The sequence below is a fragment of the Tenacibaculum sp. SDUM215027 genome, assembly GCF_050566205.1.
Taxonomy (GTDB): domain Bacteria; phylum Bacteroidota; class Bacteroidia; order Flavobacteriales; family Flavobacteriaceae; genus Polaribacter.
The window spans coordinates 288,358-342,703 of the sequence record NZ_JBNXUE010000005.1; the positions used below are offsets into that span (position 1 = coordinate 288,358).

Sequence of the window (54,346 nt, forward strand, 5' to 3'; positions counted from 1 at the left end):
GTTACAAACTAGATTTACGCTCAAATAATCTTTTTAACTCTCCTGCTTATTATTTACAGCAAAATGATGTGGTTTATGTTGAACCTAACAAGGCTACTTCACAAGATGCTGCTTACAACAAAAATACAGGATTATTTATCTCTTTAGGTTCTGTAATCATTTCATTAATTTCAATTCTTACAAGATAGTATAGCTATGAGTAACGAAAAGTACACTACACCACACTTACAAGAAAACGATACAATTAACATTAGAGTTGAACTAGAAAAATACTTAATTCACTGGAAATGGTTTGTTTTAGGTGTCTTTATTACCATAATAGGCGCTTTTTTATACTTAAGGTATAGTACTCCTAACTATAGTGCTTCTACTACTATTTTAATTAAAAATGATAAAAAGGGGGGGGTATCTGAAGAGTTGGCTGCCTTTGGTGATCTTGGTATTATTGGAGGTTCTAGCAATAATATTGATAATGAGATTGAAATTATAAAATCGAGAAAGCTCATCAACAATGTTATTCAGAAGCTAAATTTAAATATTAAATACATAGCTGAGGGAACAATTAAAGAGTCTGAAGTTTACAAAACTACCCCTGTTCTTTTTATTCCAACTGACTCTACTTCTAAGTTGCTACATAAAATTGATACCGTATTTAATGTTGAAGTTTTATCTAGTAATAAGTTTCGTTTAAAAGATATTGAAGGTAATACTGTTACCGAAAACACTTTTAATAAACATATAAAAAGTAATGCTTTAGGTGAATTTCTAATTAAAAAAAGTTTAGTGTTTGATGATTCTAATATAGGGAACAATGTGAAAATATCAATTGAATCTCTTGATAAAGTTATCAGCAGTTACCAGAGCGGTATTGATATATCTCCTGTTAGCAAAAAATCTAGTGTTTTAAGACTCTCTTTACAGTCATCTATAAAAGAAAAAGCTGAAGATATTTTAGACGAACTTGTTAAGCAATATAACCTTGATGCTATCAATGATAAAAAAGAAGTTTCTGAGAAAACAAATAATTTTATTACAGAACGTTTAACTAATGTAGCAAAAGAACTGGGGAAACTTGATGACAATGTTGAGAGTTTCAAAGACAAAAACAACATAACTGACATTGAATCAGAAGCTCAATTAACACTTCAAACCAATACTGAAAATCGTAAAAAATTAATTGAAGCTTCTACTGAATTAAGTTTGGCTAAATCTTTAAATAAAGAACTTAACCAAAATGATTATTTACCTGCTAACTTAGGTTTGTCAGATTCAAATATTAGTAGCTCGATTGATGAGTACAATCAATTAATGGCTCAATTAAAACGTTTAGAAAAAAGTGCTGGTTCTAAGAATGCAGTACTTATAGATGTTCAAGAAAATATAGCTAGTCTTAGAGCTTCTTTAAAGAGAAGCTTAGAAAATACTGTAAGATCACTACAAATTAAAGTAAGTAGCTTACAACGTGAGGCTAACCGCTTTAATACAAAAATATCTTCTATTCCTACAAAAGAACGAGAGTTTTTAGATATTGCACGTCAACAAGAAATTATTGCTGGTTTATACTCTTATTTGTTAAAGAAAAAAGAAGAAACTGCTATTTCACTTACAGCTACCGCTGTTCCTAATGCAAAGATTATTGATAAAGCCTACGCTTCTGATATACCTGTAAGTCCGAAAAGAAAAATTATTTATTTAGCAGCATTATTACTTGGGTTAATAATTCCTTTCATTATTATTTATTTAAGAGACTTATTAGATACTAAAGTTCACACCAGAAAAGACATTACAGACTTAACTTCTATTCCTTTCTTAGGAGATATTCCACACTCTGAGACTAAAGAAAAAATAGTTATCAATGCAAGTGCTCGTTCTAGTGCAGCCGAAGCTTTTAGGCTAATAAGAACTAACTTAGACTTTATGGTGTCTAATAAAAAACAGGGTAATGGTAAGACTATTTTTATTACATCTACAACAAGTGGAGAAGGAAAATCTTTTACATCTATTAACCTAGCAGCCTCTTTATCTTTATCTGGCAAAAAAATAGTTTTAGTAGGTATGGACTTAAGAGCTCCTAAAATAACCGAATATTTAGAGCTTCCTGATAGAAAAGGTATTACCAATTACCTTACTAATGATATAGAGTTGGACTCTTTGACGTTTTCAATAAATGAAATTCCTGATTTAGATATTATCTCTTCGGGTACTATCCCTCCTAACCCTGCTGAATTATTAATGAGTAATAAAATAGAGCAATTATTCAAAACTTTAGAGTCTAAATATGATTATGTAATAATTGATACAGCTCCTGTAAGTTTAGTAACTGATACTCTATTAATTGCTAAGCATTCAGATATTGTCCTATATGTTAGTAGGGCAAACTACCTAGATAAGCGTATGTTAATCATTCCCGAAACCTTATATAAAGACAAAAAACTACCAAATCTAGCTATTATTTTAAATGATACTGATGTAAAGCGTGGTTATGGATATGGCTACGGTTATGGATATGGTTACGGTTATGGAGCTGGTCAAGATGAAAACAAGCCTTGGTACAAAAGAATATTTAATTAAAAACAACCAGTTAAATAAAAAAGGAAGCTTTAAAAGCTTCCTTTTTTATTTAAACATCTTATTATTTTCTAATAGTTTATCTATTTGTTTTTTTGTTTTTACAGTTCCTATTTTCTGTAAAAGTTTTAAATGGTTATGATGGTGTGTATCTGTACCAACAAAATCATACATATCCTCGCTTAATAACTTTTGTGCTGTTTTTTGCACTCCTTTTCCATATTGTTCAGTTAAAGACAAAAGGTTTAATTGAAAAACACATCCTGCTTTCTTTAATTTATAAAAATTCTGAAAGTCATTATGATAAAAATTATATCTTTCTGGGTGTGCCAAAACTGGCTTGTATCCTTTTAATTGTATATCAAATAGTATATCATATAAATTATAAGGAGCATTAAAATATGACATTTCAACAAGTATATAGCTATCTTTCAAAACCAAGATATCATCAGCTTTCAATCTTTCTACAAAACGCTCATCCATCATATACTCTGCTGCAGCTCTTATCGAAATATCATCTAAACCCTTTTCTTTTAAAGCTGTTTTTACTTCTTCTAATTTAGCTTTTATAGTCTCTGATGAATTAGGGTACACATCTCCTAAAACATGTGGAGTTGTTACAAAATTCTTAATTCCGTAAGAATGCATTTTAGAGATTAGTGAGATTGAGTTTTCAATATCCTTTGCCCCATCATCTATTCCTGGTAATAAGTGTGAATGAATGTCAACAAACCCTTCTGGGAAAACATCTTGCAAGGGGATTTCTTTTTTTTTTAAAAACAACATACTAAGGTAAAATATCTATTTATTTGCAAATTTAAAATAATAAACTTACTATACTACAACAAATTTCATTCCTTTTTATTTTTTAAAATTAAATAATTGTCATTTAATTTTGATGATATATATTTGACTCAAAAAAGTACTAAATGATCTTAATTGCCGATGGAGGCTCTACAAAAGCCGATTGGATTGCTCTTGACAACACAAAGAAAGAAGTTTTTAGAACTACTACTCTAGGCTTAAACCCTTCGGTTTTAACAAAACAACAAATGCTAAGTACAATCAATCATGCTTACGATTTATTGAAAGTACAAGACGACACGCTCCAAGTTCATTTCTATGGTGCTGGTTGTGGGAGTGCAAAAACTGCTAAAAACTTGCAAAATGTTCTAAAATCTGTCTTTAAAAAAGCCGAAGTGTTTGTTTCTGAAGATACTTTAGCTGCTGTTTATGCTAGTACTGGCAATAAACCTGGGATTGTCTGTATTTTAGGAACAGGATCTAACAGTTGTTATTATAATGGTAAAAGCATGACTACAACCGCCCCCTCATTAGGTTATACTGTTATGGATGAAGCTAGCGGAAATTATTTTGGTAGACAATTATTACGTGATTTTTACTACAAGAAAATGCCAAAAAGAATAGCTTCGGCATTTAAAACTTCTTTCGACCTTGACATTGATATTGTAAAAATGAATTTGTATAGGAAGCCTTACCCCAATATGTATTTAGCTTCATTTGCTAAATTTATGCTTGAGTATAAAGATGACAAGTATATTAGAAGAATGATTAAAAAAGGGGTTCAAGAATTTTTCAAGTATCGTATTCTTCCTTTTGAAAAAGATAGTCAAACCCCGATTTATTTTATTGGCTCTATAGCTTATTACTTTAAAGACATATTAGAAAAAGTTGCATCAAAAAATAAGCTATCTGTTACTGATGTAATTCAACGTCCTATTGATAATTTGGTTGACTTTCATAGAAACAATTCATTTTAACAAAGCTCTACAACTCTTTCAAGAGCCATTCCTCTCGACCCTTTCACTAAAAGAGTACTATCTGTTATTGAGTTATTTTGTAAATACTCTTCTAAATCATTAAAAGACCTAAATTTGATTATTTTATTAGTCCTAGAAATAGTATTATAGAAGTTTTCTCCTATCAAAAAAACAACATCAAAATCATTTTTTTCAACTTCTCTAACTATACTTTGATGCTCTTTTGAACTATATATTCCTAGCTCAAACATATCTCCTAAAATTATTGTTTTATGACTAGCATTTAATTTACTAAAACTCTCTAAAGCTGCTTTCATACTTGTAGGGTTGGCATTATATGCATCTAGAATTACTCTATTAGTATCAGTATTTATTACTTGAGATCTATTATTAGAAGGAACGTAATTCTCAATAGCATTTTTTATTTGCTCTAATGATACGTTAAAGTAGTTTCCAATAGTTATTGCAGCTGATATATTAGCAAAATTATAAGCTCCTATTAAGTTACTTAAAACATCTGTATTTTTATAAGACAGCCTTACAAATGGATTTGCCTCTGTAAATTTTATACTTTTTTCAAAAGTAATTGTCTCTATACCATTAGTTCTAGCTACTTGCTTTTCATCATTAGGGTTCACAAATACTTTTTTATTGTGTGCCTTGAGAAAATCATACAATTCAGACTTAGCTTTCACCACTCCATCTAAAGAACCAAACCCCTCTAAATGTGCACTTCCAAAGTTTGTTATATATCCGTAATCAGGATTTGCTATTTCTGATAAAAACTCAATTTCTTTTGCATGATTTGCCCCCATTTCTACAATACCAATCTCTGTGCTTTTATTCATTGACAATAAAGTCAATGGTACACCAATATGATTATTTAGGTTCCCTTTGGTAGCTGTTGTTTTATACTTCGTTGAAAGAACAGCATTTATTAGCTCTTTTGTCGTAGTTTTTCCATTACTTCCTGTTAGAGCAATTATTGGAACTTGTAACTGATTTCTATGATAATTTGCAAGCTCTTGAAGTGCACCTAAAACATCATCTACTAAAATTATTCTATCAGATGTTTTATACTCAGCTTCATCAATAATTGCAAAACTAGCTCCTTTAGTTATCGCTTCTTCAGCAAACTTATTTCCATTAAAATTCTCTCCTTTTAAAGCAAAAAAAAGTGTATTTTTTCTAATATTTCTAGTATCTGTATCTACTAAGCCATGAGTAACATACAGTTCATATAAACCTTCTATCTTCATATTGTAAAAATAAAGAACCTCATTGAGATTCAATGAGGTTCCTTTATATTATTAAAATAATAATTATTTAACTTTATCTGGTACTGCTTTTTTTCTTTTGTTCAATACCATTGGTCCCATTTTATCTGTAGCACATCTAAATCCGATATAATTTGTTGCCATATATTCTGGGAAATATCTTCTTTGTGCTGGATCTAACCAGTATTCTCTATCAGCCCAAGAACCACCTTTGTAAACTCTAGATTGATCACTAATTAATGTAGTTCTTCTCTTATCATCATACTTGTAGTTATTTATAACGTTTCCTAAAGTATCAATTTCTGCTTCAGGTTTTTGTGGAGAGTTATACATTCTTGTAGTACGATCTAACTGATCTTTATCTAATCCATAAAACTTAGAAGAAGCTTGATCTCCATCACCTAAACTTGAATTGTTTGCTAAATTATAGTTTCTTCTCATGTAAGTATCTTCTTTAGTAATTGGAATATACTTAACACTTCCTGGTAAATCTTTAGGTACAATTCTACCATTCTCTAAAGTATCATATTGTACTTCTCCATCACCTACAATAACAACTTTACCTTCCTCGTTGATTAATTTTTTTGTAAAGATATTACCTCTAAAGTAGTTAAAGTCATTTGCTTCTGAGTCGATAATTGGTCTATATACATCTTCAACCCATTCAGATACATTACCAGACATATCATATAATCCAAAGGCATTAGGAGGATAACTTCTTACAGCATTAGGAATATCTGATCCATCACTACTCCATCCTGCAATACCACTATAGTCTCCTTTTCCTTGCTTAAAGTTTGCTAACTGGTCTCCTCTTCTTCTCTTATCTCTATCACGAGTATATTTCCCACTCCAAGCATACTTTTTTCTACCTCTAATATTATTATACTCACGGTTTTCAAAAATAGCTTTTGCAGCATATTCCCATTCTACCTCTGTTGGTAATCTAAATTTCTGAGATAAAATACCATCAGAAGAAGTTACTTGTCTTCCTGTAAAAGTCCCTTTTGCTGGTTTAGGCTCTCCTTTTGCTCTTGGCACTGGAATCCCTTTTTTATAAATAGTAGAATCTCCATCAAAAATAGCATACGGATCTGTTAAATAAGTATCTGTATCAAAATTGTTTTCACCTTTAAAACTTACTGAGTCTTCTTTAAAAACATTTTTAATAACTCCTTTATCCATTAATATCTTTAAGTTAACAGCATTAGTACGCCATTTACAGTATTTATTAGCTTGTATCCAGCTAACTCCAACCACAGGGTATTCTGCATAAGACGGGTGTCTTAAATAACTTTCTGATAACAGGTTAGTATTACCTAATCCTTTTCTCCAAACTAATGTGTCTGGTAAAACTGAAGGATAAATATTTTTAAACTGCGGATCTTCTGGTGGAAATACATCTTTGGTATACTGCATAAACAATCCATATTCTGCATTGGTTACCTCAGTTTCGTCCATATAAAAAGTACGAACGTGCATTTTTTGAGGAGTTGTATTCCAATCAAACATAACATCATCCTGTACTAATCCCATAGTAAAGGTACCTCCTTCAATATGTACCATTCCTGGTGGGACATTTTTTCCTTCTTTGTATTCTCCCTTCAAATAACCTCCGTAATTAGGGTCATTAAAGTTCCAACCAGTTAATGAAGACTTACTCGACCCACCTCCATTACTCTTACAAGAAGTAACTAATAAACCAGTGATCGCTAATAAACTAAATAATTTCAACGTACTTTTCATGTATTTTTAACTGTTTTTTAAGGGTGTCGCAATTTACAATATTTCTAATTTCTTACAACTAATTTATCTATAAATTCACTTTTAGTAACCTTGTCTATGCAAGATTACAAACGACAGTTTTTATACTTTATTATTACGAATCTAAGAAAAAGATTAAAATATAGGCTATTAAATTTTAATATTTTAGTGGTAAAAAAATAATCTGCTTTTTAATTCTAATGGAATATATAATATAATCTTAGTAATATCGTTACCTTATTAAACTAGTAAATAAACTTTTAAGTTTGGTATTACAAGAAGTTTAAAAAAAGCTATTAGTTTTAAACTCCCCCAAGAAAAATTATATATTTGCTAAACAATTAATCAAATTTTACATGAAAAAATTATCAATCGTATTATTTTTTGTGTGCTTTACCCTTCAAAATAAAGCGCAAGCCCAAACATCAATAAATACCACGGCAATGCCTTTTTTATTGATTACACCTGATGCTCGTGCTGGTGGTATGGGAGATATTGGAGTTGCTACATCTTCAGATGCCTTTTCTATCTTTCACAACCCTGCAAAAACCGCATTTAATCAAAACAGAATAAGCATAGGACTTAACTATACTCCTTGGCTTAGAAACTTAACCGATGATATTTTCGTTGGTGGAGGTTCTTATGTTAATAGGTATAGTGAAAAATCAGCTTGGGGAGTTGATTTAAAGTATTTTTCTCTAGGAGAAGTCGCTTTAACTAATGACAGTGGTGTTTCTAACGGAACAGAAAACCCTAATGAATTAGCCATTACAGGTATTTATTCATTAAAGTTAAGTGAAACTTTTTCTATGGGAATTGGTTTAAAGTATATCCATTCTAATTACAAAATAAGAAGTAATGACTCTAACTTAGATGCCGTTAATTCTTTTGCTGTTGATGTTTCTGGATATTACCAATCTAAAGAGGAAAACTTTGGAAGCTTTAACGGACGTTACCGATTAGGTTTTAATATAGCCAACATAGGACCAAAAGTTGAGTATAGCCCTGGAGTTCCTAACTTTATTCCTACTAATGCTAAAATTGGTGGTGGTTTTGATTTCATCTTTGATGATTCAAATATTTTTGGACTTAACTTAGAATTCACAAAACTATTAGTTCCATCAAGTCCTAACTCAGAGAGAGGTTGGTTTGAAGGAATGTTTACTTCTTTAGGAGACAGAAGTTTTAGTGAAGAATTACAAGAAACTACTTGGGCTTTAGGTGCTGAGTATTTATATAACAATGCCTTTGCTCTAAGAGCTGGTTATTTTCATGAAAGTGAAGAAAAAGGACAACGTCAATTCTTAACCTTAGGCACAGGGTTTACCGCAAGAGCTTTTACTTTAGATTTATCATATTTAGTAAATACGGCAGCAGTTAATAACCCACTAGAAAACACATTACGTTTTTCTTTATCATTTGATTTAGGAGAACTGTATGAAGTTTATTAAAAAACAAGATTTTTTTTTATAAATTCGTATCAGAATACAAAAGCAGTCTACTCGACTGCTTTTTTTGACTAATTTATTTACTATGAAGAAAATTGACATAACCACTTCTGCTACTTTATTTGATAATATTTCACAATTATCAACTGAAGATGCTTTTTTAATTAAAGAAGCAGTAAAAGCAAGAAAAAAAGCATACGCCCCATATTCCAAGTTTAATGTAGGAGCAGCTATATTACTTGATAACGGGGAAGTTATTTTAGGAAATAATCAAGAAAGTGCTGCTTACCCTTCTGGCATGTGTGCAGAACGTGTTGCTATTTGGAAGGCTGGATCTGAATTCCCTAATATGAATGTAAAAAAAATAGCAATAACTGCAGCTTCAGAAAATTCAACTGTTAACAAACCTGTTGGTCCTTGTGGTGCATGTCGTCAAACATTATCAGAATACGAAATCAATCAACAGCAACCTATTGAAATTATTTTTATGGGTGAAGTTGGTAAAATTGTAAAAACAGAATCTCTTCTTTCTCTATTACCTTTTTCTTTTGATAGTTCCTATTTATAACAGACGAAACATTAAAATTACAAATAAACACTTTTGTTTTTTGTAAAAAAAACAACACAATCTTCTTTTTTTAAGAATATCATAATTTTAAAAAAATGGCTGTATATAAAGAGGTAATCGTCAATAAAAATGCTTTATTTGTAATTACCCAACATTAAAAAATCAACGAACCTAATGAAACTATCAGTAATTACAGGAACAGGAGCCTTTATACCATCAATCAAAAAAGAGAATAGTAAGTTTAATGACAACTTCTTTTTGAATGCTGATGGAACTTCCTTTGATAATTCAAACTCTGTAATTATTGAAAAATTTAAATCGATAACGGGTATCGAAGAACGTCGTTATGCTAAACCTGAATATAAAGCTTCAGACCTTGGCTTTTTTGCAGCAAAAAAAGCAATTGAAGATGCAAATATTAATCCTGAAGAATTAGACTATATTATTTTTGCTCATAATTTTGGAGATGTTAAAACAGACGCTATTCAAAGTGATATTCTTCCTAGTTTAGCTACTCGGGTAAAATATTTATTGCAGATTGAGAACCCAAATTGTGTAGCATACGATATTTTATTTGGTTGTCCCGGTTGGATTGAAGGAGTCATTCAAGCACAAGCTTTTATCAAAGCGGGAATTGCTAAAAAATGTTTGGTTATTGGAGGAGAAACTTTATCGAGAGTTGTAGATATAAACGATCGTGATTCTATGATTTATAGCGATGGTGCTGGTGCTTGCATTGTTGAAGCTTCAAATAATAACGATAGTGGTATTCTTAGCCATGCATCACAAACTTTTACTAAAGAAGAAGCCTATTATTTATTTTTCGGGAATTCTAATGACAAAAACAAGGACAACGATATTCGTTATATTAAAATGCACGGACGAAAAATTTATGAGTTCGCATTAAATAATGTACCTAAAGCAATGCAAACTGCTTTAGATAAAAGTGGCGTAGACATCGATAATGTTAAAAAAATATTCATTCATCAAGCTAATGAAAAAATGGATGAAGCCATTATTAAACGTTTTTATCGCTTATATAAAAAACCAGTTCCTAAAGACATAATGCCGATGAGTATTCATAAATTAGGAAATAGTTCTGTAGCAACCGTACCTACTCTACTCGATTTAGTTTTAAAAGGAAACATAGAAAATCAGGAAGTAAAAAAGGGCGATGTTATTATTTTAGCTTCTGTAGGTGCAGGTATGAATATTAACGCTATCGTTTATAAGTTTTAATTGTTTTTAAAACTCATTAATTTCTTGCTGAATATTCTCGCAAATATAAAATGTAAGTACTATTTTTGCGCATGCAACAACACAACGTACTTATATTAGATTTCGGATCGCAATACACGCAGTTAATTGCGCGCCGCGTAAGAGAATTAAACATTTATTGTGAAATTCACCCTTACAACAAAATACCACAAAACTTAAACGATTTTAAAGCTGTAATTCTTTCAGGAAGCCCATCTTCGGTTCGTTCTGAAGAAGCTCCACATCCAGATTTATCTGAGATTAGAGGTAAAAAACCCTTATTAGCAGTTTGTTATGGAGCTCAATACTTAGCTCATTTTTCTGGTGGTTTAGTAGCACCTTCTAACACTCGCGAATACGGAAGAGCTAATTTATCTTTTATCAAAGAAGGAGAAGAATTCTTTAAAGGTATTTCTGAAGGAAGCCAAGTTTGGATGAGCCATTCAGACACGATTAAAGAATTACCAACTGGCGGAAAATTATTAGCAAGCACTCATGATGTAGAAAATGCAGCATACAGAATTGATGGAGAAACTACCTATGCTATTCAATTTCACCCAGAAGTATATCATTCTACAGATGGTAAACAATTATTACAAAACTTTTTAGTTAATATAGCTGGGGTAGCTCAAACATGGACACCAGATTCATTCGTTGATGAAACAGTAGCTGAATTAAAAGCAAAAGTAGGCAATGATAAAGTTGTTTTAGGCTTATCAGGAGGAGTAGATTCTACCGTGGCTGCAGTATTATTACATAAAGCAATTGGAAGCAACTTACACTGTATTTTTGTTAACAACGGATTGTTACGTAAAAATGAGTTTACCGACGTATTAAAGCAATACGAAGGCATGGGATTAAACGTTAAAGGAGTTGATGCTTCGGCACGTTTTTTGGACGAACTTGCTGGGTTAAGCGACCCAGAAGCAAAACGTAAAGCTATTGGTAAAGTTTTTATTGATGTTTTTGATGATGAAGCACACCAAATAGAAGATGCTAAATGGTTAGCCCAAGGAACTATTTATCCAGATGTGATTGAATCAGTTTCTGTAAATGGAGGACCATCAGCAACCATTAAAAGTCATCATAATGTAGGTGGATTACCTGATTTCATGAAACTAAAAATAGTAGAACCTTTACGTATGATTTTTAAAGATGAAGTACGTCGTGTAGGAGCCTCTATGGGAATAGATAGAGAGTTATTAGGTCGTCACCCATTCCCTGGTCCTGGTTTGGCTATTAGAATATTAGGAGATATTACAGCTGAAAAGGTTCGTATTTTACAAGAAGTAGATGCAGTATTCATCAACGGATTAAAAGAAAGCGGATTATATGATAAAGTATGGCAAGCAGGCGCTATTTTATTACCAGTAAATTCTGTTGGAGTTATGGGTGATGAAAGAACTTACGAAAAAGTAGTAGCTTTACGAGCTGTAGAAAGTACTGATGGTATGACTGCAGACTGGGTTAATTTACCTTATGAGTTTTTACAAAAAACATCAAATAAAATAATTAATAATGTAAAAGGTGTGAATAGAGTTGTATATGATATTAGCTCTAAGCCACCAGCAACAATTGAATGGGAATAAAAGTCCATCATTAATATAAAAAAAGAGTAGATGAAGAAATTACAGTTTTTACTATTAGTTTGTATTTTAACTTTTACCGTTTCTTGCGGTCAACAAAAACGTTATGTATCGTACAAAATCCAAGAAGGAGAAACGATGCGAGACGTTGCTGATCGCTTGGATATGAAAACGAAAGATTTATTACGTTTAAATCCTGATATTGGAAGACGTCCAGATGCTAACACGGTAATTGTAATACCAAACCCTAAAATTAAAAAGAGTACTTCTTCATCTACTACTACTTCGCCTGAAGAAGAAGTAAATACTACCGACACTAATAATAACGAAGAAACGGCTCCTGAAAATCAAGAAGATGGTACTGTTTTTCAACAAACAGTTGTTGAATATGAAACTCATGAAGTACAAAAAGGAGAAACTGTATATCGTATTACAAAACAATATGATATAACAAAAGAGGATTTAATTAAATTTAATCCTGAATACACAAATATTCAGAGTAATAATCTAAGTATTGGTCAGGTATTAAAAGTTAAGGCTATAGAAAAAACAGTTACAATTAATAAAGATGAAGTTTTAGAAAAGTTCTTAACTCACACTGTTAAGAGTAAAGAAACGATGTATAGTTTAACTCGTTTTTATAATGTTACGAAAGAAGATTTATTACGATTAAATCCTGAGTATCCAGATTTAGCTGATAATAAATTATCTATAGGTCAATTATTAAAAATTAAACCTATAGAGGAGGTAAGTAAAAAAGAAAATTATACTTTTTATAAAGATTCTATTGAAGTAGACACCTCTATAAACCTTGCTATCTTGCTTCCTTTTAAAGCAAATGAATATAGCTCTAAATCGAGTAAAGATATTTTTGAAGGAAATCAACTAGCAAATATGGTTACTGATTTTTACATGGGAGCAGAAGTGGCTATCGACTCTATTAAAAAACAAGGAGTGCTAGTAAATGTAAATATTTTTGATACAGGAAATAGAGGAAAAAATATTGCGACCATATTAAAAGATAAAAAACTGGAAAATACTGATGTTATTATAGGACCTTTTTACTCTGATAAAGCTGAAGTTGTTGCTCGTGATGTGAATGCTCCTGTTGTTTTCCCTCATTACTCTAGTAAACAAAGTAAATTCACTTCATCTAAATTAGTTAAAACTTCTCCTGAAAAAGAGAATTATGCGGGTTATTTAGCTTCTTATTTAAAAGACAGTTATAAAGATCAAGAAATTTTTATTGTAAGTGATGAAAGAAAAGACACAAACGCAAAAGTTTCTAAAATTATTTCTGAGCTAAAGAAACATGATAGTATAAACACTATACATGTTTTAAAACCTGAAAAAGGCTATATAAAAAGAGCCCGCTTTACATCTAAAATGTCTTCAAAAAGACATAATTGGGTTATTATTACTTCTGATGATAATGTTGTTGTAGCTGATGCTCTTAATAGTATGATTGGCATCCCTGATGAAGTTAAAGTACAAGTATTTACTTTAGAAAAAGGCTCCGCTTATGATAGAATTGATAATAACAAACTGGCTAGTGTTAACTTTACTTATGTTTCAAACACTTACACAGATGAAGAAGCTATAGATACTAAAGCTTTTAATAATAAATACTTACAAAAAAACAACACCATTCCTTCTGATTATGCTATCAAAGGCTTTGATATTACATACGATGTTTTAATGCGTTTAGCTTCAGGAGATAAGCTTACGGACACCTTTAAAAAAGGGGTATCTTTACGTGTTGAGAATAAATTTGATTATCATAAAAAAACGTTTGGAAGTAGCGGAAACCAAGGTTTATTTATTGTTAAATACAATGGAGATTTAAGTTTGAGTAGACTAAGATAGACCTCTCATAATAAGTCGATTTTGTGTCAACTTATTATAGGACGGGACAATATAATAAAAAAAGCCAAAACTTAAGTTTTGGCTTTTTTATTATTCATACATTTCTTTATAATATTTTTGATACTCTCCGCTGGTTACGTTTTTCACCCATTCTTCATTCTCTAAGTACCATTGAACTGTTTGCTCTATTCCTTCTTCAAACTGCAAAGAAGGTTCCCAACCTAATTCATTTTTTAACTTGGAAGAATCAATTGCATATCGGTAATCATGCCCTGCCCTATCTTTCACATAAGTAATTAGTTTCTCTGAAGCTCCTTCTTTTCTACCTAACAACTTATCTACAGTTTTTATCAAGATTTTTATCAAATCGATGTTTTTCCATTCATTAAAACCTCCAATATTATAAGTATCTCCTAATTTCCCTTTATGAAAAATAATTTCTATTGCTTTCGCATGATCTTCTACGTACAGCCAGTCTCTAACATTCTCCCCTTTTCCATATACAGGCAGAGGTTTATTATTACAAATATTATTGATAAAAAGCGGAATTAATTTTTCAGGAAATTGATTTGCCCCATAATTGTTAGAACAATTTGAAATAACAATTGGTAAACTATAGGTGTCATGAAACGCTCTTACAAAATGATCTGAAGAAGCTTTAGAAGCTGAATATGGTGAATGAGGGTCATACGATGTTGTTTCTGTAAAAAAACCTTCTTCTTCTAAAGAACCATATACCTCATCTGTGGATATATGATAAAACAACTTGTTGTTAAAATCACCTTCCCAGTAGTTTTGGGCAGCTTGTAATAAGCATAAGGTTCCCATTACGTTAGTTTTAGCAAAAGAAAAAGGGTCTTTTATCGATCGGTCTACATGTGACTCTGCAGCCAAATGAATCACTCCATCTATTTTATATTTTGAGAAAATCGAATTTATAGTTTTGTAATCACAAATATCAGCCTTGATAAAAGTATAGTTAGACTTCCCTTCAATATCTTTTAGGTTTTCTAAATTCCCTGCATAGGTTAAAGCATCTAAATTTATGATATTATAGTCTGGGTACTTATTAACAAATAAGCGTACTACATGAGACCCTATAAATCCTGCTCCTCCTGTAATTAATATATTCCTCATGAAAGTTTCAATATAAACTCCTCAAAGTTACTAATAAATAAATGGAGTTTCTAAGTCTTTAAAAGTAGAAAGCTGTGCGTCTTTTGAAGAAAGTATCACGTCGTTAGCATCAATTTTCCAGTCAATATTTAAATTAGTATCATTCCATATAATTCCTGAGTCATATTCAGGAGCATACCAGTTATCCACCTTATATGCAAAAATGGCTTCTTTAGATAAGGTTACAAATCCATGTGCAAAACCTCTTGGAATGAATAATTGTTTTTTATTTTCTTCTGATAATTCTACGGCAATATACTTACCATAGCTTGGTGAATCTTTTCGGACATCCACTACTACATCTAATACTTTTCCTTGAATACATCGGACTAACTTAGCTTGTGCAAAAGGTGGCTTTTGGAAGTGTAATCCTCTTAATGCTCCAAAAGTGGATTTCGATTCGTTATCCTGCACAAAATGTATCTGTCCGATATGTTCTTCAAATTCCTTTTGATTGAACGATTCAAAGAAATATCCTCTTTGATCTCCAAAAACTTTCGGTTCAATAATTACAACCTCTGGAATTTCTGTTTTCGTAAAAATCATTACTATTCTTTTACTAAATTTAACAAGTATTGTCCGTAGCTATTTTTTCTTAAAGGTTCAGCTAACTTTTTTACTTGTTCTTTATTAATATAGCCCATGTACAGAGCTATTTCCTCTATACAAGCCACCTTTAACCCTTGACGTTTTTCTATTGTTTCAATAAACTGACTGGCTTCTAATAAAGAATCATGTGTTCCGGTATCTAACCATGCATAGCCACGTCCCATTAACTCAACCTTTAACTGTTCGCTTTCTAAATAATGTTGATTTACAGATGTGATTTCTAACTCTCCTCTTTTTGATAGTTTTACATTTTTTGCCACTTGAATCACATTATTTGGGTAAAAATAGAGTCCAACCACAGCATAATTAGATTTCGGTTCTTTGGGTTTTTCTATGATAGAAATTGCATTCACATTCGCATCAAAGTCCACCACTCCATAACGTTCTGGGTCTTTTACATTATAGCCAAAAACAGTAGCTTTATTCTCTTTTTCAACATTATGAATAGCTGACTGGAGCATTTCTGGTAATCCGTGACCATAAAAAATATTATCTCCCAAAATCAAACATACATCATCACTTCCAATGAATTCTTCTCCAATGATGAATGCTTGTGCTAATCCGTCCGGAGAAGGTTGTTCGGCATAACTTAAATGAATCCCCAAGTCATTACCATCTCCCAATAACTTTCGAAAACTTGGTAAGTCATCAGGAGTAGAAATAATTAAAATTTCTTTAATACCTGCTAGCATTAGTACGGATAACGGATAATAAATCATTGGTTTATCATACACTGGAAGTAACTGTTTTGATACTCCTTTAGTAATCGGATATAAACGTGTTCCTGATCCGCCTGCTAGTATGATTCCTTTCATTTATTAAATGTTATTACGAGTATGCTAATTTATAGAAAAAATAAAGCTCAGGAAAAACCTGAGCTTTATTTTCTATTTTATTAGTTTTTGAATCGCTTCTTGAATTCGCTCTCTACCCTCACCCGTTAAATTAGATCCTGAAGGTAAACATAATCCGTTTTCAAATAATTTTTCTGAGACATTCGTTCCGTAATACTTACAATCTTTAAAAACAGGTTGTAAATGCATGGGTTTCCATAAGGGACGAGACTCTATATTTTCTTTTTCTAAAGCTAAACGTAGGTCTTCTCTTGAAAAACCTGTTTTACTTTCTTCTATTACTACAGCACTTAACCAATGATTTGAAAAATATTCTGATGTTGGTTCTGTTAATACCGCAACACCATTTACATCTTTGAATAACTCTTGATAAAATTGATTATTAGCTCTTCTAAGATCAACATGCTTATCTAGCACTTCCATTTGACCACGACCAATACCTGCCACAATATTACTCATACGATAGTTATATCCTATATGTGAATGTTGGTAATGAGGTGCATTATCACGTGCTTGGGTTGCTAAAAAGATGGCTTTTTGTTTATCTTCTTCATTCTTACATACCAGAGCACCTCCACCAGAAGTCGTTATTATTTTATTTCCGTTGAATGATAAAATTCCGAAATCGCCAAACGTACCACATTTTTGTCCTTTATAGGTTGATCCAAGCGCTTCAGCGGCATCTTCAATTAAGGCTATATCGTATTTTTTAGAAAGCGCTACAATTTCATCCATTTTAGCAGGCATTCCGTATAAATGCACTACAATGATTGCTTTTGGTTTTTTATCTTTAGCAATACCTCCTTCAATAGCTTCTTCTAATGCTTTTGGACATATATTCCATGTATCCTTTTCACTATCTACAAAAACAGGTATCGCTTCTTGGTAAGTTATTGGATTTGCAGAAGCGGAAAATGTCATGCTTTGACACAAAACCTCATCTCCATTGCTTACTCCCGCTAAAATCAATGCTAAATGTAGGGCTGAAGTTCCAGAAGCTAAACAAGCAACTTTTGAGTTTTCTCCTACATACTCCTCTAAATCTTTCTCAAAACCATTCACGTTAGGCCCTAAAGGTGCTACCCAATTGGTATCAAACGCTTCTTGAACATACTTTTGTTCTCCTCCTCCCATGTGTGGTGAGGATAACCATATTTTTTCTTTATTCATATTATTCATGAAATTTAATTGGTTTTGCAGGAATTCCTACCGCTGTACATTTGGCTGGTAATGATTTTGAAACAACAGCACCTGCACCAACAATGGTGTTTTCCCCAATCTCTAATAAATTGATAATCTTTGCACCTGTACCCACATAAACACCTTTTTTAATTATCACTTCTCCTGAAATATTAACCGAAGGCATAAAAGCACAATAATCCTCTATAACAGTATCATGCCCTACTGTACACGACAAATTCAAAATAACAAAATTTCCAATTTTTATATTACAAGTTATTATTGTTCCTTCACAAATAATACATCCATTTCCTATAACTACATCATCGTTTGAAATTGACGTATTTGGATGTATAATACAAGGATAATTTATCTTCGGATTTGAAATTTTATTAAGAATACTGGTTTTAATCTTAGGATCTCCAATTGAAATAACCAAATTTAGCTCCTCTTTATAATTATTAACATCTTCAAGACCACCTAAAACAGGATAACCATTAACTATTTCCCCTTTCTCTATCCCATCATCATAAAATCCGATAAAATTGTATGTATTAGGATTAACTTTATTGATTTTATCTATAATTGTTTTTACCTCTCTTCCAAAACCTCCACCACCAAAAATTGCTATATTTTTCATTTTCATTAAATTAATTTTGCCCATTAAAAGCTTGCATTGTAGCCTGACCTTTTTGATTAATTCCTTCTGATTTGAATACTTTTAAAAAAGTTAAAAAGAAAATTTTTACATCTAATACAAAACTTAAATTTTCCACATACCAAACATCGTAGTTAAATTTATTCTGCCAACTGATCGCATTTCGTCCATTCACTTGTGCCCATCCCGTAATACCGGGACGAACATTATGTCGTTTTTTTTGCTCCTCGTTATACAATGGTAAATACTCAGGTAATAAAGGTCGTGGTCCTATTAAACTCATATCTCCTTTTAGTACATTTAGTAACTGAGGGATTTCATCCAAAGAAGTTTTCCTTACGAACTTACCTATAGTTGTTAGTCTATCTGCATCTGATAATAAATTTCCTTGAACATCTTTTTTATCGTTCATCGTCTTAAACTTTATGACCTTAAAAATTCGCTCATTTTTTCCTGGGCGCTTTTGAAAGAAAAAAGGTTTTCCTTGATTTGCAAACAATAATCCAATTGTGACTATTAGAAAAACTGGTGATAAAATGATAAAACCTAAAAAGGATATTATAAAATCTAAAAATTGTTTAATAAAACCTTTATACATTATTTTAATACTTGTTTTATTTCACTAATATATTCTTTTGCTAATTTATCCCTGTCAAAATACTTTTTTGCATAGTTATAACCAGACTCTCCCATTTGTTCTAGTTCATTTTCAGATAAAGTTAACACTCTTCTTATCCCGTTGGTTATTTCTTGAATATTTTCTGGTTCAACATATATACCACATTTAGCATCGTTTACTAAATCTCTAGAAACACCATCTATTGCTAATAAAATTGGTTTCTTGCATGACATATAGTCAAATGTTTTATTGGAGTAGATAGTTTTAAAAGTATCTGCTTTTTTTAACACTGACGCTCCCATATCAGATGCTAGAATATATTTAAATACTTCTTTTTTAGATACAGGATCTCTAAAGATTATATTTTTTAAATTTCTCTTAGCTACTTTATTTTGTAAGTCCACCTTACACATTCCATCTCCTATTAGCTGAAATACCACACTAGTATCCGTTAAATTTTCAGCTGCATCTACCAGTTGAATAAGGTGGTTAGCAATTCCATGCGCTCCAACGTACGTAATTACAAACTTGCCTTCTAAACCAAGTTCTTTTTTAAATTCTTTTGCATCTAAATTTTCTTGTATTTTCTCTGCCAAAGTAAAATCTGCTGCATTAGGTATAAATATAATTTTTTTAGAAGGAATATTTTTATCCTTTATTAATTTATCTCTAAACGCAGGAGTTAAAACGTTTATTAGCTTAGATTTTTTATAAATAAACTTCTCAAACCAGTATGCGAAACTTATAATTTGCTTGTTTTTCAAAACTCCAGTATCTATAGCTGATTCAGGCCATAAATCTCTGATTTCAAAAACAAAAGAAACTCTTTTGAAGAACGAAAGCACATAAGCCGTAATTCCAACAAATAATGGAGGTGATGTTACTAAGATAATATCATACTTCCCTTTTGTTTTAAATAATCCAGCATAAATACTTGAAAAGACAAAAGAGAAGTACGCCCATAATCTTCCAAAGAAATTTACATTATAACTTTCAGACACATGACATCTAATTACATCTACATCGTCATAAAATTGATTATCTTTAAATGTGAATTTCCCTTTATACCTATCTTGCTTTTTACCTGTATTGTAATGAACCATTCCTGCTAAAACAGTTACAGAGTGCCCTAGACTAGACCATGTTTTAGTCATTTCATTGAACCTGGATCCTCCTCCATCTTCTTTTTCTAAGAAATATTGATGAATTAATAATATTTTCATTTGTATTAGTCTTTATAACTGATTTCAGTTTCTATTTCATTTTTAAAAACAAACGTTTTTGCTTCTCCTTCTACTTTTACCCCATAAAAAGAAGAATCAAATGATTCTTCTTTTAACTCTCTCAATGCATTTGAACTCCATTCGATCTTTGCTTCATCATAATGCCAAAACTGCTTTTTTTCTAGAGAATCTAAACCTGTGATTTTATCATATACTCTCCAAAAATTTTCTTTCTTCGAAATTTCTACTTTTCTAAAATGTCTTGCTGATGAATTTAGTTGCTGGAAAGCTTTAATGGTTCCTTCAAAAACATATACTTCCTCTGTTTCTCTCCATTCAGCATTAACACATTGTGTCCAATAAAACCAAATGAATCGACTTCCTTTTAACATTTGAGAATTTCCGTCAACAATTACTGAATTATGCCCTTTTGAACCATTAAAGTATTCAATATACTTTTCTTCAGTATTATATTTATAAGAACCTGAGTCTCTTAATATATTTTTACCTTTCACCCAAATATCTACATGCATATTATCTGCTTGTGAAGGCCTGTCTTTATGATTTCCACATCTTATAAATGTAAAATTGTCTAAGTTACGACAAACATAATAACCTCCTATCTTAAATGATTGTACTCCGTAAACCTTTGTAATACTTTTCATTTTTTTAGACTTTAAATTAAAATTTAAAAAATCTTCTATTAAACTTTCTTTATTATATAAATAATCCCCTGTAATTATCTTATGTAGACTGTTTAATTGCGGTCGGTAATCCCTATAATCTGTATCGGATAGAGGAAAAAACCACGCTCCATCATTCGCTCCATAATTGGGTAAACTCCCATTTTCTTCTTGTAAACATTGATACAAAAAGTTTAATGATTTATATGCTTTTTGATACACATTATCAGAAAATGATTTTTCGTATTTTTTAGAAATTGTAATACCTAAAGAAAGTAGTTGAATTACTACTCGATGATAGTTCATACTAAATTGAAGAAAAGTTCCATCATCATAGATTTGGTAATCTATTTCTTCTTCAAAATAACTTCTCCCTTTCCTTGCCCATTTTTTAGTTTCAGAAATAAAAGGAAACAGTAATTCACTTAATGTCAAAAATAATGTTTCTGTAATTGCATGATTATTTCTTACGGCTATTCTTGAAAAATTAATGTGATGATACACATGGTGAACAGACCAATAAACCGTATTCTGAATTTTATTCCATCTTACTTCAGTAAGCGCTGGGTCATTTTTATAATAGTCTAAAGCAAAGCACCAATTAAAAATTCGTAATGAAATTTCCTGACTGCAACGCCAATTTGGGCCTTGATTTACTGGATTTGCATCTATCCAACTTTCTATTTCAGAGAAAATAAACTCTGCATTATTATTTCCAAAATGAAAGTCATAACGTAAAATAGTAAGTAAGTAGTTAAATCTAGATTTTTCCCAAACAAATTTTATATCTCCTGCTTCTTTCGCTAAATCTGGAATTTCAGACCAATGCTTAGAAATATCATATACAAAACCTGTTGACGGGTTTGTAATCCAATCATACTCTAATCCTAAATTTTTCCATTCTGAACTAAAAAAAGAAATTTCTCCAGTTAAAATTCTTTTAGCTTTTTCTTCTAATTCTTTCGTGGGGCTCTTAGTTCCATTTCTTAAATTTAAAAATGAAAAATTTGTTTTTCTCCATTCTTCAAGAGAAATAAAGTTTTTAAAAGAAACATGCATTGGGTGCTTCTTTTTTAATCTTCCTGACTTTTGTTCAAAAATGTTATAAACACGATAACTTATATATCGAAGTCCCATGTTTTTTACCAATTGAAGAACTAGTTTTAATTTCATTGGTTTTAAACTCTATAAATCAATCCACTTACCTTGCTTTAAACTTTCAATTGCAGCAAAACTCGCACGAGTTGTATTCACAATTTCATCAAAAGGAATTAATGCTTCTCCACCATTTTGAATGGTTTGAATCAATTTAGTAAATTGGTTTTTATGCCCTTTATCTAGTTTTGTTTTCAATTTAGAAAAGCCTTTAAATCCGTATGCTTTTGTCTCTCTAAAGTTATCCATTACAATAGTTCTCTCTTGTGAATAAACTTCTACTCTTTCTTTCGAATATGCTTTAGAACCATTTGCAAAATAATTAATCACACCAGTGGAACCATTTTCATATTTCAGTAATATAGTTGCATTATCTGTATTCTCTTCAGGATTTACTCCCATTGCGTTCATACAAATACTCTTTACCTTACTTCCAGTTAAGAAAGTAATTAAATCAATAAAGTGACAAGCCTCTCCTATGATTCTTCCTCCTCCAACTTTTAAATCATGTACCCAAACATTTGCAGGAATTGCTCCAGCATTCATTGTAGCAATTACATTCATTGAAGAATTTCCAAGAACACTTTTTATTTTTTCAATATGTGGAGAAAAACGTCTATTGAATCCAACAGTTACAGTTTTATTATTCTTCTGATATGCCTCTATTACCTGTTGTAATTCTTGTTCATTTAGCGCAAGAGGTTTTTCTACAAAAGCATGTTTTCCTGCATTTAAAACTTCTACAGTCATAGAAGCGTGTAGATTATGACGGGTTGTGTTTAAAACTAAATCAACCTCTTTATCATTTAAAATTTCCTTATAATCAGATGTAGAGTTTGCAATAACGTATTTTTGTGCCATTGCTGTTCCAGAGACTCCTCCTTGACTAGCAATATATTTTAAATCTGCTCCCGTATTTTTAAAAGCAGGAAGCATTGTCATTTTAGTAAAATTTCCAGCTCCAATGATTCCTAGAACCCCTTTTTTTCCTTCAAAACTATTTTTGTTTAACGAGATTACGTTAACTGGAGTTTTTCCTTCATAATCTGGGTACGATAGAATAGACGCTATTGATTTACTTGCGCCAATTTCTCCGTAAATTTTCAAATAATCCTTTAAAAGTATTACCTCAGAAATCATTTCTTTAACCTTAAGCTTACCTGAAGAAATGGTTTGTAATATTGCCTCAAAATTTCTTTTCTCTGTCCACCTTACAAACGGTAAAGGATAATCCTGCCCTCTTTGTTCATAATTTTCATCATAACGCCCAGGACCATACGAACAAGAAACTTGGAAGGACAACTCTTTTTCGTAGAATTCTGCTCTACTTAAATTTAGTCCAATTACCCCTACTAAAATAATTCTTCCACGTTTACGTGACATTCTAGCAGCTTGAGACACAATTTCATTTGTCTTAGCTGATGCCGTAATAATTACTCCATCTGCTCCAACTCCATTTGTTTGCTCTTCAACAAACTTCACCACATCACCTCCAGAAATTGGGTTAAAAGGAATAACTCCCCATTGTTTTGCTAATTCTAATTTAGCACTGTCTATATCTACCCCTATTACTCTACATCCATTTGCTATTAACAATTGCGCTGTAATTAAACCTATCAGTCCTAAACCTGTTACCACAACCGTTTCTCCAAGTGTTGGGTTTAACAAACGAATCCCTTGTAAACCGATAGCTCCAATTACCGTAAAAGAAGCCTCTTCATCTGTTACGTTATCTGGGATATGTACTACTAAATTTTGAGGCACACACACATATTCAGCATGTTGTCCATTTGAAGTTACTCTGTCCCCAACTTTAAAATCAGTTACACCTTCACCAACAGCAATTACTCTACCTACATTACAATACCCAAGTGGTAGTGGTTCTCCTAGTTTATTAAAAACCGCTTCTAAAGTTGGTACTAAACCATCGGTTTTAATTTTATCCAACACCTGCTTTACTTTATCAGGTTGCTGTTTTGCTTTGGATATTAAATTCGATTTCCCAAATTCTACCAACATACGCTCTGTACCTAACGACACCAAACTCTTGGTGGTTTGTATTAAAACGGCTCCTCTTTTTACCTGTGGCGCTGGTACTTCTTCTAATATGGTGGATCCTGTTTTAAAGGATTGTATGATTTGTTTCATGCTACTTATTTTATTAGGGATTTAACAGCTCTAAATTTGCCCGTATTACTCCTTTCAATTTCAGAAACATATTCAAAGGATACTTTCAGTCCTCTACTTATTTTATTTTTTATTTCCTTCCTTAAAAGTTTTTCTACATCACTTCTATTATTCCCTTTTCTTTCAACTATTTTTATTACTATACTACCTAACTCTTTTTGTACAATTTGAGACTCACTTATAGATAAAGTGTCTTTAAATATATAATCAAATCTCAGTATTTTATTTCCTTCTGGTGTTATTACAAAATCTTCATTTCTACCATTTATTTCTTTAATTGTTTTAGATTTTCTTCCACATGAGCAATCTAAATCAACCCAAGTCGCTGTGTCCCCAACTTGATAACGAATAAAAGGCATAGCTAAATTTGTAAAACCAGTTGCCAAAATGGTTCCTGTAGTTGAACCATCTTCATTTTTTTTAGGGTCATAACACTCTAAAACCCCATATTCAAAGTCTTCGTGAAATAAATCTTCTTCACATCTTGAAGCATTTCCGCACCCTTCCGAAAATCCATATTGATCAGTAACTAAACACCCAAAAACTTCACTTATTTTATCTCTTTGATATTTCAATAAAGCTTCAGCTCCTGTAAAAATCACTTTAGGTGAATTTGTTATTTCTAAATTATTTTCATCTATTAAATTTGCTAATGAAAATAATATTGAAGGGTATCCACTATAATATTTAAAACCTCCTTTATTCAACCTTTTTACAATACTTTCAACTGTATTATTACTAATATGATGCATTGTAAAAATAGTTTGTTTCATCGCTCTATTCTCTCTCCAATATGGTGGTTTTTTCTGATTTAAAGGCACTGCGGGCAACCCTGTAAAAGTAGCATACGAATCCTCTGGTTTTATACCAAAACGCTTTTTATGTCTAAACCATAAAGCCCATCGATATTGAATAGCACTTACTGTAAAGATAAATTGTAAAGACTTCCCTGTACTACCAGAAGTATGAGAGTGAACTACTTTTCCTTCAAAGTTTGGGTTTTTTAATTTCTTAAAATTATTCCTTACAATTTCTTTAGTCAAAACTGGAATTTTCTCCAAATCTTTTAATGATTTAAAATCCTTTATATCAAAATTTATTTTTTCAAATAGTTCTCGATAATAAGGTATATTATCATTACAATACTCTAATATTTCTTTTGTTTTTTCATATTGGTAAAGTTCTATTTTTTCTTTATCAAAATATTCTGATTTCAATAAGTCTGAATAAATTTTATTAAAATCTCCTCCTAAACGGCTCTTTTTCTCTATTCTTCCTTTAAACGTGCAAACCATATTTTGAATCCAAACTGGAGATTTAGAATATATATTTAATAGTTTATCTTTCATACTTCTAATTACTTTAATTTCACAAGGAAACGTATCAAAAAATCACGTAATTTATTTACATTATTCTTAACCAGAATCTTTACAGTCGAATCATTCCAATAATAAATTGGCAACCCTTTTTTTCTATGAAATCTATGAGTTTTATACCAAGTTATATATTCTTGGTTGTTTAAATTTTCAAAGGGAGTATATGACTTTACCAATTCCCCATTTATATCTTCTGTTTTTTCAAAGACTACAGAATTCTTTTCTCTGTCAAATTTAAAAAAATGAAACCTTAATGTATTTTCTTCAAGATCCCACTCAAAAGCTAATTGTATACTACAAAAATCTGGGAACTTTACAGTTTTACCATAAAAAAAGTTTTGCTGAAACATCCAGTTTCCTAGGCTATACACAATAGGTTTATTTTTATAAATTTCTATACCTCCAATTCTATGTGGATGACAACCTATAATAGCTGATACTCCTAAATCAATAAGATTTTTAGCTAATTCTCTTTCAAATGGTTGGGGTTCCGCTTCCAGTTCATAACTCCAATGCATAAAAGGAATTATTTTAGAAGTAGGGTATTTTTTAATTAAATCTTTTACTGTTTTTATAACATGTTCTTTCCTCAATGGATTCACCCCTTTTGAATTTCCATTAGTAACTTCACATTGTATTACTTCCCAGCCAAAGTTTATAATAACTATTTTCTGATTTGCTTCTTCAATTACTATTTCTTGATTTGCTTCGTTTATATTATTCCCTATACCACAAAAAGGAATATTTAATTTTTGTAAACATAGCTTTGTATCTTCTATAGTTCCAACATCAAAAATATGGTTATTAGCTAAAGCAAAACCTTTAAACTGAAATTTCTTTACTAATGCTTTAACAGAATTAATATCATTATAAACTACTTTTAAATTGTAATTATCATCGTTTATTAAAGCTCCTTCTAAATTTCCAAACCATTTTTTATTTTTAAAATATTCTGGAAAATTTGAATTTTCTACAATCTCTCGCTTTGGTAATGCTATATCCCCTACAAATATCATATTTATATTATTATTTTATGTAATAATTTTTTCCATATAGTATAATAAATGAACCTGTCAAATAAAGTAATAGATTTTGTAGTGTTAATTCACCACCGAACATGGAGCTAATAAGAGAATATACAAATAAATTACAAATAAATAAAACATTTACACTCTCTATGTTCATTTTTCTTATTCTTTTTAAAATCACATAAATCCAAATCAAAAAGCATATAGTTATTAAAATTCCAAGTTCAATACTAATTTCTAATATTACATTATGAGGAGCCACAATAAAAGCATGAAATTTAGCAAATGCACCAAAACCATGTCCTCCAACGGATTTTTCTAAAATATCCCAAGACAATTGATATAACTGAAAACGATTACCTTCTACAGATTGTCTTTCAGTAGATAAACTTTTGGGATCTAAAATACGTTCTGAAAATTCACTCGGAATAAAATTTACTAACACTATATATGATAACAAAACAAAACCTACTCCTCCCCAAAACATCTTAAACCCTGTTTTTAAATTTATTTTTTTTACCACAAGACAATAAAAAGAAAATAAAAAAACGGGAACTGGTGTTTTAGTAGCAGTAAAAAAAACAGCTATTAAAGATAATAATAATATCAATACTCTAAATACAGTTATTCCTTTACAAAACATAACCGCGGTAATATAGATTCCCGCAATCATACATAATCTAGCTAAAATTGCTGGATTTAAACCAAATTCTCCACGTCTCCCTAAACTAGGGTTAGCGTATAAAATTGAAAACACACATAATACTAACGAAATATAAAAAAGTAGTTTATTAAACAATTCTACTGAATTTTCATATTTCAAAAGTGAGGGGGTAGTAATAAAACTAATAAAAATCACAAACAGAAAGTAAGGATATTTGTTTCCTCCATATTCACCATATGGTTCAACAAAAGAACTAAATAAAATGGTATATAATATAATGGAACCTCCTATAAGTAAAGCTTTAATTTGCCCCCTTTTTAAAATATCTGGAAACAACTCAAAAAAAGAAAAAAGTACTGAAGTTCCAAACATAGAAAAGGATAACATTTGCCTAGTCGAATTCTCTAATAATGAAAAGTTTATAAATAAAAAGCCTAACGAAAAAAAAATAATAGCCATTTTTACATGGAATTTTATTTTTCCTGTGGGAAATTTAATATATGGGTCAATAAAATATCTCATTTTTTTAAACTATTGCTTTTAATTGATCTTCAAAATAATCAAATTTACCAAAAAGCTTTTTTGAATTTTCTTTAAGTAAATCAAGGTTAATTTTATTTAATAATAATTTACTTATTTCATTTTCTAAAGAATTTATATCATTATAAGGATAATAAATACATGCATTATTTTCTCTTAAGTAATTAGCTGTTTTAACTTCAGAATTTACGATTACACCAATTCCAATTTTAATAGCATCCCCCCACTTATTGGATTCTGCCAAAGTATTAATAATGCTGTCAGGTCTAAAATAAGTAAGAACTAAATCTGAAGCAAAATATGACGCTAATGCTTCAGCATTAGAAACTTTTCCAAAATATGTTACATTAGCATTATCAATTAACAATTCAGCTTCATTGCAAGCTAATCGACCTGCGACTAAAAAATGAACACTTTTCTCTTTTAATCGATTTGATAATTCCAAAGCTATGTCTAATCCTCTGTTTTGTTGTAATAAGCCATTGATGTTAATTATTAAGTCTGCTTTTGGCCAAACTTTTGAGCCATAAATCTTTTTAGCTTTTTCAACTTCAACTTTACTAGGCATATTTTTTAGAATATGGAATTTTTCAGAAGAAAAATCATATCTTTCTATTCCAGGAATTAAATGCTTTTGTACATTTCTAGATGTGAATTTTTCAAAAAACTCTATCAAATACTTTATAGGCTTTGGAAAAGAAAATAGCATAGAAAAACGGTCTGCATCATCAAAAATAACATTAAACTTCTTAATTTTAGAGGCAAGTAAAGCAGGAAAAGCGCTCTCAAAGCCCAATGCCCATACTATATCTGTCTTTTTCAATTTCAAGCAAGCAAAGAATGATTTTACAATCCATATAAAGTAATAGAGTTTAACTTTAATTCCTCCATAACCTCCACCATTTAATATTATTCTTTTTTCAATATCAAAATTTAAGTCTATTTCATCTCTTTCTCCTTTATTTCTTTCCCACCCAATATGTAGTATTTCTAGTTCCTGCTTATTATGATAAAAAAAATTAGCTATTTTATATAACCTAGGTCTTCTTGAAAGTGCAGATAATGGAGCTAAAAAAACCATTCTCTTTTTATTTTTAAACATTTTCGTTTATCGTTTTTAGTTCTTTAATTGTAAAATAATTTGATACAGAAAATCTTCCAATCCAATTTAATAATGAGGCTGTTGCTATTCCGAGAACTACAAATTCATTTTCTAAATAAGCCAACATTATAAAAATGCTGAATATATAAACAATAGTAAATACCCAAAACATTAAAGCTGATTTTCCTATAGACCTCTTAGAGCCAAAAATCCCCAACCCTATTGATGTAGATATATATATACCTCTGACTATACAAAGAAAAGCTAATACTGAAATCAATGCCCAATCTATTTCCACTTTTGCAACATTCATAAATTTTATCATATAAAAATATCCTGCTATCACTGAAAAAATTGTAATTAAAATTGAGAACACAAGAATTTTCTTAGAAAAATTAAAATAATGTTTCAAGTTAAATTCTTTTTGGCGTCTTACTTTAGGTCCAAAATAGAAACCTAAAAAACCATTAATACTAAGTGCTATAGGAGTAAAAACAGAAAAATAAGTAAACAAATGAGCTGAAACATTGGCATCTCCGTATAAGTTAATTACAAACTGTTCTCCATTTACTGCAAAAACAAGCGTAAGATTTGTTAACAAAAAATAAGCTCCCATTTTATTTGCATCCCTTAATGACAATAAAGAATCCTTATCTTGAATGTTTCTTTCTTTTGGATAATACCCTCTTAAAAAAAACGATAATACACCCCCTATCAGAACAGAAACTACATAATAATTAATGGGTTGATCGAAATAGCTTAATAATAACAAAAGAAGTAATATAATCTTCCAAAAATTAATTGAAAATTGTGCCTTCCATAAATTATAACAAGCCCTAGAACTTGAAGAGATATAGTTAAGAAAGGCTAAACCAACAATAGCAAAAAAGAGCATTATAACTTGATTGATAGAGAACCCTTTTACCAGCCAAATAATTATAGACACTAAAAAAGCAATAATAATTGTTTGTCCCCAGAAACGTTTAAAATATCTTTTAATTAACGATTGATCCCTTATAAAAAGAGTATCATATCCCATAAGACAAACTGTGCTAATTATTAAAATCGATGATTTAATAAAAGCCCAGTCAGCTATAAAAAAATCATCAAAATTTTTACTTATATATAAATCAGATACCAATAGCGACAACAACCCTACCCCATATAAAAAAAAAGAAATTAAAAGATCTATTTTATGCTGTTTCATTAATTCTTCTGTGAGTTATTTTAACAGCAGGATTTCCCGCATAAACACCATATGGCTCAGTATCTTTAGTTAAAACTGCTCCAGCCGCTAAAACAGTTCCTTCTGCAATTTTTGTTACAGAAGGAAGAACAATGGAATTAGCGCCAATCCAAGTATAATCACCTATTGAAAGTGAGGAGAACTTTATAGGATTTATCATCCAATCTTTGGCTCCATCATGGATTGAGTGGTTATGTGTAAAAATCTTTGCTCCTTCCGATATAGCAACTTTGTCAAAAATTTCTACCCCTCCTGAATAATCAATATACACGTCTGTTCCAATATTTACTTGTCCATTACATTTAAAATAAGCCTTTTTATTATAATGGGCGGTAGAAATCGTAACTCGATCAGCAACATACATTTTCGAGGCTTTATAAAATTTTCTATAAACTTTGTTTCTAACTTCTCTCAGACCTTTAATAGAAAAAATAGTAGAATTTTTAAGAAGTAAAATTAGTATTTTTAATATTCCTTTCATATCATTGCTTTTTTAATAACTACTCTCTCACTCCACAAAAATCTAATACAATTTGATTTTTATTAAGAGTCAACTCTTTAAACTCATCATGAGCTACAAGTAACACTAGTACATCTGCATTTTCTATCGCCTCTTTATAGTCTGTTAATTTGAATACCCTATGCACCTCAATATTTGGTTCTACGATAAAATATTCACCATTACTATCGTTTTGTAATACTTTATTTACAATATACTTTGCAGGAGATTCTCTTAAATCGTCAATATTTGGTTTAAAAGCTAAACCCATTAAAGCTACTTTTGGTTTTCTTCCGTTCTGCAACTCAAATTGTAATTTTGCATTTTGAATTTTTTCAGCGCACCAAAAAGATTTGTAGTTGTTAACTTCTCTTGCAGTTCCTATTATCTTGGACTCCATTGGATAGTCTGAAACTATAAAATAAGGATCTACTGCGATACAGTGCCCTCCTACTCCGCAACCTGGTTGTAAAATATTTACTCGAGGGTGTTTATTAGCTAAGTTAATCAATTCCCATACATTGATCCCCGCCTTATCACAAATTAAAGATAATTCGTTCGCAAATGCAATTTGCACATCACGTGATGAATTTTCTGTCAATTTACACATCTCTGCTGTACGTGCATTCGTAGCATGTAACTCTCCTTTTACAAATTGTTTGTAAAACGCTAAAGCTTTTTCAGTAGAGGCTATATTTACTCCTCCAATCACACGATCATTATGTACTAATTCGTGCATCACATTACCAGGCAATACGCGTTCTGGGCAGTATGCTAAATAAATCTTCCCTTCTAACTCTGGACGTTCTGTAAAAATCAATTCCATCATTTTTTCGGTAGTTCCTACTGGAGAAGTTGATTCTATGATATATAAATCTCCCTCTTTTAACAATGGAATAATTCCTTCTGTAGCCGCTTGTACATAGGATATATCTGGTTCATTTTTACCTTTAAAAGGAGTCGGCACTACTATTAAATAGGTATCTGCACTTACTGCTTTTGTGTCTGCTTTTAAATAACCTTCTTGTACCGCTTTTGCCACTGCTTGATCTAAATCTGGCTCAACAATATGTATTTTTCCTGCATTGATGGTATCGACTACATGCTGAGAGATATCTACTCCGTACACTGGAATTTGATTGTTTGCTATTAAAGCTGAAGTTGGTAATCCTATATACCCTAAACCAATGGTTACTACTTTAGGTTGTGACATTTCTTTTTATTTTTATTTTGATTTTATAAATTCAACTATTCGTTGACACGCTTTTCCATCTCCATAAGGATTGTGAAGTTCACTCATCAATTGATAGCGGCTTGTGTCTACCAATAAGTTATTTGTTTCCTTTATAATTTTACTTTTATCAGTCCCCACTAAAATCACTGTTCCAGCTTCCACCGCTTCTGGTCGCTCTGTCGTGTCTCTCATAACTAGTACAGGCTTCCCTAGGCTTGGTGCTTCTTCTTGTACCCCTCCAGAATCCGTAATAATCATATAGGCTTGGTTCATTAACCATACGAATGCCGGATATGCTAAGGGATCTATTAATTTTATATTTTCGATTCCAGACAATACTTCATGTACTGGTTTTTGCACATTCGGATTTAAATGTACTGGATAAATAATTTGCGCATCCGAATGTTTGTTAGCAATCTCTTTCAACGCTTCACAAATATTTATAAATCCTTGTCCGTGATTTTCTCGGCGATGTCCTGTTACTAAAATTATTTTCTTAGTAGCATCTACCATTTCTTTTAACCCCTCTATTTCTTTATTTTCAATAGAAACAACTCTTTCAGAACTATCTAACAAGGCATCAATCACTGTATTTCCGGTTACTAGAATATATTCTTCCTTTACATTTTCTATCAACAAGTTTTGTTTTGATTGAGCTGTAGGCGCAAAATGATAATCACAAATACGTCCTGCTACTTGACGATTGATTTCTTCAGGAAATGGTGAACGTTTGTTATGGGTACGCAAACCTGCTTCTACGTGACATACCTTAGCTCCAGAATAAAAAGCAGCGATACTAGACGCCATGGTTGTCGTAGTATCACCATGTACATATACATAATCTGGTTGAAACTCCTCTAATATTGGTTTTAACCCCGTAATAATATCAGATGTTAGCGTATATAGATTTTGATTCGGTTTCATCAAATCCATATCATAATCCGGTGAAATTTCAAAAAATTCCAATACTTGATCTAACATTTCACGATGCTGTGCCGTCACACAAACTTTAGTCTCAAAGTCTTTTCTGTTTTTTAAAAACTCCTTTACTAAAGGTGCCATCTTAATGGCCTCAGGTCTCGTCCCAAAAATTATTAAGTTCTTTTTCTTCATTTATGTATCCCTTATTTATATCAAATAATGTTTCTCTCCTTTATTCACCAACTCTACATTTCTTATATCATGTACAATCTCTATTGATTGTCTTGCTTCTTGCAAGCCAAATCCACTGCCTTTAAGTATCCCTTGATAACTTGTTGTGTGCAATTCGGTAAACCCACCACTAAATTCAATTTCTTCACCATTTACAGTTATAGAACGATAGGTTCGTTGCCCTTTTTCTTGAATTTCTTTTGGCAAGGTAGTTTCATCAATCGATAAAAACCAACGCACCCTTGCTTTTTCAAGTTCTAAATAGCCTGAAGCTTTGTGTTTTTCTCTTAAGTGTACTTTATTTTCTTGTACATTTCCGAAAATCCAAGAGAGCATATCAAAAAAATGTACTCCAATATTAGTTGCTATTCCTCCCGATTTGCTTTCTTCACCTTTCCAAGAAATATCATACCAATTTCCTCGAGAAGTGATATAGGTTAAATCTACTTCGTACTTTTCTTTCTTGTTTTCTTTTTCAATTTTATTTTTTAAAGCGATAATGCTCGGATGCAATCGTAATTGTAATATGGTGTTGATGCTGTTTCCTGTCTCCTTTTCAATTGCTTCTAGGGCATCTACATTCCACGGATTTAACACCAACGGTTTTTCACAAATTGCATCGGCTCCTCTGCGTAATGCCATACGGATATGAGAATCGTGTAAATAATTCGGTGTACAAATACTTACATAATCCAATTGGATATTTTGCTGACGCTTTAACTTTTCAATATGACGATCAAAACGTTCAAACTCAACAAAAAAATCAGCTTTAGGAAAGTAACTATCCATAATTCCTACGCTATCATTTTTATCTAAAGCTGCTACCAAGATATTGTTCGTATCTTTAATGGCTCTTAAATGACGTGGTGCTATATAACCAGCTGCCCCTATGAGTGCAAAATTTTTCATTATAAACTTTTATCTACAACTTCTTTTGACAATATCCCTTTAACATCATATATCACCGACTCTTTCTTTTTTAAAGAAACAATATCTAATTCTTTATATTCATCATGAGCTACTGTTAACACAATCGCATCATACTTTTCCTTTGGTAATTCCTTTCTTGATTGTAATTCATATTCCTTTGTAACCTCCTCAACATTTGCCCAAGGATCATAAATTGTCACATTTGCTCCAAATTCTTTTAGCGAACGTATCACATCAACAACTTTTGTATTTCTAACGTCTGGACAATTTTCTTTGAACGTAACCCCCAAAACTAAAATATCTGCATTCTTTATTTTGATATCACGACTTATCATTAACTTAATTACTTGAGAGGCTACATACTCTCCCATTCCATCATTCATCCTTCTTCCTGCTAAAATTATACCAGGATGGTAACCTAATTCCTCTGCTTTTTGCACCAAATAATAGGGATCAACTCCTATACAATGCCCACCAACTAAGCCAGGTTTAAACGGCAAAAAGTTCCATTTAGTTCCTGCCGCTTCTAACACTTCCTGAGTATTAATATTCATAAACCCAAAAATTTTAGCCAACTCATTCATAAAAGCAATATTAATATCTCGTTGTGAGTTTTCTATTACTTTTGAAGCCTCTGCCACTTTTATACTAGAAACTAAATGAGTCCCTGCAGTAACAACTGAATTATATAACCCATTTACAAGCTTAGCTACCTCAGGAGTTGAACCTGATGTTACTTTTAAAATATTTTCGATGGTGTTTTTTTTATCACCAGGATTAATACGCTCTGGAGAATACCCAGCAAAAAAGTCTCTATTAAATACTAAACCTGAAGTGTTTTCTAAAACAGGAACACATTCTTCCTCTGTTACCCCTGGGTACACTGTTGATTCATAAATAACAACATCATCTTTTTTCAATACTCCCCCCACAGTCTTACTAGCATTTATCAATGGTGTTAGTACTGCTCTATTGTTCTTATCTACAGGCGTAGGAACAGTTATTATAAAAATATTACAGCTCTTAATATCTTCTATTTCATACGTACAAAACAACCCGTTTCCTTCAGTTCCTTTACTTCGTAAAACAGACAACAATTCTCCAGATTCTACTTCCTTAGTAATATCTATACCTTCATTTAGTTTTTGTATCCTATCTTTATTTATATCAAATCCAACTACAGAATACTTTGTAGCAAATAACCTCGCCAATGGCAAACCAACATATCCTAATCCGATTATTGCTATTTTCTTATTCAACCAGTAGCCTTTAAATATTTTTTAAGTCCACAAAACTACAAAAAATTGTATGAACAAAAGCTTATAAAACAAAAAAGTCTCATCTAAAAAGATGAGACTTCACAGTGGGCGCGAAGGGATTCGAACCCCTGACCCCTTGGGTGTAAACCAAGTGCTCTGAACCAACTGAGCTACGCGCCCGTTTGAAATTAAACCTTTGTAAGAGTTGTGGGCGCGAAGGGATTCGAACCCCTGACCCCTTGGGTGTAAACCAAGTGCTCTGAACCAACTGAGCTACGCGCCCTTACTTGTTAATTGCGGGTGCAAATATATAACAGTTTTATAAATTAACAATAACTTTTTTTTATTTTTTTCTATAAAATTTCTGCAACCACAAATGTACTTCCACCTACATAAATCACATCTTCTTTTGAAGCATTTACCTTTGATTTTTCAAAAGCTTGATTTACAGAATCAAACATCTCTCCTTTTAAACTAAATACGCTTGCTTGCTTTAGTAATTCGCTTGCAGATAATCCGCGAGGAATATTTGGTTTACAAAAATAATAATTTGCATTTTTAGGAAACATTGGTAAAATCTCACTCAAATTCTTGTCTGAAACAACTCCTAAAACAATATGTAACCGCTTATATTTTTCCTTTTTTAACTGTTGTAATGTATAAAACAATCCTTCTTTATTATGTGCAGTATCACAAATTACTTTCGGATGTTCTTGTAACACCTGCCAACGCCCTTTCAAATTAGTGTTTTTTACCACCTTCGATAATCCGTTTTTTATATTTTCTTCAGAGATAGCAACCCCTTTTAGTTGCTGAATGGCTTTTACTGCTGTTTTTACATTGTTTTTTTGATAATCACCCAATAAATCAGTTGTATAATATTGCTCTTCATCCGAAGCGAAAATAATTGAAGAGCTACATTCTTCCGCTTTAGCAATAAAAACGTTTTCTATTTCTTTTTGACGTTCACCAATAACCACAGGAACACCTTTTTTAATAATCCCTGCTTTTTCAAAAGCTATTTCTGGTAAAGTCTCTCCTAAAAACTGTGTATGATCTAATCCTATATTAGTTATTACCGAAACTTCTGGTATAATAATATTTGTCGAATCTAATCTTCCTCCCAAACCAACTTCAATAACGGCAACATCTACTTTTTGATTTGCAAATTCTTCAAACGCCATACCAACAGTCATTTCAAAAAAAGACAATCCTTGTTTTTCTAGAAAATTTTTATTTTTTTTTATAAACTCGATTACAGCTTCTCTTGAAATTTCTTCTCCATTAATTCGAATACGCTCTGTAAAGTTTTTTAAATGTGGTGAAGTATACAAACCAACTTTACACCCCGCTTCTTGCAATATAGAAGCTACCATATGACTCGTAGACCCCTTGCCATTAGTCCCTCCCACATGAATGATTTTAAACTTTTTTTGTGGATCACCAAGTTTATCACAAAGTGCAGTGATATTAGTTAGATCTTTTTTAAATGCTACTTGTCCCTGACGCTGATACATTGGCAACTGAGCAAACATCCAGTCTAATACTTCTTGATAGGTCATTAAATACTATATAATTTAAGTCTGTAAACTTGTTTGATTAAAATGAGAACCTAAACAAGTTCAGGCTAACAATTTGTTTAGAAGAATACCCCTCGCTATTTAGCCATGGTATTCTTGATACCATTGTACAAAACGACGGACTCCTTCTGCTACTTTCATCTTTGGCTTATAATTATAATCCTTGATTAAGCCATCAACATTTGCCCAGGTTCTTTTTACATCGCCCATTTGCATTGGTAACATTTCTTTGGTAGCTTCTTTTCCTAAACTCGTTTCCATCTCATTGATAAAATCTAATAACTTTACAGAATCGTTATTTCCTATATTATAGATTTTATATAATTCTCTGCTTTCAACAGGCTTCTCTATTACTCTTTTGACTCCTTCTACTATATCATCTATATAAGTAAAATCTCGTTCCATATCTCCATTGTTGAATACTTTGATTGGACAATCATTTGAAATGGCATCGGCAAATAGTATCGGCGCCATATCAGGTCTTCCCCATGGTCCGTAGACTGTGAAAAATCGTAATCCTGTTGTTGGAACCTTATATAAATGGCTATAAGTATGCGCCATAAGCTCATTACTTTTCTTTGTAGCAGCGTATAAACTCACAGGATTATCTACCCTATCTTCTTCTGAAAAAGGCACCTTTTTATTCGCTCCATACACACTTGAACTGCTTGCATACACCAGGTGTTTAATCTCGTGATGTCTGCAACATTCTAAAATATTCAGAAAACCAACGATGTTACTTTGAATATACGCATCTGGATTTTCAATACTGTAACGAACTCCTGCTTGCGCTGCTAGGTTACAAACAACATCAAACTTTTCAGTAGTAAATAACTGAAACAATTCTTCTTTATCTTCTAAGTTTAATCGTATAAACTTAAAGTTCTCATGTGTAGTACTAATCGTTTCTTGATAAAAAATGTCAGCATTTTCTCTATCAATACCCAATTCTTTTAATCTAGCATATTTAAGGTTGACATCATAATAATCGTTGATATTATCAATCCCAACAACCGTATGCCCTTGTGCTAATATTTTTTGACTAATATGAAATCCGATAAAGCCTGCTGCTCCTGTAACTAAAATTTTCATTAGTTCTTACCTATTTGATAATATTCAAAACCTCTTTCTTTTAAATTGTAGCTATTGTATTGATTTCTTCCGTCAAAAATAACAGGAGTCTTCAATTGCTTTTCAATTTCAGAAAAATCTGGAGAACGGAATTCTTTCCATTCTGTTAATAAAATCAATGCATCTGCATCAACCAACACCTCGTACTTCGCATTTTTATAGGCTATATTTTCAACGTCTTTTAAATAAAAATGTTGTGCTTCTTCCATTGCCTTTGGATCATACGCTTGTACTTTTGCTCCTCTTTTCACTAACTCCTTTACTACATAAATTGCTGGTGCTTCACGCATATCATCGGTTCCTGGTTTAAATGCCAATCCCCAAAGTCCAAAAGTTTTCCCGGTTAAATCTTCTCCGAATCTTTTGATGATTTTCTCAGCTATCACAAACTTCTGACGGTTGTTAACCTCTTCTACTGATGTTATTAACTTCGCTTTGTATCCATTTTCTTCAGCTATCTTTTTCAATGCTTTTACATCCTTCGGAAAACAAGAACCGCCATACCCAGCACCTGGATAAATAAAACTGTAACCAATTCTTGAATCAGACCCAATTCCTGCGCGAACATTATTTACATCTGCTCCTACACGTTCACAAATATTAGCCATCTCATTCATAAATGAAATTTTGGTTGCTAACATGGCATTAGCTGCATACTTTGTCATTTCCGCTGAACGAACATCCATGGCTATAAATCGATCATTTGACATGGTAAAAGGCGTGTATAACTGATGCATTTTTTCAAAAGCATATTCTGATTCAGCTCCAATTACCACTCTATCAGGCTTCATAAAGTCGTTGATTGCATCTCCTTCTTTTAAAAACTCTGGATTCGAAACTACATCAAATTCAATTGTTTCGTTTCTTTTATCTAATTCTTCTTGAATTGCTGCTTTTACTTTATCTGCTGTTCCTACGGGTACGGTAGATTTATCAACTACAATCAATCGGTGATCCATTTTCTGACCAATCTCTTTAGCTACCGCTAATACATATTGTAAATCAGCAGAACCGTCTTCTCCCATTGGAGTTCCAACCGCTATAAAAACGATTTCAGCTTCATTGATGGCTTCTTCTAACTTCGTAGTAAAAAATAAATTTTTCTTTTCTACATTTTTTAGTACCATTTTTTCTAAACCTGGCTCATAGATAGGAATGACTCCTTCATGTAATTTGTTTATTTTTTCTTGATCAATATCAACGCAAGTAACTTTATTCCCCATTTCTGAAAAACAAGTTCCTGATACCAAACCTACATATCCTGTTCCGATAACAGTTAATTTCATCTGTTTATGTTTCTTGATTCTTCTATAATTGTATATTATACATTTATCGAATAATTATTTTGCAAAGATATATTATTTTGAAAGAGAAAACTTGTAGATAATTGTCCCTATTTCTTTTACTCGTGCATTACTATCTGCATTCCACTTAGTTCTTAATGCAGCCTTTTTAGCAGCTAACTTTAAACAGTCTGCTGAATTTGTAGTTCCTTTTACCCCTGGAGTTGCTTTAGTTACTTTTCCATTGCGGTCTACCTCAATACTCACTACTACAGCACCTTCTTCTTGACAATCAGGTTTTTCAATAGGTTTGGACAAGGCTTTTCTTCCTGCTAAATTATAATTTCCTCCCGAACCACTTCCCGAATTTCCGTAGTATTTATCTGAATTCGGATCTCCGTTTTCATTTCCTTTTATACCTGATTGCTTATCATCTCCTTCACCAGAGTTTGCTCCTTCTTTTGAAGCACCATTTAACAAACTATTCAATGCATCTGTTGTTTCTTTTGATGGTTTTGGCTTTGGTTTTTCTTTCGGTTTTACTTCTTTCGGAGTTTCTTTTACTGCTTCTTTCTTTTCTACTTTTTTATCAACTACTGGAACTTCTTCCGCAGTATCATTTGTAATAATTTCTTCTTTGATCGTTTCCTCTGGAGTTTCTTCTACTTGCTCTTCAACTACTTCTTCTTGTTGTGGAGTAGCTTGAGCTTTTGTTTTTTCAACAGGTTCACCACTTCCTACTTCTGAGTTCCCAAAATTGATTGCTACCCCATATTCAATAGGCGGATCTAGATATTTCATTCCATAGTTAAATACTCCGACTATTAATAATATCAGAATAATAGCTGTGATAACAGCCGACTTACGCTTATGTTGTGTATCTAAAACTGTCATTTATTTGCCTTTTACAGCCAAAATCATTTTTAACTTGTTTCTATTCGCAATATCAATTACCTGCATTACATTTTTATATTGCACATTTTGATCACCACGAATAACCACTGTTTTCTTTTTATCTGCACCTACTTTAGTAAGTAATTCTCTTTCTAAGTTTACGTTACTTACCTTTGTTTTATCTATATAAAATAATGCATCATTTGTAATAGTTACTGCTACTGACGTATTATTTTCAGTTTTTCCTCCAGCTTTTGGTAACAACACGTCAATCGCACTTACTGTGACAAGTGTGGATGTTAACATAAAAAATATCAATAACAGAAAAACAATATCGGTCATTGATGACATATTGAAATTTGGATTGACTTTATTTCTTCCTCGTAAATTCATTATACTGGCTCGTTTAATAAATCTAAAAACTCAACAGACTTTGCTTCCATTTGATAAACAACTTTATCTGTTCTAACTACTAAATGGTTATAAGCGATGTATGCTATAATTCCTACAATTAGCCCTGCAACAGTAGTTGTCATAGCTGTATACAATCCATCCGATAACATTTTAATATCAATCTGTCCTCCTGAATTTGCTATCTCGTGTATCGCAATAATCATTCCAATTACAGTACCTAAAAAGCCTATCATTGGAGCAGCTCCTGCTATTGTTGCCAACACAGATACATTCCTTTCTAGCTTATACACTTCAAGTTTTCCTGCATTTTCTATTGCTGTATTAATATCTTCTAAAGGTTTCCCTATTCTAGAAATTCCTTTACCAATTAACCTGGAAGTTGGTGTAACTGTATTATCACAAAGTGATTTAGCACTATCAATTCTTCCATTCGTTACATGATCTCTAATTTGATCCATGAAATTTACGTCTACTTTTGAAGCTTCTTTGATGGCAAAAAATCGTTCAAAATAAATATATAGAGCTATAGCTAACAACACAAATAATAAAGCTATAATAATTTGTCCGCCTACACCTCCATCCATAATTAAACTATAGATTGATAATGTTTTTTCTTGTGGAACTTCTTCTACTAACTCCGGAGTTTCTTGAAATAATAGCATGAATACTAAATTAGGATTTATATTATGTTTTCGCTACTTAACTAACGATTTGTTTTATTTAAAATTGTTTGATATAAAAAGCCTTCCTTAATATTAACAACAAAGGAAGACTTTTATTTTTTATACCTGTTTACTTAAAAAACAGCGCTTTTACAGCTATAAAAACTATATGTTTATACTAATTCTTTTAACGCAATTTCAAAGGCTGTTTCGCTAATTTTTGTTTTTGAAGCACTTCTAGCAAACGTTCTTTGTAAAGCTTTTTTAATAGTATTTGAAGTATCTTCAAAAATAGCTTGATCTGTCATTTCTACTCTACGCTCCATAAAGTAAGCAAATACTCTTGCCATACCACAGTTAGATATAAAATCAGGAATTAAACTAACTTTTTTGTCAGTATCTTCCATGATTGACCCGAAGAAAATTTCTTTATCTGCAAACGGAACATTAGCTCCACATGAAATAACTTCTAATCCTGAATTTATCATACTATTAATTTGCTCTTGAGTAACTAATCTTGAAGCTGCACAAGGTGCAAAAACTTCACAAGGCAAATTCCAAACACGTTCGTTCATCTCTTCAAACGAAACCATGTTTTCAGACACTAAAGTATTTCCACCTTTGTTTAAGAACATTTCTTTTATCTCATCAAAAGAAAAACCTTCTTCTTTAATCACTCCACCAACTCTATCAATTATACCTACAACTTTAGCCCCCATTTGTGCTAAATAATAAGCTGCTGCTGAACCTACATTTCCAAAACCTTGTACTACAGCACGCTTTCCTTCTACTGTTCCTCCATAAATATCGTAATAATGACGAACTGCTTCTGCAACACCGTACCCTGTAATCATATCAGCTACCGTATATTTTCTAGCAATATCTGGTGATAAATTTTCGTCTTCTAATACCTTAATTACTCCGTGTCGTAATTGACCTATACGATTAATTTTATCTGCTTCAGTTGGTTTAAAGTGCCCGTTAAAAACCCCTTCTTGCGGGTGCCAGACACCACTATCTTCTGTAATTGGAATTACTTCGTGAATTTCATCAACGTTTAAGTCTCCACCTGTTCCATAATAGTTTTTTAACAACGGAGCCACGGCTTTATACCAACGTTCTAATACTCCCTTTTTTCTTGGGTCTTGTGGATCAAAATTAATCCCAGATTTTGCGCCTCCAATTGCAGGGCCAGATACTGTAAATTTCACTTCCATAGTTTTTGCAAGTGACATTACTTCATATTTATCTAATCCTTTACGCATACGTGTACCACCTCCAGCAGCACCTCCTCTTAATGAGTTTATTACAGTCCAACCTTCAGCTTCTGTTTCAGAGTCTTTCCAATTAAATACTATTTCTGGTTGTTTTTCTTCGTATTGTTTAAGTAATTCTTTCATTGTTTAATGTTATAATAGATGATTTTCAACTTTGCTTGTTTCTTTTTCATGTTCAAAAATTCGTTGTGATTATTCCCCTAAGGGAAGCTAAAGTTGATTCATTATAATATAGGTTTTAATGTGTAGTTGTTACCGAACAAATTTATCATAAAAAACAACATTACTCAAATAGTTTAAATTATTTATGAGGATAAAATATTTCGCCTGACGAATGATCTTTTTGAGCTCCTGTTACTGATTGCAAACAATTTGCTTTATTTTGAGTTTTTAAAAGACCTAAAAAAGCAAAAACCAAGGCTTCTTTATAGTTCACTAACCTACTATCATTAAGTTCTATAGCTATCTTAGCGTAAAATTCTATTCTTCTCACTAGAAAGGTATTAAACATCCCTCCTCCTGTAACTAAAACCTTAGATTCTTCTTTTATTACTTTCCCTATTTGCAATGCAGAATGCTCTACAAAAGTCCTTAAAATTATAGGAATATCAGTTTCAAACTGATCAATTAAAGGGAATATGTTTTCCTGTACCCATTCTAATCCTAAAGATTTCGGAGGTTTTTCTTGATAAAATCCTAACGAGTTAAGTGCTTCTAAAAGTTGGTAATTTACTTCACTTCCCGAAGCTATTTTTCCAGAATCATCAAACTCATACCCGATTTTTCTAGTATAGTGATTCAATACAATATTTACAGGGCAAATATCAAAAGCAATTCTTTGGTTGTTTTCTTCGTAAGAAATATTTGCAAAGCCTCCTAAATTCAGACAGTAATCATAGTTTGAAAACAATAGCTTATCACCTATTGGTACCAATGGGGCTCCTTGACCTCCTAACTGAACATCTTGAGTTCTAAAATCACAAACCACTTTTTTATTTGTAATATTTGCTATTTCTTGTCCGTTGCCAATTTGTAAAGTTATTTCTTTTGCTGGTTGGTGTAAAATAGTATGACCATGCGAGGCTATAAAACCTATCTTTGTGATGGTATTACTTTTAATAAATTCTTTTAATACATCTCCTAATAGTTTACCATATTTCACATCCAAATCAATTAAATCACCTTTATTATAAGTAATCGCTTCTTGTAGTTTCTTTTTCCATTCCTTAGTGTATGGAATTGTATCTGCTTGTAAAATTTCAAAATCTTCGTAGTTGTTTTGATTCATTTTTACATACGCTAAATCTATCCCATCTAATGAAGTTCCAGACATTAATCCGATACAATATATATAATTGTTTTGCATGAAGTAAAAATAGGAAGTCTATTGAAAAATTGCTATTAAAAAAGTATCTTTGAGCACATTTTTTATGAATTTAACAAAATACAAAATAGATAATGGATTTTAATCTTACAGAAGAGCACTTAATGATTCGTGATGCTGCACGTGATTTTGCTCAAACCGAATTATTACCTGGAGTTATAGAAAGAGATGAGAAACAACAATTCCCTAACGAATTAGTTCGTAAAATGGGAGAGTTAGGTTTTATGGGAGTAATGGTGGATCCTAAATATGGAGGAAGTGGAATGGATGCTGTTTCTTACGTGTTAATTATGGAAGAATTATCTAAAATTGACGCTTCTGCTTCAGTAATGGTTTCTGTAAACAATTCATTAGTATGTTACGGTTTAGAAGCTTACGGAACTGAAGAACAAAAACAAAAATACTTAACAAAATTAGCTACAGGTGAGCAAATCGGAGCTTTTTGTTTAAGTGAACCTGAAGCAGGTTCTGACGCTACTTCACAAGCAACTACTGCTGAGGACAAAGGCGATTACTACCTCTTAAATGGTACTAAAAACTGGATTACAAACGGTGGTCGTGCTGATACTTATTTAGTAATTGCACAAACTGATCGTGAAAAAGGACATCGTGGTATTAATGCTTTTATTCTTGAAAAAGGAATGGAAGGTTTTCATGTAGGCCCTAAAGAAGATAAATTAGGTATCCGTGGTTCTGATACTCATACGTTACAATTTAACGATGTAAAAGTTCCAAAAGAAAATAGAATAGGAGAAGATGGATTCGGATTCAAGTTTGCTATGAAAACGTTATCAGGTGGTCGTATCGGTATTGCTGCTCAAGCATTAGGTATTGCTGCTGGAGGTTACGAATTAGCCTTAAAATACTCTAAAGAGCGTAAAGCTTTTGGTACTGAAATTTGTAATCATCAAGCCATCGCATTTAAATTAGCTGATATGTACACGGAAATTGCTGCTGCTCGTCATTTAGTAATGGCTGCTGCTTGTAAAAAAGATGCTGGTGAAAACTACGATCGTGAAGGTGCTATGGCTAAACTATATGCTTCTAAAGTAGCAATGGAACAAACTGTTGAAGCAGTTCAAATACACGGAGGTAACGGTTTCGTTAAAGAATACCATGTAGAACGTTTAATGCGTGACGCTAAAATTACTCAGATTTACGAAGGAACTTCAGAAATTCAAAAAATTGTGATTTCTAGAAGTGTATTAAAAGATTAATTTCTATAAAAATAGAAAATTAAAAAAGCGTATCGTTTGATACGCTTTTTTAATTTTCAAAATCAATACTATGTAAATGTAGACCCGAAGCTGGAGCTATATTTTTTATCAATTCTACAGATGAATTTGGCACCAAACTTTCTTTAATAAAATCTAAGTCAAAATCTCCTTTTCCTAAGTCGTGTAAAGCTCCCATAATTAGTCGAATTTGATTTCTTAAAAATCCTTCTCCTCTTACGATTAAAACATAACTTTCTTTTGGGAAAAATGAAGCTGTTAACTCTGTATTCTCTTCTATTCTACAATACTTAATTTCTCTTTTTACTTTGGTTGTTTCTGAAGGTTTTGTACAAAACCGTTTAAAGTTATGAAAACCTTCAAAAAGTTGTGCTCCTTCTTTCATTAAAGTTATATCAAGTTGTTCTCTGAAACGAGTTAAAAAAGGTGCCGCATAAGGGTGATTTTTTTCTCCATAAGAAAAATAATATCTATACTCCTTAATTTTTGGATGCTGAATAATATTAAAATCTCTAGGAATACCTTCAATCTTCAAGGCTCTCATATCGCTTGGTGCATTCGTGTTAAACTCAATCATAAATTGATTAAAATCTATGGTTTCATCTATAAACAATTGAAATGCAAAATGACTGGCTGAGACACGAGCATCTGTTCTACCCACTCCCAAGCTTTTAAATCGAACCCCTTTGTAAATAAACTTTAAAGTTTTATCTAAAAACAAATGACCTGTTTTTAAATTGGGTTGCTTTTGCCAACCATGAAATCTAAACCCAAGATATTGAATTGTTACTAAATACGAATGCTTGTAATTCATAGGGGGCAAATCTACAATGATTTTTGTTTATTACACAAATTAAATTATTAACACTAAAAACACATAAAACTAAAATTAAATTCAATATAAATCACTTTTTAACACATAATCAACATTAAAAAGTTATTAAAAACACTTTTTTTTAACAAAAAGTCATTTTTATCATATTGATAATTTTCTTCTCTGATTTTGGTTTGTTTTTATTTTACAGCCTTGTAAATACTTATGAATTACTGTATCATGATTTTTAACTCTTTTTTTTTAACACTCTTTGTTTAAAAAAAACAATTTCAGGCCTTGAAACCAACCTAACCATTTGTTTTTTAGATAGTTTTAAAAGAGATTTGTACATATAGCTCTATATAAAAAAGCGTTTTTTATATAGCATATATCTACAAACAATCCTTTCATTATAAAAATCAATATTAATTATTCAATGAAAAAAATAGAGGCCATTATTAGAAAATCTAGATTTCAACAAATCAAAGAAGCTTTGCATCAAGTGGGTGTAAACTTTTTTTCATATTGGGATGTAACAGGGCTTGGAAATGAAAAAGAAGGTCATGTGTATAGAGGTGTATCCTATAGCACCAGTGATATTCAAAGAAGATATTTATCTGTTATAGTTAATGACGATTTTAAAGAACCTGCTATAAACGCCATTCTATCTGCTGCTCATACCGGAGAGGTGGGTGATGGAAAAATATTTGTCTCAGACATTGAAGAAAGTTACAGAATAAGAACTGGAGAAAAAGGAAAAAGTACACTTAATTAATAAAAATGAAATTATGGACATGCTTACAGTAAATAATATGTGGATGATGATTTGCATAGCTCTTGTTTTTTTTATGCATTTAGGTTTTGCTTTTTTAGAAATAGGGTTAACAAGACAAAAAAATACCATAAACATATTATTTAAAAATATTTTTATAATCACAGTAGGCTTACTATTATATTACCTAATAGGTTTTAATTTAATGTACCCGAACTTTTCTAAAGATGCCATCGGGGTTCTAGGGTTTTCTGGAATTGGGCTAAATCCTCCATTAAAAAATGGTATTCTGGATATCACATACAATAAAGGATATACATATTGGACAGACTTTTTATTTCAAGGAATGTTTGCTGCAACAGCTGCTACTATTGTATCTGGTGCTGTTGCTGAACGTATGAAGCTTGTGCCTTTTATAATCTTCACAATTCTTTATGTTGGTTTTATATACCCCATAGCAGGCTCTTGGACTTGGGGAGGTGGTTTTTTAAAAAAACTATCTACTCCTTTCTATGATTTTGCAGGATCAACATTGGTGCATTCTGTGGGCGGGTGGGCTGCTTTAATAGCTGTTTGTTTACTAGGACCTAGAATAGGAAAATTTAAAAAAGGAAAAACACAAGCCATTCCAGGTCATAACATCCCTATTGCTACAGCAGGAGTATTAATACTTTGGTTAGGTTGGTTTGGTTTTAACGGAGGCTCTGTACTTTCTGCCAATCCAACAGCTACTTCTCTAACTCTAGTTACTACATGCTTAGCAGCAGCAGCAGGTGGTTTTGTTGCATTTGTTACCTCTTCAATTCTTTATAAAGGGTTTGATTTAACTATGTATTTAAATGGAATTCTAGGCGGGTTGGTTGGTATCACTGCTGGAGCTGATCAAATGTCTCCTACAGATGCTATAATTATTGGAAGCATAGCTGGTGTACTTGTAGTATTAGCCGTAAACATAATTGATCGCTTAAAACTAGACGACCCAGTAGGAGCTATTGCCGTTCATTTGATATGTGGTATTTGGAGCACATTAGCTGTTGGAATCTTTGGGAATTTAGCTGGCTGGAGTCAATTTATTTCCCAAGTATTAGGAATATTATTTTATGCACTACTCTGTATAATCTCATCCTTTATAATCATTATTACTTTAAAGAAAATAATAGGTATTAGAGTAAGTGAAAAAGAAGAAATAGAAGGCTTGGATAAATTTGAACACGGAATCAATGCCTATCCAGATTTTAGATTAAATGAACATTAAAAGTAATAGTAATATGGAAGATCAAGGATTATATCTAAGCGAATTTGAAAGAGACAACTGTGGAGCTGGCTTTATATGTAGTTTAAAAGGTGAAAAGTCTAATACAATTATTCATAATGCACTTGAAATTTTGGTTAAGTTAGAACATCGAGGAGCGGTGAGTTCTGACGGTAGAACCGGAGACGGGGCAGGTATTTTAATTGATATTCCTCATGAGTTTTTTAAACGTGTTTGTTCGTTTGATATCCCTAGTACAAAAGAATATGCTGTAGGTATGGTTTTTCTTCCAAAAAGCTCTAACCAAACAAACTATTGTGTTTCAATTTTAGAAGATGAAATAAAAAAACAAGGCTTACAAATTATAGGTTGGAGAGATGTTCCTGTAGACACTTCCATTATTGGTAAAATCGCTTCTAAAACAGAACCGAAGATAAAACAACTATTCGTAGGTAAAGGTAAAAATCAACTTACCAATTTACAGTTTAACACAAAACTATTTGCAGCTCGTAAAATAGCTGAACATCAAATTTCTAAATCTAAACTTTCACAAGCTAATTACTTTTATATTTCTAGTCTTTCAATAACCACATTAATTTATAAAGGTTTATTAATTCCTGAGGATATAGGCAGATATTATATTGACTTAAAAGAAAAAGATGTTGTTACTAGATTGGCTCTAGTACATCAACGCTTTTCAACAAATACTTTTCCCGCTTGGAGCTTAGCTCAGCCTTTTAGATATATGTGTCATAATGGTGAAATAAATACACTACGTGGTAATATAAGCCGAATGCGAGCCAGAGAAGAACTGATGAAAAGTGATTTGCTTGGTGATGATCTGAAAAAAATGTTCCCTATTGTAAGTGATGGAAAATCTGACTCTGCTTCTATGGACTTAGTCGTAGAACTATTACTAATGACAGGAAGAACCCTACCTGAAGTTATGATGATTATGGTTCCTGAAGCTTGGGAAAAACACCAAACAATGTCAGAAGATAAAAAAGCTTTTTATGAATACAACTCTTGTATTATGGAACCCTGGGATGGCCCTGCCTCTATACCTTTTACTGATGGAAATTACTTAGGTGCACTTTTAGATAGAAATGGACTCAGGCCTTCAAGATATACCGTTACCAAAGATGGTTTTGTTATTATGTCCTCAGAAATTGGTGTGGTAAAAGTAGCTCCAGAAAATGTAGAAAGACATGGTCGATTAGAGCCTGGGAAAATATTTTTGGTCGACATGAACGCAGGTAGAATTATTGAAGACGAAGAAATAAAAACTGAAATTATATCTAAAAAGCCTTATAAAAAATGGATCACAGAACACATCTTACCCTTAGCAGAAATTCCTTACATAAACAATAAAAATCCAATAGAGCCAACAAACTATAAAACAAGACTACGTGCTTTTGGTTATACTTTAGAAGAAATTAGCACAATAATTAACCCCATGGCTATCAATGCCAAAGAAGCTATAGGTTCCATGGGAACAGATACTCCTTTGGCCGTTTTATCTGACAAACCACAACTTTTATATAACTATTTCAAGCAACTATTTGCGCAAGTAACCAACCCTCCTTTAGATGGAATACGAGAAGAGTTAATTACTGACATCAGTTTATTAATTGGAGGAGATCGTAATATTTTCGACATTATTCCCGATCAGGCAAAAAAATTAAAAATTAAAAATCCAGTTATTTCAAATGATGATTTAGATAAAATTAAAAACATAACACATCCAGAGTTTAAAGCCGTTTCTATCCCTATACTATATCCTATTTCAGAAGGAGTAAACGGTTTAGAAAAAGCGCTTGATAATATTCTCTTATCCGTTGAAAAAGCCGTTTTCGAAGGAGCAAACATTATCATCCTTTCTGATAGAAATATTGATGAAGATAATGCGCCAATACCTGCGTTATTAGCTTGTTCTTATGTACATCATTCTTTAAACGATAAACAAAAAAGATCAAAATTTGGTATTGTTATAGAAACAGCTGAAGCCAGAGAACCCCATCACTTTGCTACCCTTTTTGGCTACGGGGCTAGTGCCATTAATCCTTACTTAGTAAATGAAATTATAAGAGACCAAGTAAAAACAAAGGTCATAAAAGATTTAGATGAAGAAACAGCTGTAAAAAACTTCAATAAAGCTATCGGAAAAGGTATTCTAAAAATAATGAATAAAATAGGAATCTCTACACTTCATTCTTATCGAGCTTCTCAAATTTTTGAAGCACTTGGACTTAAGAAAACATTTACTGAAAAATACTTCCCTTATACTCCTTCAAGAATTGGTGGAATAGGATTAGTTGTTTTGGAAAAAGACATTCAAAGAAAGTTTGACAAAGCATTTAAGCTAGAAAACTATAAATCTGCTTTAGACCTTGAAATAGGAGGGGATTATCGTTGGAGAAGAAACGGAGAAAGACATATGTTTAATCCTACCACAGTTGCCAAACTACAGCAAGCTGTTAGAGTAAAAAGTAAAGAAAGTTATAAAGTATATGCCAAAAAAATCAACGAACAAAATGAAAAATTAATGACACTTCGTGGATTATTTGAGTTCAATAACCTAAACCCTATTTCTATTGATGAAGTTGAACCTTGGACAGAAATTGTAAAACGTTTTAAAACTGGGGCAATGTCTTACGGATCAATAAGTCAAGAAGCACATGAAAATTTGGCTATTGCTATGAATCGAATTGGAGCAAAAAGCAATTCAGGAGAAGGTGGGGAAGATAAACATCGTTTTGTAAAAGAAGCTAATGGAGACTCAAAAAGCAGTGCAATAAAACAAGTAGCTTCGGGTAGGTTTGGAGTATCTATCAACTACTTAACCAATGCTAAAGAGATACAAATAAAAGTAGCCCAAGGAGCTAAACCTGGAGAAGGTGGACAACTTCCAGCTGAAAAGGTATTACCATGGATTGCAGAAGTTAGAAATTCAACTCCCTATGTAGGTTTGATATCTCCTCCTCCTCATCATGATATTTATTCCATTGAAGATTTAGCACAATTAATTTTTGATTTGAAAAATGCTAATAGAGAAGCTCGAGTTAATGTAAAACTAGTATCAAAAGTAGGTGTTGGTACGATCGCTGCAGGAGTAGCAAAAGCAAAAGCAGATGTCATATTAATTTCTGGGTTTGATGGAGGGACTGGAGCCTCTCCTTTAACATCGTTAAAACATACTGGACTCCCGTGGGAGCTTGGAATAGCTGAAGCGCAGCAAACTTTGGTGTTAAATGGGTTAAGAAATAGAGTAGCCATAGAATGTGACGGACAACTCAAAACAGGTAGAGATGTTGCTGTAGCCGCTTTATTAGGCGCCGAAGAATTTGGTTTTGCTACCGCACCACTAGTTGCATCGGGTTGTATAATGATGCGTGCCTGTCATTTAAATACATGTCCTGTAGGTATTGCCACTCAAGCCCCAGAACTTAGAAAAAATTTTAAAGGTACACCAGAACATATAATTAACTTTATGTACTTCGTCGCCGAAGAATTAAGGGAAATTATGGCTCAGTTAGGTTACAGAACTCTTAACGAAATGATTGGACAAAGCCATAAACTAAACACTAAAAAAGCCATAAATCATTACAAGGCTAAAGGAATAGATCTCTCTTCAATTTTATATAAACCTTCACAAAACAAAGACGCTTTACAATATAATACAGAATATCAGAATCATAATCTAGAGAATGTACTAGACTTTAAAATTCTTAATGATGCAAAAGCAGCCATAATTAATAAACAAAAAACTTCGTTAACTTATACAATTCAAAACACTGATAGAACTATTGGAACCATATTAAGTAATGAAATTTCTAAACGATATGGAGAGACAGGATTACCTAAAGACACATTAAACATAACATTTAAAGGCTCTGCTGGTCAAAGCTTTGGGGCTTTTTCTACAAAAGGATTAACATTAATTGTTGAAGGAGAAACGAACGACTATTTAGGTAAAGGTCTTTCTGGAGCAACTCTTATCATTAAAAAACCTTCTACAGCAACATTTAAAGCTTCTGAAAATATCATCACAGGAAATGTAAGTTTTTATGGTGCAATAAGTGGAAAAGCCTTTATCAATGGCATTGCTGGTGAACGCTTCGCTGTTAGAAACTCTGGAGTAACAGCAGTTGTCGAAGGTGTAGGTGATCATGGTTGTGAATATATGACAGGAGGAAAAGTCTTTATCTTAGGTAAAACAGGAAGAAATTTTGCTGCAGGTATGAGTGGTGGTTTGGCTTATATTTTTGATAAAACTGAAGAATTTAAAACAACATTATGTAATAAAGAAATGGTCGATTTAGACCCACTTACTAAAGAAGATTTTAAAGAAGTAAAAGAATATATTAAAGAACATTATTCTCACACTGATAGCGATCTCGCAAAAAAACTCATAGAAAACTGGGAAGAAGAAAAAACTTATTTCATTAAGGTATTTCCTAAAGACTTTAAAAAAGCTCTGAAAAAATCATCTCTTCAAAAAACAATATTAAAAAAAATTTCAGCATAAATTATGGGACAAACAAGAGGTTTTATTGACATAGATAGAAAAGATGAAGAAAACTTACCTGTACAAGAAAGAGTAAAAAACTTTAAAGAATTTTCTATTCTTTCAAAAGAGGAAGAAATTAAAAAACAAGGAGCTAGGTGTATGGATTGTGGAATACCATTTTGTCATAGTGGTTGTCCTCTCGGTAATTTAATTCCAGATTTTAATGAAATGGTATTTAGGGGAGAGTGGGAAAAAGCGTCTAAACTCTTACACTCTACTAATAACTTTCCAGAATTTACAGGAAGACTTTGTCCAGCTCCATGTGAAAAATCATGTGTACTAGGAATTATAAGTAATCCTGTCTCTATAGAAAATATTGAAAAAAATATTGTAGAACGAGCTTTTGAAAACGGATGGATTCAACCACAACCTCCAAAAGAAAGAACAGATAAAACTATTGCTATTATTGGCTCAGGACCTGCTGGTTTAGCAGCTGCTCAACAATTAAACAGAGTTGGTCATAATGTGACTGTTTTTGAAAGAGAGGATGAATTAGGTGGACTACTTCGCTATGGTATTCCTAACTTTAAATTGGAGAAACAAATTATAGATAGAAGATTAAAAATTTTAGAGCAAGAAGGAGTTATATTCAAAACAAATGTAAATGTTGGTGTAAATTATGATGTGAAAAACTTAGATTATTTTGATGCTATTGTACTATGTGGTGGCGCAACAAAAGCAAGAAGCTTACCTATAAAGGGTATTGAGTCTAAAGGTGTACATCAAGCAATGGATTTTCTTACTCAACAAACAAAACTCTTATACAGCAAAACAATAACTGAAGAATTAATCTCTGCAAAGGACAAAAATGTTATTGTTATAGGTGGTGGTGATACTGGATCCGATTGTATAGGCACCTCTAATAGGCAAGGAGCTAAATCTGTTGTTAACTTTGAAATTATGCCCAAGCCTCCAGGTAAGAGAAGTGAAAAAACACCTTGGCCTTATTGGCCTTTACAATTAAAAACGAGCACATCACATCAAGAAGGTTGCGATAGAAACTGGCTGATAAACACAAAAGAATTTATAACTGATGCTGATGGCAGACTCATAGCGTTAAAAACCGTTCAGGTAGAATGGGAAATCTCTCCAGGAGAAAGACCTAAATTAACTGAAAAGTCAAATACTGAAAAAATATGGCCATGTGATTTAGCGTTTCTCTCTTTAGGATTTACAGGTCCAGAAACAACATTAAGTGAACAATTAGGTATAAATCTAAACAAAAAAAACAACTACAAAGCAATGAATTATCAAACTAACATACCTCATATTTTTACTGCGGGTGATATGAGAAAAGGTCAATCTTTGATTGTTTGGGCTATTTCTGAAGGAAGAGAAGCCGCTGTTTCTGTTGATAAATATTTAAAAGGTATTACATATTTACAAAGCAAAGGTTCAGGAGATTTACCATCTGTTTAGTATAAATACTATAACCCTATATAGTATTGTAGAGTATTTTATTTAAAATACGCACATAAAAAAAACCTCAATCTACTAAAAGATTGAGGTTTGATAAAGAAAGGCAACGACCTACTCTCCCACCAGTGGCAGTACCATCGGCGCAAATGGGCTTAACTTCTCTGTTCGGGA

General features: G+C 31.9%; 44 protein-coding genes, 2 tRNA genes and 1 rRNA gene (1 of these 47 cut by a window edge). 13 read left to right on the forward strand and 34 right to left on the reverse strand.

Translation table 11 applies throughout. The features are described 5' to 3' along the window. Positions 1 to 188, forward strand: the end of a protein-coding gene (locus ACQYZ7_RS13095) for a polysaccharide biosynthesis/export family protein (protein WP_430730171.1). Its footprint begins 580 nt before the window's first position; only the last 188 of its 768 coding nucleotides appear in the window; the start codon falls outside the window, past its left edge; it ends in the stop codon at positions 186 to 188. Positions 189 to 195: 7 nt separating this feature from the next. Further along, the gene (locus tag ACQYZ7_RS13100; RefSeq protein WP_430730172.1) at positions 196 to 2,571 is read left to right on the forward strand and encodes a GumC family protein; all 2,376 of its coding nucleotides are present in this window, start codon (positions 196 to 198) and stop codon (positions 2,569 to 2,571) included. A 45-nt stretch (positions 2,572 to 2,616) separates the two neighbouring features. Here the strand turns inward: ACQYZ7_RS13100 and ACQYZ7_RS13105 are convergent, their stop codons facing one another. Then, positions 2,617 to 3,324, reverse strand: a complete 708-nt coding sequence (locus tag ACQYZ7_RS13105; protein WP_430730173.1) for a tyrosine-protein phosphatase — start codon at positions 3,322 to 3,324, stop codon at positions 2,617 to 2,619. 173 nt (positions 3,325 to 3,497) lie between these two features. Between ACQYZ7_RS13105 and ACQYZ7_RS13110 the strand changes: the two genes are divergently transcribed. Beyond that, positions 3,498 to 4,349, forward strand: a complete 852-nt coding sequence (locus tag ACQYZ7_RS13110) for an N-acetylglucosamine kinase (RefSeq protein ID WP_430730174.1) — start codon at positions 3,498 to 3,500, stop codon at positions 4,347 to 4,349. Here the strand turns inward: ACQYZ7_RS13110 and ACQYZ7_RS13115 are convergent. Continuing rightward, complete coding sequence (locus tag ACQYZ7_RS13115) at positions 4,346 to 5,608, reverse strand: UDP-N-acetylmuramoyl-tripeptide--D-alanyl-D-alanine ligase (RefSeq protein ID WP_430730175.1); 1,263 nt, start codon at positions 5,606 to 5,608, stop codon at positions 4,346 to 4,348. The genes ACQYZ7_RS13110 and ACQYZ7_RS13115 overlap by 4 nt on opposite strands. Positions 5,609 to 5,671: 63 nt before the next feature. After that, positions 5,672 to 7,372 (reverse strand): gliding motility lipoprotein GldJ, encoded by a 1,701-nt coding sequence (gene gldJ / locus ACQYZ7_RS13120; protein WP_430730176.1) that lies wholly within the window; start codon positions 7,370 to 7,372, stop codon positions 5,672 to 5,674. Positions 7,373 to 7,746: 374 nt separating this feature from the next. Here gldJ and porV point away from each other — a divergent pair, with 374 nt between their 5' ends. The 5 genes from porV (at position 7,747) to ACQYZ7_RS13145 (ending at position 14,115) form a co-directional block, all read left to right on the forward strand. Then, positions 7,747 to 8,841 (forward strand): type IX secretion system outer membrane channel protein PorV, encoded by a 1,095-nt coding sequence (porV, locus tag ACQYZ7_RS13125; RefSeq protein ID WP_430730177.1) that lies wholly within the window; start codon positions 7,747 to 7,749, stop codon positions 8,839 to 8,841. An 82-nt stretch (positions 8,842 to 8,923) separates the two neighbouring features. After that, a complete protein-coding gene (gene cdd / locus ACQYZ7_RS13130; protein ID WP_430730178.1) occupies positions 8,924 to 9,406 on the forward strand; it encodes a cytidine deaminase in 483 nt (160 codons plus the stop codon). A gap of 174 nt (positions 9,407 to 9,580) precedes the next feature. Then, on the forward strand, positions 9,581 to 10,645 hold the full coding sequence (locus ACQYZ7_RS13135; RefSeq protein ID WP_430730179.1) for a 3-oxoacyl-ACP synthase III family protein: 1,065 nt from the start codon (positions 9,581 to 9,583) through the stop codon (positions 10,643 to 10,645). Positions 10,646 to 10,716: 71 nt separating this feature from the next. Then, entirely contained in the window at positions 10,717 to 12,252 is a 1,536-nt protein-coding gene (guaA, locus tag ACQYZ7_RS13140) for a glutamine-hydrolyzing GMP synthase (protein ID WP_430730180.1), read from the forward strand. A 30-nt stretch (positions 12,253 to 12,282) separates the two neighbouring features. Continuing rightward, entirely contained in the window at positions 12,283 to 14,115 is a 1,833-nt protein-coding gene (locus tag ACQYZ7_RS13145) for a LysM peptidoglycan-binding domain-containing protein (RefSeq protein ID WP_430730181.1), read from the forward strand. Positions 14,116 to 14,205: 90 nt separating this feature from the next. Here the strand turns inward: ACQYZ7_RS13145 and rfbB are convergent, their stop codons facing one another. The 29 genes from rfbB to ACQYZ7_RS13290 all read right to left on the reverse strand — a co-directional run bounded on the left by rfbB (position 14,206) and on the right by ACQYZ7_RS13290 (position 44,095). Then, on the reverse strand, positions 14,206 to 15,252 hold the full coding sequence (gene rfbB, locus ACQYZ7_RS13150; protein WP_430730182.1) for a dTDP-glucose 4,6-dehydratase: 1,047 nt from the start codon (positions 15,250 to 15,252) through the stop codon (positions 14,206 to 14,208). A gap of 30 nt (positions 15,253 to 15,282) precedes the next feature. Further along, a complete protein-coding gene (gene rfbC, locus ACQYZ7_RS13155; protein WP_430730183.1) occupies positions 15,283 to 15,837 on the reverse strand; it encodes a dTDP-4-dehydrorhamnose 3,5-epimerase in 555 nt (184 codons plus the stop codon). 2 nt (positions 15,838 to 15,839) lie between these two features. Beyond that, positions 15,840 to 16,715: a glucose-1-phosphate thymidylyltransferase RfbA gene (gene rfbA, locus ACQYZ7_RS13160; protein ID WP_430730184.1), complete on the reverse strand. Its 876-nt coding sequence runs from the start codon at positions 16,713 to 16,715 to the stop codon at positions 15,840 to 15,842. A gap of 72 nt (positions 16,716 to 16,787) precedes the next feature. Beyond that, positions 16,788 to 17,924 (reverse strand): DegT/DnrJ/EryC1/StrS family aminotransferase, encoded by a 1,137-nt coding sequence (locus ACQYZ7_RS13165; RefSeq protein WP_430730185.1) that lies wholly within the window; start codon positions 17,922 to 17,924, stop codon positions 16,788 to 16,790. Between the two features lies 1 nt (position 17,925). Continuing rightward, positions 17,926 to 18,573 (reverse strand): acetyltransferase, encoded by a 648-nt coding sequence (locus ACQYZ7_RS13170; protein WP_430730186.1) that lies wholly within the window; start codon positions 18,571 to 18,573, stop codon positions 17,926 to 17,928. Between the two features lie 10 nt (positions 18,574 to 18,583). After that, positions 18,584 to 19,189, reverse strand: coding sequence for a sugar transferase (locus ACQYZ7_RS13175; RefSeq protein ID WP_430730187.1), 606 nt, complete (start codon positions 19,187 to 19,189; stop codon positions 18,584 to 18,586). Next, positions 19,189 to 20,433: a glycosyltransferase family 4 protein gene (locus ACQYZ7_RS13180; RefSeq protein ID WP_430730188.1), complete on the reverse strand. Its 1,245-nt coding sequence runs from the start codon at positions 20,431 to 20,433 to the stop codon at positions 19,189 to 19,191. Before ACQYZ7_RS13180 ends, ACQYZ7_RS13175 begins: the two co-directional genes overlap by 1 nt. 5 nt (positions 20,434 to 20,438) lie before the next feature. Continuing rightward, a complete protein-coding gene (locus ACQYZ7_RS13185; protein ID WP_430730189.1) occupies positions 20,439 to 22,289 on the reverse strand; it encodes a heparinase II/III domain-containing protein in 1,851 nt (616 codons plus the stop codon). Positions 22,290 to 22,301: 12 nt separating this feature from the next. Then, complete coding sequence (locus ACQYZ7_RS13190) at positions 22,302 to 24,419, reverse strand: bi-domain-containing oxidoreductase (RefSeq protein ID WP_430730190.1); 2,118 nt, start codon at positions 24,417 to 24,419, stop codon at positions 22,302 to 22,304. 5 nt (positions 24,420 to 24,424) lie between these two features. After that, on the reverse strand, positions 24,425 to 25,807 hold the full coding sequence (locus ACQYZ7_RS13195; RefSeq protein ID WP_430730191.1) for a phenylacetate--CoA ligase family protein: 1,383 nt from the start codon (positions 25,805 to 25,807) through the stop codon (positions 24,425 to 24,427). Positions 25,808 to 25,815: 8 nt separating this feature from the next. Then, the gene (locus ACQYZ7_RS13200; protein WP_430730192.1) at positions 25,816 to 26,850 is read right to left on the reverse strand and encodes a CapA family protein; all 1,035 of its coding nucleotides are present in this window, start codon (positions 26,848 to 26,850) and stop codon (positions 25,816 to 25,818) included. 10 nt (positions 26,851 to 26,860) lie between these two features. Then, a complete protein-coding gene (locus tag ACQYZ7_RS13205) occupies positions 26,861 to 28,048 on the reverse strand; it encodes an O-antigen ligase family protein (protein WP_430730193.1) in 1,188 nt (395 codons plus the stop codon). Between the two features lie 4 nt (positions 28,049 to 28,052). Beyond that, complete coding sequence (locus tag ACQYZ7_RS13210; RefSeq protein ID WP_430730194.1) at positions 28,053 to 29,168, reverse strand: hypothetical protein; 1,116 nt, start codon at positions 29,166 to 29,168, stop codon at positions 28,053 to 28,055. Next, positions 29,161 to 30,375: a hypothetical protein gene (locus tag ACQYZ7_RS13215; RefSeq protein WP_430730195.1), complete on the reverse strand. Its 1,215-nt coding sequence runs from the start codon at positions 30,373 to 30,375 to the stop codon at positions 29,161 to 29,163. Before ACQYZ7_RS13215 ends, ACQYZ7_RS13210 begins: the two co-directional genes overlap by 8 nt. Continuing rightward, positions 30,362 to 30,895 (reverse strand): acyltransferase, encoded by a 534-nt coding sequence (locus tag ACQYZ7_RS13220; RefSeq protein WP_430730196.1) that lies wholly within the window; start codon positions 30,893 to 30,895, stop codon positions 30,362 to 30,364. The genes ACQYZ7_RS13215 and ACQYZ7_RS13220 overlap by 14 nt, the downstream gene beginning before the upstream one ends. Before the next feature lie 19 nt (positions 30,896 to 30,914). After that, a complete protein-coding gene (gene wecC, locus ACQYZ7_RS13225) occupies positions 30,915 to 32,126 on the reverse strand; it encodes a UDP-N-acetyl-D-mannosamine dehydrogenase (RefSeq protein ID WP_430730197.1) in 1,212 nt (403 codons plus the stop codon). A gap of 12 nt (positions 32,127 to 32,138) precedes the next feature. Further along, complete coding sequence (gene wecB, locus ACQYZ7_RS13230; protein ID WP_430730198.1) at positions 32,139 to 33,260, reverse strand: non-hydrolyzing UDP-N-acetylglucosamine 2-epimerase; 1,122 nt, start codon at positions 33,258 to 33,260, stop codon at positions 32,139 to 32,141. A gap of 15 nt (positions 33,261 to 33,275) precedes the next feature. Then, complete coding sequence (locus ACQYZ7_RS13235; RefSeq protein ID WP_430730199.1) at positions 33,276 to 34,208, reverse strand: Gfo/Idh/MocA family oxidoreductase; 933 nt, start codon at positions 34,206 to 34,208, stop codon at positions 33,276 to 33,278. Next, positions 34,208 to 35,488, reverse strand: coding sequence for a nucleotide sugar dehydrogenase (locus ACQYZ7_RS13240; RefSeq protein ID WP_430730200.1), 1,281 nt, complete (start codon positions 35,486 to 35,488; stop codon positions 34,208 to 34,210). Before ACQYZ7_RS13240 ends, ACQYZ7_RS13235 begins: the two co-directional genes overlap by 1 nt. 105 nt (positions 35,489 to 35,593) lie before the next feature. Next, a tRNA-Val gene (locus tag ACQYZ7_RS13245) sits at positions 35,594 to 35,668 on the reverse strand. Between the two features lie 28 nt (positions 35,669 to 35,696). After that, positions 35,697 to 35,771: transfer RNA gene (locus ACQYZ7_RS13250), tRNA-Val, on the reverse strand. Between the two features lie 70 nt (positions 35,772 to 35,841). Further along, the gene (locus tag ACQYZ7_RS13255) at positions 35,842 to 37,050 is read right to left on the reverse strand and encodes a bifunctional folylpolyglutamate synthase/dihydrofolate synthase (RefSeq protein ID WP_430730201.1); all 1,209 of its coding nucleotides are present in this window, start codon (positions 37,048 to 37,050) and stop codon (positions 35,842 to 35,844) included. Between the two features lie 99 nt (positions 37,051 to 37,149). Next, positions 37,150 to 38,160 (reverse strand): NAD-dependent epimerase, encoded by a 1,011-nt coding sequence (locus ACQYZ7_RS13260; RefSeq protein ID WP_430730202.1) that lies wholly within the window; start codon positions 38,158 to 38,160, stop codon positions 37,150 to 37,152. Beyond that, positions 38,160 to 39,485, reverse strand: coding sequence for a UDP-glucose dehydrogenase family protein (locus ACQYZ7_RS13265; RefSeq protein WP_430730203.1), 1,326 nt, complete (start codon positions 39,483 to 39,485; stop codon positions 38,160 to 38,162). The genes ACQYZ7_RS13260 and ACQYZ7_RS13265 overlap by 1 nt, the downstream gene beginning before the upstream one ends. A gap of 72 nt (positions 39,486 to 39,557) precedes the next feature. After that, positions 39,558 to 40,376 (reverse strand): energy transducer TonB, encoded by an 819-nt coding sequence (locus ACQYZ7_RS13270; RefSeq protein ID WP_430730204.1) that lies wholly within the window; start codon positions 40,374 to 40,376, stop codon positions 39,558 to 39,560. Continuing rightward, complete coding sequence (locus ACQYZ7_RS13275) at positions 40,377 to 40,769, reverse strand: ExbD/TolR family protein (RefSeq protein ID WP_430730205.1); 393 nt, start codon at positions 40,767 to 40,769, stop codon at positions 40,377 to 40,379. Further along, positions 40,769 to 41,452: a MotA/TolQ/ExbB proton channel family protein gene (locus ACQYZ7_RS13280; RefSeq protein ID WP_430730206.1), complete on the reverse strand. Its 684-nt coding sequence runs from the start codon at positions 41,450 to 41,452 to the stop codon at positions 40,769 to 40,771. The genes ACQYZ7_RS13275 and ACQYZ7_RS13280 overlap by 1 nt, the downstream gene beginning before the upstream one ends. Positions 41,453 to 41,625: 173 nt before the next feature. Then, positions 41,626 to 42,852, reverse strand: coding sequence for a Glu/Leu/Phe/Val dehydrogenase dimerization domain-containing protein (locus tag ACQYZ7_RS13285; RefSeq protein ID WP_430730207.1), 1,227 nt, complete (start codon positions 42,850 to 42,852; stop codon positions 41,626 to 41,628). Between the two features lie 178 nt (positions 42,853 to 43,030). After that, entirely contained in the window at positions 43,031 to 44,095 is a 1,065-nt protein-coding gene (locus tag ACQYZ7_RS13290) for an anhydro-N-acetylmuramic acid kinase (protein WP_430730208.1), read from the reverse strand. Between the two features lie 92 nt (positions 44,096 to 44,187). Here ACQYZ7_RS13290 and ACQYZ7_RS13295 point away from each other — a divergent pair, with 92 nt between their 5' ends. Beyond that, positions 44,188 to 45,330 (forward strand): acyl-CoA dehydrogenase, encoded by a 1,143-nt coding sequence (locus tag ACQYZ7_RS13295; RefSeq protein ID WP_430730209.1) that lies wholly within the window; start codon positions 44,188 to 44,190, stop codon positions 45,328 to 45,330. A 49-nt stretch (positions 45,331 to 45,379) separates the two neighbouring features. On the opposite strand, the gene ACQYZ7_RS13300 is transcribed toward ACQYZ7_RS13295, so the two are convergent. Beyond that, a complete protein-coding gene (locus tag ACQYZ7_RS13300) occupies positions 45,380 to 46,162 on the reverse strand; it encodes a tRNA pseudouridine(38-40) synthase TruA (RefSeq protein WP_430730210.1) in 783 nt (260 codons plus the stop codon). A 436-nt stretch (positions 46,163 to 46,598) separates the two neighbouring features. On the opposite strand from ACQYZ7_RS13300, the gene ACQYZ7_RS13305 reads away from it, so the two are divergent. Genes ACQYZ7_RS13305 through ACQYZ7_RS13320 form a run of 4 tightly spaced genes read left to right on the forward strand, consistent with a single transcriptional unit; the run spans position 46,599 to position 54,175 of the window. Further along, positions 46,599 to 46,937 (forward strand): P-II family nitrogen regulator, encoded by a 339-nt coding sequence (locus tag ACQYZ7_RS13305; protein WP_430730211.1) that lies wholly within the window; start codon positions 46,599 to 46,601, stop codon positions 46,935 to 46,937. A 13-nt stretch (positions 46,938 to 46,950) separates the two neighbouring features. Further along, positions 46,951 to 48,189 carry an ammonium transporter gene (locus tag ACQYZ7_RS13310; protein WP_430730212.1) on the forward strand — a complete coding sequence of 413 codons (1,239 nt, stop codon included), beginning with the start codon at positions 46,951 to 46,953 and terminating at the stop codon, positions 48,187 to 48,189. Further along, positions 48,179 to 52,714, forward strand: a complete 4,536-nt coding sequence (gltB, locus tag ACQYZ7_RS13315) for a glutamate synthase large subunit (RefSeq protein WP_430730213.1) — start codon at positions 48,179 to 48,181, stop codon at positions 52,712 to 52,714. The genes ACQYZ7_RS13310 and gltB overlap by 11 nt, the downstream gene beginning before the upstream one ends. A gap of 3 nt (positions 52,715 to 52,717) precedes the next feature. Beyond that, positions 52,718 to 54,175 carry a glutamate synthase subunit beta gene (locus tag ACQYZ7_RS13320; RefSeq protein ID WP_430730214.1) on the forward strand — a complete coding sequence of 486 codons (1,458 nt, stop codon included), beginning with the start codon at positions 52,718 to 52,720 and terminating at the stop codon, positions 54,173 to 54,175. Between the two features lie 98 nt (positions 54,176 to 54,273). Here the strand turns inward: ACQYZ7_RS13320 and rrf are convergent. After that, positions 54,274 to 54,346 (reverse strand): 5S ribosomal RNA (gene rrf / locus ACQYZ7_RS13325); the annotation flags it as partial.

What these genes read in the sequence shown, in the direction of transcription:
- ACQYZ7_RS13195 (WP_430730191.1), bottom strand. Translation starts at nt 25,807, where the DNA reads ATGAAAGATAAACTATTAAATATATATTCTAAATCTCCAGTTTGGATT.
- ACQYZ7_RS13260 (WP_430730202.1), bottom strand. Translation starts at nt 38,160, where the DNA reads ATGAAAATTTTAGTTACAGGAGCAGCAGGCTTTATCGGATTTCATATT.
- ACQYZ7_RS13145 (WP_430730181.1), top strand. Translation starts at nt 12,283, where the DNA reads ATGAAGAAATTACAGTTTTTACTATTAGTTTGTATTTTAACTTTTACC.
- ACQYZ7_RS13175 (WP_430730187.1), bottom strand. Translation starts at nt 19,189, where the DNA reads ATGTATAAAGGTTTTATTAAACAATTTTTAGATTTTATAATATCCTTT.
- ACQYZ7_RS13235 (WP_430730199.1), bottom strand. Translation starts at nt 34,208, where the DNA reads ATGAAAAATTTTGCACTCATAGGGGCAGCTGGTTATATAGCACCACGT.
- gltB (WP_430730213.1), top strand. Translation starts at nt 48,179, where the DNA reads ATGAACATTAAAAGTAATAGTAATATGGAAGATCAAGGATTATATCTA.
- ACQYZ7_RS13110 (WP_430730174.1), top strand. Translation starts at nt 3,498, where the DNA reads ATGATCTTAATTGCCGATGGAGGCTCTACAAAAGCCGATTGGATTGCT.
- ACQYZ7_RS13220 (WP_430730196.1), bottom strand. Translation starts at nt 30,895, where the DNA reads ATGAAAGGAATATTAAAAATACTAATTTTACTTCTTAAAAATTCTACT.
- ACQYZ7_RS13275 (WP_430730205.1), bottom strand. Translation starts at nt 40,769, where the DNA reads ATGAATTTACGAGGAAGAAATAAAGTCAATCCAAATTTCAATATGTCA.
- guaA (WP_430730180.1), top strand. Translation starts at nt 10,717, where the DNA reads ATGCAACAACACAACGTACTTATATTAGATTTCGGATCGCAATACACG.
- wecB (WP_430730198.1), bottom strand. Translation starts at nt 33,260, where the DNA reads ATGAAGAAAAAGAACTTAATAATTTTTGGGACGAGACCTGAGGCCATT.
- ACQYZ7_RS13205 (WP_430730193.1), bottom strand. Translation starts at nt 28,048, where the DNA reads ATGAGATATTTTATTGACCCATATATTAAATTTCCCACAGGAAAAATA.
- rfbB (WP_430730182.1), bottom strand. Translation starts at nt 15,252, where the DNA reads ATGAGGAATATATTAATTACAGGAGGAGCAGGATTTATAGGGTCTCAT.
- gldJ (WP_430730176.1), bottom strand. Translation starts at nt 7,372, where the DNA reads ATGAAAAGTACGTTGAAATTATTTAGTTTATTAGCGATCACTGGTTTA.
- ACQYZ7_RS13280 (WP_430730206.1), bottom strand. Translation starts at nt 41,452, where the DNA reads ATGCTATTATTTCAAGAAACTCCGGAGTTAGTAGAAGAAGTTCCACAA.
- ACQYZ7_RS13180 (WP_430730188.1), bottom strand. Translation starts at nt 20,433, where the DNA reads ATGAAAATATTATTAATTCATCAATATTTCTTAGAAAAAGAAGATGGA.
- ACQYZ7_RS13300 (WP_430730210.1), bottom strand. Translation starts at nt 46,162, where the DNA reads ATGAATTACAAGCATTCGTATTTAGTAACAATTCAATATCTTGGGTTT.
- ACQYZ7_RS13305 (WP_430730211.1), top strand. Translation starts at nt 46,599, where the DNA reads ATGAAAAAAATAGAGGCCATTATTAGAAAATCTAGATTTCAACAAATC.
- ACQYZ7_RS13170 (WP_430730186.1), bottom strand. Translation starts at nt 18,573, where the DNA reads ATGAAAAATATAGCAATTTTTGGTGGTGGAGGTTTTGGAAGAGAGGTA.
- ACQYZ7_RS13285 (WP_430730207.1), bottom strand. Translation starts at nt 42,852, where the DNA reads ATGAAAGAATTACTTAAACAATACGAAGAAAAACAACCAGAAATAGTA.
- rfbA (WP_430730184.1), bottom strand. Translation starts at nt 16,715, where the DNA reads ATGAAAGGAATCATACTAGCAGGCGGATCAGGAACACGTTTATATCCG.
- ACQYZ7_RS13100 (WP_430730172.1), top strand. Translation starts at nt 196, where the DNA reads ATGAGTAACGAAAAGTACACTACACCACACTTACAAGAAAACGATACA.
- ACQYZ7_RS13200 (WP_430730192.1), bottom strand. Translation starts at nt 26,850, where the DNA reads ATGATATTTGTAGGGGATATAGCATTACCAAAGCGAGAGATTGTAGAA.
- ACQYZ7_RS13255 (WP_430730201.1), bottom strand. Translation starts at nt 37,050, where the DNA reads ATGACCTATCAAGAAGTATTAGACTGGATGTTTGCTCAGTTGCCAATG.
- porV (WP_430730177.1), top strand. Translation starts at nt 7,747, where the DNA reads ATGAAAAAATTATCAATCGTATTATTTTTTGTGTGCTTTACCCTTCAA.
- ACQYZ7_RS13165 (WP_430730185.1), bottom strand. Translation starts at nt 17,924, where the DNA reads ATGAATAAAGAAAAAATATGGTTATCCTCACCACACATGGGAGGAGGA.
- ACQYZ7_RS13185 (WP_430730189.1), bottom strand. Translation starts at nt 22,289, where the DNA reads ATGAAATTAAAACTAGTTCTTCAATTGGTAAAAAACATGGGACTTCGA.
- ACQYZ7_RS13210 (WP_430730194.1), bottom strand. Translation starts at nt 29,168, where the DNA reads ATGTTTAAAAATAAAAAGAGAATGGTTTTTTTAGCTCCATTATCTGCA.
- ACQYZ7_RS13295 (WP_430730209.1), top strand. Translation starts at nt 44,188, where the DNA reads ATGGATTTTAATCTTACAGAAGAGCACTTAATGATTCGTGATGCTGCA.
- wecC (WP_430730197.1), bottom strand. Translation starts at nt 32,126, where the DNA reads ATGTCACAACCTAAAGTAGTAACCATTGGTTTAGGGTATATAGGATTA.
- cdd (WP_430730178.1), top strand. Translation starts at nt 8,924, where the DNA reads ATGAAGAAAATTGACATAACCACTTCTGCTACTTTATTTGATAATATT.
- rfbC (WP_430730183.1), bottom strand. Translation starts at nt 15,837, where the DNA reads ATGATTTTTACGAAAACAGAAATTCCAGAGGTTGTAATTATTGAACCG.
- ACQYZ7_RS13215 (WP_430730195.1), bottom strand. Translation starts at nt 30,375, where the DNA reads ATGAAACAGCATAAAATAGATCTTTTAATTTCTTTTTTTTTATATGGG.
- ACQYZ7_RS13310 (WP_430730212.1), top strand. Translation starts at nt 46,951, where the DNA reads ATGGACATGCTTACAGTAAATAATATGTGGATGATGATTTGCATAGCT.
- ACQYZ7_RS13270 (WP_430730204.1), bottom strand. Translation starts at nt 40,376, where the DNA reads ATGACAGTTTTAGATACACAACATAAGCGTAAGTCGGCTGTTATCACA.
- ACQYZ7_RS13290 (WP_430730208.1), bottom strand. Translation starts at nt 44,095, where the DNA reads ATGCAAAACAATTATATATATTGTATCGGATTAATGTCTGGAACTTCA.
- ACQYZ7_RS13135 (WP_430730179.1), top strand. Translation starts at nt 9,581, where the DNA reads ATGAAACTATCAGTAATTACAGGAACAGGAGCCTTTATACCATCAATC.
- ACQYZ7_RS13190 (WP_430730190.1), bottom strand. Translation starts at nt 24,419, where the DNA reads ATGAAACAAATCATACAATCCTTTAAAACAGGATCCACCATATTAGAA.
- ACQYZ7_RS13265 (WP_430730203.1), bottom strand. Translation starts at nt 39,485, where the DNA reads ATGAAATTAACTGTTATCGGAACAGGATATGTAGGTTTGGTATCAGGA.
- ACQYZ7_RS13320 (WP_430730214.1), top strand. Translation starts at nt 52,718, where the DNA reads ATGGGACAAACAAGAGGTTTTATTGACATAGATAGAAAAGATGAAGAA.
- ACQYZ7_RS13115 (WP_430730175.1), bottom strand. Translation starts at nt 5,608, where the DNA reads ATGAAGATAGAAGGTTTATATGAACTGTATGTTACTCATGGCTTAGTA.